55 protein-coding genes (2 of these 55 only partly in view) are annotated in these 55,254 nt (G+C 71.8%); 27 read left to right on the forward strand and 28 right to left on the reverse strand.

Features of this window, described 5'->3' with window-relative positions; genetic code table 11:
- A protein-coding gene (locus G537_RS0130835) for a 4-oxalomesaconate tautomerase (protein WP_026873322.1) crosses the window boundary here: on the reverse strand, positions 1-226 show its beginning. It extends 878 nt beyond the left edge of the window; only the first 226 of its 1,104 coding nucleotides appear in the window; its start codon is at positions 224-226; its stop codon lies beyond the left edge, outside the window.
- Positions 227-354: 128 nt separating this feature from the next.
- Between G537_RS0130835 and G537_RS0130840 the strand changes: the two genes are divergently transcribed.
- The 3 genes from G537_RS0130840 to G537_RS0130850 are packed head-to-tail and all read left to right on the forward strand — an operon-like array spanning position 355 to position 2,520.
- Positions 355-1,272 (forward strand): LysR family transcriptional regulator, encoded by a 918-nt coding sequence (locus G537_RS0130840; RefSeq protein ID WP_026873323.1) that lies wholly within the window; start codon positions 355-357, stop codon positions 1,270-1,272.
- A 55-nt stretch (positions 1,273-1,327) separates the two neighbouring features.
- On the forward strand, positions 1,328-2,044 hold the full coding sequence (locus tag G537_RS40935) for a DUF1194 domain-containing protein (RefSeq protein ID WP_211230563.1): 717 nt from the start codon (positions 1,328-1,330) through the stop codon (positions 2,042-2,044).
- A gap of 56 nt (positions 2,045-2,100) precedes the next feature.
- Positions 2,101-2,520: an OsmC family protein gene (locus G537_RS0130850; RefSeq protein ID WP_026873324.1), complete on the forward strand. Its 420-nt coding sequence runs from the start codon at positions 2,101-2,103 to the stop codon at positions 2,518-2,520.
- 6 nt (positions 2,521-2,526) lie between these two features.
- Here G537_RS0130850 and G537_RS0130855 read toward each other — a convergent pair whose 3' ends face one another.
- The 3 genes from G537_RS0130855 to G537_RS42555 all read right to left on the reverse strand — a co-directional run bounded on the left by G537_RS0130855 (position 2,527) and on the right by G537_RS42555 (position 5,900).
- Positions 2,527-2,841, reverse strand: a complete 315-nt coding sequence (locus tag G537_RS0130855; protein WP_026873325.1) for an Hpt domain-containing protein — start codon at positions 2,839-2,841, stop codon at positions 2,527-2,529.
- Between the two features lie 166 nt (positions 2,842-3,007).
- Entirely contained in the window at positions 3,008-3,400 is a 393-nt protein-coding gene (locus tag G537_RS0130860; protein ID WP_026873326.1) for a response regulator, read from the reverse strand.
- Positions 3,390-5,900: a response regulator gene (locus tag G537_RS42555; RefSeq protein ID WP_051249345.1), complete on the reverse strand. Its 2,511-nt coding sequence runs from the start codon at positions 5,898-5,900 to the stop codon at positions 3,390-3,392. Before G537_RS42555 ends, G537_RS0130860 begins: the two co-directional genes overlap by 11 nt.
- A 185-nt stretch (positions 5,901-6,085) precedes the next feature.
- Here G537_RS42555 and ade point away from each other — a divergent pair, with 185 nt between their 5' ends.
- Positions 6,086-7,792 (forward strand): adenine deaminase, encoded by a 1,707-nt coding sequence (gene ade, locus G537_RS0130870; RefSeq protein WP_026873327.1) that lies wholly within the window; start codon positions 6,086-6,088, stop codon positions 7,790-7,792.
- Here the strand turns inward: ade and G537_RS0130875 are convergent.
- Positions 7,740-8,120, reverse strand: a complete 381-nt coding sequence (locus G537_RS0130875) for a cupin domain-containing protein (RefSeq protein ID WP_034853549.1) — start codon at positions 8,118-8,120, stop codon at positions 7,740-7,742. The two genes, ade and G537_RS0130875, sit on opposite strands and share 53 nt — an antisense overlap.
- Positions 8,120-9,259 (reverse strand): DUF3095 domain-containing protein, encoded by a 1,140-nt coding sequence (locus tag G537_RS0130880; protein WP_034853657.1) that lies wholly within the window; start codon positions 9,257-9,259, stop codon positions 8,120-8,122. The genes G537_RS0130875 and G537_RS0130880 overlap by 1 nt, the downstream gene beginning before the upstream one ends.
- Before the next feature lie 84 nt (positions 9,260-9,343).
- On the opposite strand from G537_RS0130880, the gene G537_RS0130885 reads away from it, so the two are divergent.
- A complete protein-coding gene (locus G537_RS0130885) occupies positions 9,344-9,760 on the forward strand; it encodes a secondary thiamine-phosphate synthase enzyme YjbQ (RefSeq protein ID WP_026873330.1) in 417 nt (138 codons plus the stop codon).
- Positions 9,761-9,771: 11 nt separating this feature from the next.
- On the opposite strand, the gene G537_RS0130890 is transcribed toward G537_RS0130885, so the two are convergent.
- The 6 genes from G537_RS0130890 to G537_RS0130915 form a co-directional block, all read right to left on the reverse strand.
- Complete coding sequence (locus G537_RS0130890) at positions 9,772-10,956, reverse strand: aminotransferase class V-fold PLP-dependent enzyme (RefSeq protein WP_026873331.1); 1,185 nt, start codon at positions 10,954-10,956, stop codon at positions 9,772-9,774.
- Positions 10,953-11,900, reverse strand: a complete 948-nt coding sequence (glk, locus tag G537_RS0130895; RefSeq protein ID WP_026873332.1) for a glucokinase — start codon at positions 11,898-11,900, stop codon at positions 10,953-10,955. Before glk ends, G537_RS0130890 begins: the two co-directional genes overlap by 4 nt.
- Positions 11,901-12,373: 473 nt before the next feature.
- Entirely contained in the window at positions 12,374-12,928 is a 555-nt protein-coding gene (locus G537_RS42560; RefSeq protein ID WP_051249346.1) for a bactofilin family protein, read from the reverse strand.
- A gap of 279 nt (positions 12,929-13,207) precedes the next feature.
- Positions 13,208-13,906: an EI24 domain-containing protein gene (locus G537_RS0130905; RefSeq protein ID WP_026873333.1), complete on the reverse strand. Its 699-nt coding sequence runs from the start codon at positions 13,904-13,906 to the stop codon at positions 13,208-13,210.
- A 67-nt stretch (positions 13,907-13,973) separates the two neighbouring features.
- Positions 13,974-14,411 carry a GFA family protein gene (locus tag G537_RS0130910; protein WP_051249347.1) on the reverse strand — a complete coding sequence of 146 codons (438 nt, stop codon included), beginning with the start codon at positions 14,409-14,411 and terminating at the stop codon, positions 13,974-13,976.
- Positions 14,412-14,495: 84 nt separating this feature from the next.
- Complete coding sequence (locus G537_RS0130915; protein ID WP_026873335.1) at positions 14,496-15,206, reverse strand: ArsR/SmtB family transcription factor; 711 nt, start codon at positions 15,204-15,206, stop codon at positions 14,496-14,498.
- Between the two features lie 84 nt (positions 15,207-15,290).
- Between G537_RS0130915 and G537_RS44425 the strand changes: the two genes are divergently transcribed.
- Positions 15,291-16,043: a DUF6058 family natural product biosynthesis protein gene (locus G537_RS44425; protein ID WP_026873336.1), complete on the forward strand. Its 753-nt coding sequence runs from the start codon at positions 15,291-15,293 to the stop codon at positions 16,041-16,043.
- A gap of 52 nt (positions 16,044-16,095) precedes the next feature.
- Complete coding sequence (locus tag G537_RS0130925; RefSeq protein WP_026873337.1) at positions 16,096-17,085, forward strand: adenosine kinase; 990 nt, start codon at positions 16,096-16,098, stop codon at positions 17,083-17,085.
- Positions 17,086-17,234: 149 nt separating this feature from the next.
- Here G537_RS0130925 and G537_RS0130930 read toward each other — a convergent pair whose 3' ends face one another.
- On the reverse strand, positions 17,235-18,527 hold the full coding sequence (locus G537_RS0130930; protein WP_245579176.1) for a class I SAM-dependent RNA methyltransferase: 1,293 nt from the start codon (positions 18,525-18,527) through the stop codon (positions 17,235-17,237).
- Between the two features lie 138 nt (positions 18,528-18,665).
- On the opposite strand from G537_RS0130930, the gene G537_RS0130935 reads away from it, so the two are divergent.
- Both G537_RS0130935 and G537_RS0130940 read left to right on the forward strand, forming a co-directional pair.
- Positions 18,666-19,265 (forward strand): YIP1 family protein, encoded by a 600-nt coding sequence (locus tag G537_RS0130935; protein WP_155888852.1) that lies wholly within the window; start codon positions 18,666-18,668, stop codon positions 19,263-19,265.
- Positions 19,266-19,282: 17 nt separating this feature from the next.
- Complete coding sequence (locus G537_RS0130940; protein WP_026873340.1) at positions 19,283-19,951, forward strand: SOS response-associated peptidase; 669 nt, start codon at positions 19,283-19,285, stop codon at positions 19,949-19,951.
- A gap of 8 nt (positions 19,952-19,959) precedes the next feature.
- On the opposite strand, the gene G537_RS0130945 is transcribed toward G537_RS0130940, so the two are convergent.
- Together G537_RS0130945 and G537_RS44820 are read right to left on the reverse strand one after the other, a co-directional pair.
- The gene (locus G537_RS0130945) at positions 19,960-20,907 is read right to left on the reverse strand and encodes a homocysteine S-methyltransferase family protein (RefSeq protein WP_026873341.1); all 948 of its coding nucleotides are present in this window, start codon (positions 20,905-20,907) and stop codon (positions 19,960-19,962) included.
- Between the two features lie 2 nt (positions 20,908-20,909).
- Positions 20,910-21,188 carry a DUF1127 domain-containing protein gene (locus G537_RS44820; RefSeq protein ID WP_026873342.1) on the reverse strand — a complete coding sequence of 93 codons (279 nt, stop codon included), beginning with the start codon at positions 21,186-21,188 and terminating at the stop codon, positions 20,910-20,912.
- 89 nt (positions 21,189-21,277) lie between these two features.
- On the opposite strand from G537_RS44820, the gene G537_RS0130955 reads away from it, so the two are divergent.
- Complete coding sequence (locus G537_RS0130955) at positions 21,278-22,333, forward strand: AraC family transcriptional regulator (protein WP_081689164.1); 1,056 nt, start codon at positions 21,278-21,280, stop codon at positions 22,331-22,333.
- Here G537_RS0130955 and G537_RS0130960 read toward each other — a convergent pair.
- Genes G537_RS0130960 through G537_RS0130970 form a run of 3 tightly spaced genes read right to left on the reverse strand, consistent with a single transcriptional unit; the run spans position 22,314 to position 27,161 of the window.
- Positions 22,314-23,843 (reverse strand): GH3 family acyl-acid amido synthetase, encoded by a 1,530-nt coding sequence (locus tag G537_RS0130960; protein ID WP_026873344.1) that lies wholly within the window; start codon positions 23,841-23,843, stop codon positions 22,314-22,316. The genes G537_RS0130955 and G537_RS0130960 overlap by 20 nt on opposite strands.
- Positions 23,840-26,092, reverse strand: coding sequence for a penicillin acylase family protein (locus G537_RS40950; protein WP_051249348.1), 2,253 nt, complete (start codon positions 26,090-26,092; stop codon positions 23,840-23,842). The genes G537_RS0130960 and G537_RS40950 overlap by 4 nt, the downstream gene beginning before the upstream one ends.
- 4 nt (positions 26,093-26,096) lie before the next feature.
- Positions 26,097-27,161 carry a dienelactone hydrolase family protein gene (locus G537_RS0130970; RefSeq protein WP_026873345.1) on the reverse strand — a complete coding sequence of 355 codons (1,065 nt, stop codon included), beginning with the start codon at positions 27,159-27,161 and terminating at the stop codon, positions 26,097-26,099.
- 184 nt (positions 27,162-27,345) lie between these two features.
- Here G537_RS0130970 and G537_RS45510 point away from each other — a divergent pair, with 184 nt between their 5' ends.
- The 3 genes from G537_RS45510 to ku (G537_RS0130985) all read left to right on the forward strand — a co-directional run bounded on the left by G537_RS45510 (position 27,346) and on the right by ku (G537_RS0130985) (position 30,788).
- On the forward strand, positions 27,346-29,187 hold the full coding sequence (locus tag G537_RS45510) for a calcium-binding protein (RefSeq protein WP_026873346.1): 1,842 nt from the start codon (positions 27,346-27,348) through the stop codon (positions 29,185-29,187).
- 260 nt (positions 29,188-29,447) lie between these two features.
- Positions 29,448-29,888 carry a Ros/MucR family transcriptional regulator gene (locus G537_RS0130980; RefSeq protein WP_034853552.1) on the forward strand — a complete coding sequence of 147 codons (441 nt, stop codon included), beginning with the start codon at positions 29,448-29,450 and terminating at the stop codon, positions 29,886-29,888.
- 99 nt (positions 29,889-29,987) lie between these two features.
- Positions 29,988-30,788 carry a non-homologous end joining protein Ku gene (gene ku / locus G537_RS0130985; RefSeq protein WP_026873348.1) on the forward strand — a complete coding sequence of 267 codons (801 nt, stop codon included), beginning with the start codon at positions 29,988-29,990 and terminating at the stop codon, positions 30,786-30,788.
- Here the strand turns inward: ku (G537_RS0130985) and ku (G537_RS0130990) are convergent, their stop codons facing one another.
- Positions 30,789-31,679: a non-homologous end joining protein Ku gene (ku, locus tag G537_RS0130990; protein ID WP_026873349.1), complete on the reverse strand. Its 891-nt coding sequence runs from the start codon at positions 31,677-31,679 to the stop codon at positions 30,789-30,791.
- Positions 31,680-31,823: 144 nt separating this feature from the next.
- Here ku (G537_RS0130990) and G537_RS0130995 point away from each other — a divergent pair, with 144 nt between their 5' ends.
- Together G537_RS0130995 and ligD are read left to right on the forward strand one after the other, a co-directional pair.
- Positions 31,824-32,522, forward strand: coding sequence for an MgtC/SapB family protein (locus G537_RS0130995; RefSeq protein ID WP_026873350.1), 699 nt, complete (start codon positions 31,824-31,826; stop codon positions 32,520-32,522).
- 69 nt (positions 32,523-32,591) lie between these two features.
- Positions 32,592-35,240 (forward strand): DNA ligase D, encoded by a 2,649-nt coding sequence (ligD, locus tag G537_RS0131000; RefSeq protein ID WP_026873351.1) that lies wholly within the window; start codon positions 32,592-32,594, stop codon positions 35,238-35,240.
- Positions 35,241-35,256: 16 nt separating this feature from the next.
- On the opposite strand, the gene G537_RS44095 is transcribed toward ligD, so the two are convergent.
- Complete coding sequence (locus tag G537_RS44095) at positions 35,257-35,511, reverse strand: hypothetical protein (protein WP_211230565.1); 255 nt, start codon at positions 35,509-35,511, stop codon at positions 35,257-35,259.
- A 254-nt stretch (positions 35,512-35,765) separates the two neighbouring features.
- Between G537_RS44095 and G537_RS0131015 the strand changes: the two genes are divergently transcribed.
- The 11 genes from G537_RS0131015 to G537_RS0131065 all read left to right on the forward strand — a co-directional run bounded on the left by G537_RS0131015 (position 35,766) and on the right by G537_RS0131065 (position 45,516).
- On the forward strand, positions 35,766-36,269 hold the full coding sequence (locus G537_RS0131015; RefSeq protein ID WP_064742244.1) for a sigma-70 family RNA polymerase sigma factor: 504 nt from the start codon (positions 35,766-35,768) through the stop codon (positions 36,267-36,269).
- A 157-nt stretch (positions 36,270-36,426) separates the two neighbouring features.
- On the forward strand, positions 36,427-37,515 hold the full coding sequence (locus tag G537_RS0131020; protein ID WP_026873353.1) for an inositol-3-phosphate synthase: 1,089 nt from the start codon (positions 36,427-36,429) through the stop codon (positions 37,513-37,515).
- Positions 37,512-38,108, forward strand: coding sequence for a histidine phosphatase family protein (locus tag G537_RS0131025; protein WP_026873354.1), 597 nt, complete (start codon positions 37,512-37,514; stop codon positions 38,106-38,108). The genes G537_RS0131020 and G537_RS0131025 overlap by 4 nt, the downstream gene beginning before the upstream one ends.
- Before the next feature lie 9 nt (positions 38,109-38,117).
- A complete protein-coding gene (locus G537_RS0131030) occupies positions 38,118-39,215 on the forward strand; it encodes a CgeB family protein (RefSeq protein ID WP_026873355.1) in 1,098 nt (365 codons plus the stop codon).
- 3 nt (positions 39,216-39,218) lie between these two features.
- Complete coding sequence (locus tag G537_RS40955) at positions 39,219-40,049, forward strand: nucleotidyltransferase family protein (protein WP_051249349.1); 831 nt, start codon at positions 39,219-39,221, stop codon at positions 40,047-40,049.
- Positions 40,030-40,791 carry a TIGR04290 family methyltransferase gene (locus tag G537_RS0131040; RefSeq protein ID WP_026873356.1) on the forward strand — a complete coding sequence of 254 codons (762 nt, stop codon included), beginning with the start codon at positions 40,030-40,032 and terminating at the stop codon, positions 40,789-40,791. The genes G537_RS40955 and G537_RS0131040 overlap by 20 nt, the downstream gene beginning before the upstream one ends.
- On the forward strand, positions 40,788-41,717 hold the full coding sequence (locus G537_RS0131045) for a glycosyl hydrolase (protein WP_026873357.1): 930 nt from the start codon (positions 40,788-40,790) through the stop codon (positions 41,715-41,717). The genes G537_RS0131040 and G537_RS0131045 overlap by 4 nt, the downstream gene beginning before the upstream one ends.
- A 4-nt stretch (positions 41,718-41,721) precedes the next feature.
- Complete coding sequence (locus G537_RS0131050; protein WP_026873358.1) at positions 41,722-42,552, forward strand: PIG-L deacetylase family protein; 831 nt, start codon at positions 41,722-41,724, stop codon at positions 42,550-42,552.
- Positions 42,543-43,601, forward strand: coding sequence for a glycosyltransferase (locus G537_RS0131055; protein WP_026873359.1), 1,059 nt, complete (start codon positions 42,543-42,545; stop codon positions 43,599-43,601). Before G537_RS0131050 ends, G537_RS0131055 begins: the two co-directional genes overlap by 10 nt.
- Complete coding sequence (locus tag G537_RS0131060) at positions 43,598-44,590, forward strand: GNAT family N-acetyltransferase (protein WP_026873360.1); 993 nt, start codon at positions 43,598-43,600, stop codon at positions 44,588-44,590. Before G537_RS0131055 ends, G537_RS0131060 begins: the two co-directional genes overlap by 4 nt.
- A complete protein-coding gene (locus G537_RS0131065; RefSeq protein ID WP_155888856.1) occupies positions 44,587-45,516 on the forward strand; it encodes a class I SAM-dependent methyltransferase in 930 nt (309 codons plus the stop codon). The genes G537_RS0131060 and G537_RS0131065 overlap by 4 nt, the downstream gene beginning before the upstream one ends.
- Positions 45,517-45,554: 38 nt before the next feature.
- Here G537_RS0131065 and G537_RS0131070 read toward each other — a convergent pair whose 3' ends face one another.
- Genes G537_RS0131070 through G537_RS0131080 form a run of 3 tightly spaced genes read right to left on the reverse strand, consistent with a single transcriptional unit; the run spans position 45,555 to position 48,839 of the window.
- Positions 45,555-46,220: a hypothetical protein gene (locus G537_RS0131070; protein WP_211230566.1), complete on the reverse strand. Its 666-nt coding sequence runs from the start codon at positions 46,218-46,220 to the stop codon at positions 45,555-45,557.
- A complete protein-coding gene (locus G537_RS0131075) occupies positions 46,217-48,361 on the reverse strand; it encodes a xanthine dehydrogenase family protein molybdopterin-binding subunit (RefSeq protein ID WP_026873363.1) in 2,145 nt (714 codons plus the stop codon). The genes G537_RS0131070 and G537_RS0131075 overlap by 4 nt, the downstream gene beginning before the upstream one ends.
- A 1-nt stretch (position 48,362) precedes the next feature.
- Positions 48,363-48,839 carry a (2Fe-2S)-binding protein gene (locus G537_RS0131080; RefSeq protein ID WP_026873364.1) on the reverse strand — a complete coding sequence of 159 codons (477 nt, stop codon included), beginning with the start codon at positions 48,837-48,839 and terminating at the stop codon, positions 48,363-48,365.
- Between the two features lie 120 nt (positions 48,840-48,959).
- On the opposite strand from G537_RS0131080, the gene G537_RS0131085 reads away from it, so the two are divergent.
- Positions 48,960-50,003 (forward strand): helix-turn-helix domain-containing protein, encoded by a 1,044-nt coding sequence (locus G537_RS0131085; protein WP_081689166.1) that lies wholly within the window; start codon positions 48,960-48,962, stop codon positions 50,001-50,003.
- A 5-nt stretch (positions 50,004-50,008) separates the two neighbouring features.
- Here the strand turns inward: G537_RS0131085 and G537_RS40960 are convergent, their stop codons facing one another.
- The 5 genes in view from G537_RS40960 to G537_RS0131110 are tightly spaced (at most 28 nt apart) and all read right to left on the reverse strand, a layout consistent with a single transcriptional unit that may run on beyond the window.
- Positions 50,009-51,058, reverse strand: coding sequence for a UDP-glucuronic acid decarboxylase family protein (locus G537_RS40960; protein ID WP_051249386.1), 1,050 nt, complete (start codon positions 51,056-51,058; stop codon positions 50,009-50,011).
- Positions 51,059-51,086: 28 nt separating this feature from the next.
- Positions 51,087-52,253: a CgeB family protein gene (locus tag G537_RS40965; protein ID WP_051249350.1), complete on the reverse strand. Its 1,167-nt coding sequence runs from the start codon at positions 52,251-52,253 to the stop codon at positions 51,087-51,089.
- Complete coding sequence (locus G537_RS0131100; protein WP_026873366.1) at positions 52,250-53,347, reverse strand: CgeB family protein; 1,098 nt, start codon at positions 53,345-53,347, stop codon at positions 52,250-52,252. Before G537_RS0131100 ends, G537_RS40965 begins: the two co-directional genes overlap by 4 nt.
- On the reverse strand, positions 53,344-54,456 hold the full coding sequence (locus tag G537_RS0131105; protein ID WP_026873367.1) for a CgeB family protein: 1,113 nt from the start codon (positions 54,454-54,456) through the stop codon (positions 53,344-53,346). The genes G537_RS0131100 and G537_RS0131105 overlap by 4 nt, the downstream gene beginning before the upstream one ends.
- Positions 54,453-55,254: the 3' portion of a glycosyltransferase family 4 protein gene (locus tag G537_RS0131110; RefSeq protein WP_245579177.1), read on the reverse strand. Its footprint extends 326 nt past the window's final position; the window shows 802 of its 1,128 coding nt (coding positions 327-1,128); the start codon falls outside the window, past its right edge; it ends in the stop codon at positions 54,453-54,455. The genes G537_RS0131105 and G537_RS0131110 overlap by 4 nt, the downstream gene beginning before the upstream one ends.

Below are 55,254 nucleotides of genomic sequence, written 5' to 3' on the forward strand. Positions count from 1 at the left end.
CATCGGCGCCCGGCCGGGTCGGCCGGCCGATGATCGCGACCTTGCTGGTCAGCGGATGGCCGCCGCCGATGCCGTCGATCTCGAGCGGATGGCCGGCGCCCATGACATGGACCAGCAGCCGGTCGCGCGCCTGAGGATCGGCCGGCAGATCGCTGGCCAGGAAGAACGGCCCGCGGGAGGTGCCGCCGCGCATCAGCACGCAGGGGATGCGCCAGTAGTCGCTCATGATCCGCATCGCTCCGAAGAGGCAACCGGCGCGCAAAACTTGCATCAGTCGGCCGATCTGATGCGATACTGCGATCAATCGATCGATCGGTGAATTGCAAAGATTGACGCAATTGATGCGGAAATGAGATGAATCTCGATCTCCAGGATCTGCGCGCCTTCATGGCGATCGCCGATATGGGCAGCTTCAACAAGGCGGCCGACGCGCTGCATCTGTCGCAATCCGCGCTCAGCCGGCGGCTGCAGAAGCTGGAGGAGATGCTGGGCGTGCCGCTGCTCGAGCGGACCACCCGCCACGTGGCGCTGACCGCGGTCGGCCGCGAATTCCTGCCGAACGCCCGGCGGCTGCTGGACGAGTTCGAATCCTCGGTGCTGCGCATCCGCGACATCGGCGAACGCCAGTCCGGCCTGGTGACGATCGCCTGCATCCCGACCGCGGCCTTCTACTTTCTGCCGTCGGTGATCCGGCGCTTCAACAGCGAGTTCCCGAAGATCCGGTTTCGCATCATAGACCACGGTGCCAATGAGGGGCTGGAGAGCGTGGCTCGGGGCGAGGTCGAGTTCGGCATCAGCATGCTCGGATCGACCCATCCCGACATCGAGTTCCAACCGCTGGCCGACGATCCCTTCGTGCTCGCCTGCCGGCGTGACCACGACCTGGCCGGGCACGAGACGGTGACCTGGGCGGATCTCGCGCCCTACCGCCTGATCACGGTGGGGCGCAGCAGCGGCAACCGGATGATCATCGACGCCGCGCTGGGCAAGGCCGGGCAGCGCCTCGACTGGTTCTACGAGGTGATGCATCTTTCGACCTCGCTCGGCTTGGTCGAAGCGGGGCTCGGCATCTCCGTGCTGCCGCGCCTGGCGACGCCGGCGGAGGACCATCCACTCCTGGTCCGCCGTCCGATCGTGGGGCCGGAGATCCATCGCACCATCGGCATCATCCGCCGCCGCGGCTCGCAGCTGGCGCCGGCGGCGCAGAAATTCCACCAGATGCTGCTGGCGGCGTGGCGAGACGGAGACGCGCCGCCCGGCCGCGCTGTTTGACAGCCGGGCGGCGAGCCGGGATGCTGGCGCGATCCTGTCCATTCGGGAGGTGCCGGTGCTGCATCGCGGTCTCGCCCTGACCCTGGCGCTGTGCGCGGCCCCGGCCACGGCGCAGGACTTCGATGTCGATGTCGAGCTGGTCTTCGCCACCGACGGATCCGGCTCGATCGACGACGAGGAACTGCGGCTGCAGCGCGAAGGCTACGCCAGGGCGCTGGCCGACCCTCGGGTGCAGCAGGCGATCCGCGGCGGGGCCACCGGCCGGATCGCGGTCGCCTTCGTCGAATGGGGCGGGGCGGACTCGCAGCACGTCATCGTCGACTGGACCGTGATCGACGGGCCCGACAGCGCCGCCGCCTTCGGCCAGGCGCTGATGGCGGCGCCGCGGCGGGCGGTCGGCTGGAACTCGATCAGCAACGCCATCGACTTGTCGAAGCGGCTGATCGAGGGCAACAGCCATCAGGGTCTGCGCCGCGTGATCGACGTCTCGGCCGATGCCGGGCAGCGCGGCGGGCGGCCGCTGCCCGAGGTGCGGGCCGAGGCGCTGGCCGCCGGCATCACCATCAACGGCCTCGCCGTGCTGTCGCGCGGCGGCCGGCCGGGCTGGGGCGGCGCGCTGGAGGATTTCTTCCGCGACCAGGTGATCGGCGGCCCCGGCGCCTTCGTCATCACCGCCGACGCCGATGCCCGCTTCACCGAGGCGGTGGTGCGCAAGCTGATCCTGGAGATCGCCGAGCGGCCGCCGGAGTCGGCGGCGATGCCGCCCGGCTGACGGCGGGGCGCCGGATTGCTACGGTGCGCGTCGAATCGGTTCCTGGAGCACAGCAGATGAAAGCCCGCGTCACCTGGGTGGAAGGCCGCACCTTCCTCGGCGAATCCGGCAGCGGCCACGCCGTGGTCATGGACGGCGCGCCGGAGCATGGCGGCCGCAACCTCGGCGTGCGTCCGATGGAGATGCTGCTGCTCGGCCTCGGCGGCTGCACCGCCTTCGACGTGGTGATGATCCTGGAGAAGGGGCGCGAGCCGGTGGCCGACTGCCGGGTCGAGGTCGAGGCCGAGCGCGCCGAGACCGACCCCAAGGTCTTCACCAGGATCCACCTGCGCTACATCGTCTCCGGCCGCGGCCTCGACCGCGCCAAGGTCGAGCGCGCCGTGGCGCTGTCGAAGGAGAAGTACTGCTCGGCCTCGATCATGCTGGGCAAGGTGGCCGAGATCACTGCCGAGATCGAGGTGGTGGAAGCCGCCTGAGGCGGGTCAGGCGGCCGCCTTCAGCGCCGCCAGCCCCTGTGCGATCGCCGCGGTGTCCTCCGGCCCGGCACCGCCGGCCCGGAGGCAGGCATCGAGCCGCGCCTCCAGCGCGGCCGCCGCCCGGGAGAGGGCGGCGAAACCCATGGTCCCGCCGGTGCCGTGCAGCCGGTGCGCGATGAAGCGCAGGCCTTTCAGCGCCTCGCCGTCGCCGCCCTGCAGCGCCGCCAGCAAGGCCTCGGCTTCGGCCAGCTTCCGCGGCAGCTCGGCCGCGAACCTCGCCCGCAGCCGGTCGAGATGGGCCTGCAGCGCGTCCTGGGTCATCGACCTGCTCCCGATCCCATCCCACCAGGACATCCCCCTTTTCTGTCATGCCCGGGCTTGACCCGGGCATCCAGGGCGGCAAGAGCGGCTCTCGATGGCCCCTGGATCACCGGGTCAAGCCCGGTGATGACAAGAAGGGAGGGTTGGAGATCTTCACAAGCGTGACTCAGCCGTCACGCCTGGCCCAGATGGCGCGGATCTCGTCGGACAGCGTCATCGGGTCGAAGGGCTTGGAGATGACCTCGATGGCGCCGAGGGCGCGGTAGCGCGCCACCTCCTGCGGCTGCACCTTGGCGGTCATGAACACCGCCGGCGTCGCCGCGGTCCCGGGCAGGGCCCGCAGCGCCGCCAGCGTCTCCGGCCCGTCCATGCCCGGCATCATGACGTCGAGCAGAAGCAGCTGCGGCGCGAAGCCGGGGGCCTGGGCCAGCGCTTCCTCGCCCGAGGCGCAGGCGGCCAGGACGAAGCCGCCGACCGCCTCCAGCGCGAAGCCGGCGACCGAGCGGATATCGGCATCGTCCTCGACGTAGAGGATGCGGGTCAGCACCTCATCGGCCATAGCGGGGGCCTCCTTGCTTGTCCTGGATCAGGCCGTTGATCAGGGCGGTGATGGTCTGATGCAGCTGCTCGTTGTCGGTGCGGCTCTTGACCAGCGAGGCCGAAACCGCGCTGGCGTAGGCGGCGCTGGAATCCTGGGCCGAGAAGATCAGCACCGGCTCCCGCGGCGTGCGGGCGTTGATCGTCTCCAGCAGCTCGAGGCCGGAGCCGTCGGGCAGCCCGACATCGATGATCACCAGATCATAGCGCTGCTCCGCCAGCTTCTGCCGGCCTTCCCGCAGCGACCGCGCCGGCACGATCTCCGCCTCGTCGCGGACGATGGCGCCGACCACCTGGATCACGTCGTCGTCGTCCTCGACATGCAGGATGCGGGCGCGGCCGTTGCGGCTGCGCAGCCCGGCCTGGCGCAACGCCGCCCGCAGCCGCAGCTGCTCGATCGGCTTGTCCAGCCAGTCGACGATATTGAGCGCATCGCCGTTCAGCTCGCGCTTGCCGTCCTGGGCGGTGGCGGAGACGACGACGATCGGCAGATCCGCCGTTGCCGGGTCGGCGCGCAGCCGGCGGATCAGGGTGATCCCGTCCATGCCGGGCAGCAGCAGGTCGACGGTCATCGCGTCGTACTGCCCGGTGCGGGCCTTCTCCAGCGCCGTCTCGGCATCGCGGGCGATGTCGACCCGCCAGCCGTCCTGCTCGATCATCAGGCCCAGCAGGGTCGCGACGTCCGGATCGTCCTCGCAGATCAGCACCCGGCGCCGGGCGTCGCCGGCGACGGCCGCCGTCTCCGGCGCTTCGGCCAGGAGCGGCAGGGTGAACCAGAAGCAGGTGCCGCCGCCCTCGGCCGGTTCGAAGCCGATGCGGCCGCCGTGCCGCTCGACGATCGCCTTGGCGATCGACAGGCCGAGGCCGGTGCCGCCCTTGCGCCGGATATCGCTGGCGTCGGCCTGGGCGAAGCGCTGGAAGATGCGGTTGCGGAACTCCTCCGGAATGCCGGGGCCATGGTCCCGCACGCTGACCCGCACCTGGCGGCCGACGGCCTCGACCGCGACCTCCACCGCGGCGCCGGCCGGCGAGAACTTGGCCGCGTTCGACAGCAGATTGGTCAGCACCTGGATCAGCCGGTCGGCGTCGCCCTGCACCGGCAGCGGCGTGTCCGGCCGGGCGGCAATGCGGTACTCGGCCTCGTGCTGCGCCGCATAGGCCTGGTTGGCCTCGACCGCCTGCTCGACCAGCGCCGCGGCCTCCAGCCGGTCGTGCCGGAACTCCATGCGCCCCGATTCGATCTTCTCGATGTCCAGGATGTCGTTGACCAGCCCGACCAGCCGCTCGCTGTTCTTGTGCGCGATCTCCAGCAGCGACTTCGCCTTGTCCGGCAGCGGTCCCGCCGCCCCGGCCACGATCAGCCCCAACGAGCCGCGGATCGAGGTCAGCGGCGTGCGCAGCTCGTGGCTCACCGTCGACACGAACTCGTTCTTCAGCTGGTCCAGCCGGTGCCGCTCGGTCATGTCGCGCAGGATGCAGACCGACATCGCGCGGCCGTCGCGGTCGAACACGCCGGTCGAGATCTCGGCCGGGAAGCTGCCGCCGTCGCGCCGCGTCACCGTGACCTCGCCGGCCGGATGGGCGCCGCCGGCCAGGGCCGGCACCAGCTCCGAGATGTCGGTCCCGGCCAGGCTGCCGCCGGCGACGCCGAAGGCCTCGCCGCAGGCGCGGTTGGCCAGCTCGACCGTGCCGTCCTGACGGACCACCAGGATCGGGTCGCGGGCGCTGTCCAGCACCGCCTGCAGCTGCGCCCGGCTCTCGGCCAGCGCCCGGGCGGCGGCGTCGCTCTCCAGCTTGGCCCGCTCCAGCTCGCGGTAGCGCCGCTGGTCGGTGCGCACCTGGCGTGACATCGCCCAGGCGGCCAGCAGCCCGCACAGCGCCGCCAGCGCGGCGATGCCGGCCAGCAGCCAGATGATCCGCCGCAGCGTCGCCTCGGTCGCCGCCTGGCGCTGCGCCAGCAACGCCTTCTCGGCCGCCACCGCCTCCTCGATCCCGGCGCGGAAGGCCGGTGCCTGGTCGTTGGCTTCCCGGACGATGGAACCGGCGCCCTCCAGATCGCCGCGCCGGACGGCGGCGATGATCCGGTCGTTGGTGACCAGGATCTGCTCGGCGCTGAGCGCGGCTTCGTCGAAGCGCCGGACCTGCTCGGGATTGTCGGCGGTCAGATTGCGCAGCTCCAGGAGCCCGTCGGTGGCCAGCCGGGCGCTGTCCTCCGCGACCGCCGCATCCCGCGGGTTGCCGGTGATGACGAAGCCGCGGCTCAAGGCCTGGGCCCGCGCGATGTTCAGCCGGGCCTCATAGATCGTGTTGATCACCCGATTGGTGTGGTCGACCCAGGCCTGGGTGCGGGCGTTGTCGGCCAGGAACTGCTTGCCGAGCCAGCCGGCCGTGCCGAAGAACAGCAGGAAGCCGAGAATTGCGAGCAGAACGATCGAGCGGACCGAGCCCAGAAACTTCTCCATTCCCCACGCGTCTCCCGATCGTCCCCCGGGGCCATCGGCCGCCTGATCAGGTGATAGTTCAAAGCGGCGCCGCTGTCGCCGCCGGGCGGAGAGTAGGGATAATTCAACTAAAATTCGATATATTTCGAAGACAGGCACTCCGGCCTTCGTTCCTGCTACGCTGTCGCCCCGGCAGGAGAGACGGCATGAGCGGGACGGTGGAACTCGGGAAGCGAATCGACCAGGCGCTGGGCCATGCGCCGGCGGATCTGGTGATCAAGGGCGCGCGCACCCTCGACGTGATCACCGGCGCGCTGCTGGAGGGCGATGTCGCCATCTGTGGCGACCGCATCGTCGGCACCTGCGCCGACTACTCCGGCGCGGTCGAGATCGACGGCCGCGGCAAGGTGGTGGTGCCCGGCTTCATCGACACCCATGTGCATTGCGAATCGACCCTGGTGACGCCGGCGGAGTTCGACCGCTGCGTCCTGCCGCGCGGCACCACCACCGCGATCTGCGACCCGCACGAGATCTGCAACGTGCTGGGCGAGACGGGGCTGCGCTACTTCCTCGACGCCGGCCTCGGCACGGCGATGGACCTTCGGGTCCAGCTCTCCTCCTGCGTGCCGGCGACGGAGCTGGAGACCGCAGGCGCCCGGCTCGACGCCGCCGATCTGGTGCGGCACCGCGGCCATCCCAAGGTGATCGGCCTGGCCGAGTTCATGAACTTCCCCGGCCTCCTGGCCAAGGACGAGGCGGTGCTGGAGAAGCTGGCCGCCTTCCAGGACGCCCATATCGACGGCCATTCACCGCTGCTGACCGGCAGGCCGCTCAACGCCTATCTCGCCTGCGGCATCCGCAACTGCCACGAGACGACCGGGCGGGAGGAGGCGCTGGAGAAGCTGCGCAAGGGCATGCAGATCCTGATCCGCGACGGCTCGGTCAGCAAGGACGTGCACGCCCTGGCGCCGCTCATCTCGGCCGAGACCTCGCCGCTGCTCGGCTTCTGCACCGACGACCGCAACCCGCTCGACATCGCCGAGGAAGGTCATCTCGACCATCTGATCCGCTCGGCGATCCGCAGCGGCGCGCCGGTGGCCCATGTCTACCGCGCCGCCACCTGGTCGGCGGCCCAGGGCTTCGGCTTGCGCGACCGCGGCCTGGTCGCGCCCGGCCGCCGCGCCGATCTGGTGCTGCTCGACGACCTCGAAGACTGCGCCGTGTCGCAGGTGGTCAGCGCCGGCCGGATCGTCGGGCCGGGGATCTTCGAGGGCCGGACGGCGCCGGTCCCGGTCGGCCTCGGCTCGGTCCGGCTCGATCCGGTCTCGGCGGACGACTTCCCCGTCCGGGCCTCCGGCCCCACCGGCCCGGTGATCGGCCTGATCCCGGGCAAGATCATCACCGCGGCGCTGACCGCGACCCTGCCCTGGCGCGACGGCTGCCGCCACCCCGACCCGGACCAGGACATCCTCAAGATCTGCGTCTTCGCCCGGCACGGGGTGAACCGCAATGTCGGCCGCGCCTTCGTCAGGGGCTTCGGCTTCCGCGGCGGCGCGTTGGCCTCCTCGGTCGGGCATGACAGCCACAACATCTGCGTCGTCGGCGACAATGACGCCGACATGGCGGCGGCGGTGAATCGGCTGATCGAGCTGCAGGGCGGCTTCGTCGCCGTCCGCAACGGCCGGGTGGCCGGCGAGATCGCGCTGCCGGTGGCCGGGCTGATGAGCCTCGAGCCGTTCGAGCGGGTGGCGGAGGAACTGCGGGCGCTGCGGCGGGCGGTCAGGGACATGGGCTGCCCGCTGCCCGAGCCGTTCATTCAGCTCGCCTTCCTGCCGCTGCCGGTGATCCCGCATCTCAAGATCACCGACCGCGGGCTGGTGGATGTGGATCGGTTCGAGCTGATCGCCGCCTAGCCGCCCCGTCGTGATGCAGCGCAAGCCAGACCGTGGGCTGGTCCGGGTCGGTCCAGGCGACGCGGTGGCGGGCATGGGCCGGGATGTGAACCCAGTCGCCGGGGCGCAGGGTGCGGGGCGTGGGCTCGCCCTCGAACTGCAGCCCGGCCGAGCCGCGCAGCAGCACCACCCATTCCGCCCGCTCCTGGCCGTACCAGAAGCCGGGCGGGCTGGCCTGGCCGGTGGAGACGATGCGCTCCAGCACGAAGCCCGCCGCCTGCAGCAGGGGGGTGAACTGCTCCTCCGCCGCCTCCCGCGGCAGGCCGTCGAACAGGTTGCCGGCCTTCATCACGACTTCAGCCGGGACGCGGCCGCGGCATAACCGCCGGCGGCGCCGTCGACGAAATGGATGTGGTCGTGGCGCAGCGGCGACGGCGTGAAGCAGGTGACGATCGCCGAATCCTGCCGGTGCAGGCCGAAGCGGGCGATGCCGGCCTGCTCCGCGGCCAGCAGGCGGGCCTCCAGCCGGTCGGCCAGGGCCGGGGTGCAGTCCAGCGTCATGCGCAGCCCGTCGTCGTATTTGCGGTAATCGGCATTGGCGACCATCTCGCGCATGTAGCGCCGGGGCTGGAAGCGGCCGACCGGGATGCCGAAGCGGAACACCGCCCAGCCGGCCAGGCTGTGCAACGCCACGGCCAGCTTGCGCCACAGCAGCGGCTGGCCGGGCGTGCGCGACGCCCGCGCCTCGAGATCCAGCCCCGGCGGCGGCCAGGCCGGGCCGCGGCCGAGATCGATCATCGGGTGCTCGGCCTCGCTCTCGCGCCCGGTCATGCGCAGGATGTCGCCGACCAGCTCGCGGAACCCGGCCTCGCCTTCGGCCACCGCCGGGGTGGCGATCAGCGACACCACCACGCCGTACCGGGCCGAGAACTCCTGCCAGCGGCAGGACAGGCCGGTCAGGTCGGGCCGGATGCCGGGCGGCGCCGGCGGAACGGCGAAGGCGCCGGCCTTCAGCTCGCGCCCCGCCCAGGCCAGACCGCCGCCCATGAACATGGCGTAGGTGACGTTCGGCGACGGCGCGTAGCGCGCGACCCGCACGTCCCAGCCGGCGGTGCGGATCGTGGCCACCGTCACCAGCCCGACCCGCAGGGTCAGGCCCAGCTCGTCGCGCACCCAGGCGGCGGTGGCGGCCAGCGCGGTGCGCGCGGTCTCGGCGTCGCCGGACGGCAGGGCGAAGGCGGCGCCGTCGCCGCCGAAGGTGAAGGGGAAGTCGCGTTGCAGGAGGGCGTTCGAGACGGCGGCGATCAGCGCCGCGCCGGCGACGTTGACGCTCTTGTACCGCCCGGCCCGGATTGCCGCGGTGGAGGCGACGACGTCGGACAGCCCGATCACCCAATCCTCCGGCAGCGGCCGGTACAGCGCCGTGTCGGTCAGCCGGGCGAAGCCGTCGAACACCGGCACCTGCGGATAGAACTCATCGTCGGCCATGGGCGCATTCTCGCCGATCGGGCGGGGATCCGCCATCCTGTCGCTGCCGTTGATCCGTGGCATCGCTCGACGCATGGTGGGCCCATGCAGCAGTTCCTCCACACTCTCCAGGTGGCCACCCACGGCAAGGGGCTGGTCGAGATCACCCCACAGGTCCGGCCCTGGGTCGAGGCGCGGCGGATCGGCACCGGCCTCCTGACCGTGTTCTCCCGGCACACCTCGGCCTCGCTGCTGATCCAGGAGAACGCCGACCCGGACGTGCGCGCGGATCTGGAGGCGTTCTTCGAGCGGATCGCGCCCGAAGGCGATCGCTACATTCATGATTCCGAGGGGCCTGACGACATGCCGGCGCATATCCGCACGGCGCTGACCCAGGTGCAGCTCTCGATCCCGGTCGCCTCAGGCCGGCTCGTGCTCGGCACCTGGCAGGGGATCTACCTGTTCGAGCACCGCCGGCGGCCGCATCGGCGCGAGGTCGTGCTGCATCTGCTGGGCGAGTAGGCCGCCGGCCGTCAGCCCGCCGCCACCGCCGCCACGAACCGGTCGATCTCGTCCTCGCTGTTGTAGTAGTGCGGCGAGGCCCGCAGCATCGCGTCGAGGCCGCGGTCGGTCATGTCGAACATGGTCGAGCGGCGGCGGGTGACGCTGGTGTTGATGCCCGCCGCGCGCAGCCGCTTGTGCAGTATCTCCGCCGGCTCGTCCGCCTTGGTGAAGCTGACGATGGCCGAGCGTTCGGCGCCCTTGTCGCGCACCGTGACGCCGGGCAGGGCGGAGAGGCCGCCGCGCAGCCGGTCGGCCAGGACCCGGGCGCGGTCGCGGATGGCGTCGAGGCCGAGGGCGAGGGCGTAGTCGACCGCGGCGCCCATGCCGACGATGCCGACGAAGTTGCGCTCGAAATTCTCGAAGCGGCGGGCGTCGGGGCGGACCACATAGCGGTCGGGCGACACCATCTCCGCCGCGTAGAGATCCAGGAAGGGTGGATCGATCCGCTCCAGCATCGACCGCCGGACATAGAGGAAGCCGACCGCGCGCGGCCCGCGCAGGAACTTGCGGGCGGTGGCCGAGAGCATGTCGCAGCCGATCGCCTCGACATCGACCGGCATCTGGCCGACCGCCTGGCAGGCGTCGAGCAGATAGGGGATATTATGCGCGCGTGCGATCTTCCCGATCGCCGCGGCCGGGTTCACCAGCCCGCCATTGGTCGGGACGTGGCTGACCGCAATCAGCCGCACCGGTCCGCGATCGGCGGCCGTGACGGCCTGCTCCAGCGCCGCGACGTCGAGCTGGCCGGCCTCGTCGTCCGGAACCACTTCGACCACCGCGCCGGTCCGCTGCGCCACCTGCAGGTAGGAGATGGTGTTGGAGGCGTATTCGGCCTTGGCGGTCAGGATCCGGTCGCCCGGCCGGAACGGCAGGCCGTAGAACACCATGTCCCAGGCCCGGGTGGCGTTCTCCATCATCGCGATCTCGTCCGGCTCAGCGCCGATCAGCCGGGCGATCGAGACATAGGCGGCTTCGAGGCGCGGCTCGGCCTCGGCCGCGGCGGCATAGCCGCCGACCTCCGCTTCCAGCCGCAGATGGTCCAGCATCGCATCGAGCACCGGCTGCGGCGGCAGGGCCGCGCCGGCATTGTCGAGATGCAGCACCCGGGCGCAGCCGGGCGTATCGGCGCGCAGCCGATCGAGGTCGAGCGTCATGTGAGGCCGAGAACCGAACGCAGCCCGAGGAAGGCCGGCAGCGGATGGGTGACGAGATAGGTCGGAATGCCGATGACGAAGCTGCTCAGCCGGCCCTTGGCTTCGAAGCGCTGCCGGAACAGCGCCTGGTCGAACAGAGATCCCAGCTTGGGCACGATGCCGCCGGCGATGTAGACGCCGCCGCGCGATCCGAGGGTCAGAGCCAGGTTGCCGGCGATGGTGCCGAGCATCGAGGCGAACATCGACACCGCCTCGGCGCAGTGCGGGTCGCCGGTCCGGGCGCCCTCGGTGACCGCCGCCGCGTCGCGCACCACCGGGTCGACGCCGTCGAGCTGGGCCAGCGTCTCGTACAGGTTGACCAGCCCCATGCCGGACAGCACCCGCTCGGCCGAGACATGCTGGAAACGGTGGCGCAGCCGGTCCAGCACCGCGGCCTCGCGCTCGGTCGCCGCGGCCATGGTGACGTGCCCGCCCTCGCCGGCCAGCGCGGCCCAGCGCCCGGCGTTCGGCACCAGGCCGGAGACGCCGAGGCCCGTACCGGGACCGAGCACGCCGATCGGCGCCTCCGCCGGCGCGCCGCCGCCGATCTGGCTGCGGTCGCCTTCGTCGAGATAGGGCACCGCGAGCGCGACGGCGGTGAAGTCGTTGATCACCTCGAGCCGCTCCAGCCCCAGATCCGACTTCAGGGCTGCGATCGAGAAGGACCAGGCGGCGTTGGTCAACTGCACCCGGTCGCCGGTGACCGGGCTGGCCACGTCGATCGCCGCCTGGCGCGGAACGGCCGCGGGCCGAACCATGTTGAGGTAGGCGTGGGCGGCGTCGGCCAAGGTCGGGTAATCGGCCGCGTGCAGGATCTTGGTGTCCCGCGTGCCGCTGGCATCGGCCAGGGCGAAGCGGGCGTTGGTGCCGCCGAGATCGGCGATGAGGGCGAGAGGCTCAGGCATGGCGGGCCGGCTGTTCGGGACGAGCCATGCTTCCCCCATGCGGCGGCCGGGGGCAAGCCCGAAGCGTCGGATTCGCCGGTCGCGAGTCGGACCGTATCGCCCGGCGGATTCGGCGTCGGCTTGTGCATTGCAGCACAAACGGGGTGCTAAATGCACATATTTTAGGCACGAATGCGTTCTAAGTGCCTGTTCCACAAAGCGAATTCATTTTCCTCTTGAAATGTCCGGCGAACCCACTAAATTGTGCATTGCGACATGCAGCGCTGCTGCTGTCGTAACGCACTTCTTGGGCGTTTCCTCCCTAAACTCGGGCCGCAGTTCGCTGCGGCCCTTTTTCTTTGCCGCAGCCGAGCCCGCCGCTCGCCGTTGGGTCCGGATGCCGCCGGCGGCCGCCACCCTCTCGAATCGCCGGGCCGACAGCGAAACGGCCGGGTTGCCCCGGCCGCTCCGTGATTCCGATGGATGGGGCGGGCTCAGGCCTCGCCGCCGGCCTCGGCCTTGGTGTCGTCGAACAGCGGCGTCGGGGCGGGCTGCGGGGCGGCGGCAGCCGGGGCCGGGATCTCATGCCCCGCATCGCCACCCAGCGGCTGCAAGGTGCCGATCAGCTTGCCGCCGGTCTCGACCTGCAGCTCGCCGTATTTGATGGTGCCGGTGACGACGCCGCTGGCCCGCAGCCGCAGCAGGCCGGAGACCGAGAGGTCGCCCTCGAACCGGCCGGCTATGTCGCCGTCGCGGATCTCGGCCGAGCCCTTGAACACGCCCTGCTCGGCGATCTCGATGGTCTGGCAGTCCTTGATCTTGGCTTCGATCCGGCCTTCGACCACCAGGTGGTCGCAGGCGGTGATCTCGCCGGCCAGCGAGATCTCGCTGCCGACGATCAGCTTGCGCGGCGACTCGCGGCCGGTCGTTGCGGCCGGCTGGTCCGCCGGGCGGCGGACGCCGCCGATCGCACCGGCCCCGGTGCCGGGCAGGTCGACCCGGCGCGGCAGCTCGGTCTTGTAGCTGGTGGCGGGCTTGGCGGTGGACATGGGATCTCCTTGAGGCGCGCTCGGGGTGGTGGGCCGAACTACGGACGTGTCCGTGGCAGCGGAATAGCCTGGCCGCTCGGCGCCGCCATCCGATCCTCCGCCAGCGGGGTTGCGTCGACGAAACACGCGGGTGTCCCCCTGCTTGTTGTGGTTCCGGGCTCGAGGCCCCATCGGCGATGGGGTCGGGACTTTAGCATGGATGCTCGACCGCGGATCAACCCGCCACGGTCAGCCCCGTTCCGGCACAGGAGCCATTGTGGCGCATTCCGGTCAAATGAATTATCCGGCGGCGCGGCCGGCGGGCATTCCCGCCGCGGCGCCGACGGTGCGATGGAAGACATGGGTCATGAAAGCGGCGCCCAGCACCGGCACCACCAGATTGACCACCGGCACCAGCATGATCGCGGCCAGCACCAGCCCGGCGACGATGAAGCGGCCCTGGCGCTCGCGCCACGCCGCCCGAGCCGCCGCGGGCTCGAACCGCCGCGCCGCGACCAGCTCGAAATATTCGCGGCCGAGCAGGTATCCGTTCACCAGCCAGAACACCAGCAGGTTCACCCCGGGCACCACCAGCACGATGCCGACCGCGACCAGGTTGAACGCGACCAGGGCGGCGAAGAAGCGGATGGCGCCCCAGATGATCTCGCCGATCCGCTGCCGCCGCGGCGGCGGCAGGGCGGGGTAGTGGCGGGCCTCCACCGCCTGGGCGACGTCGTCGAGGAACAGGCCGGCGACGAGGCCGACGATGGCGGGAAACAGCAGGATGGCGAGCGCCAGCACGGCGACACCGCCCAGCACATCGATCGTGGTGTCGACCCAGGACCAGTTGGCGATGTGCACGAAGGACAGGCCCCAGCCGGCCAGGGCCGGCAGGGTCAGCACCAGGGCGATGGTGGCGGCGAAGCTGACCCACAGCACCCGGCGGATCGCCGGGTCGGACGTCATCTGCTGCAGGGCGAGGCGGAGGGCGTTCGGCATCGGGGCTCGTCGGTTGGTGTCGCGGCGGTTCACCTGGGGTGGCCGGGGCCGCAACGCAAGAGCAATGCTACTCGGGATCCGCCATCGGGCCGCCCTCGCCGGCGGTGGTGCGATAGCGCGGCAGGCCGTCGGAGAGGTGCACCCAGGGCAGCTTCTGGCCGACATAGACATGCCCCTGTGGCGGCAGGGCGGCGGGGTCGTCCAGCGTCGCCACCAGCAGATGCACCTCGTCCGGCCAGCGCACGCCCTCATAGGCCAGCGGCGTGCCGCAGCGGCCGCAGAAGAAGCGGGTGGCGCCGGGCGAGGACTCGAAGCGCCGCGGCGCCTCGCCGCTCCAGCTCACCCGCCCGCGGTCGAAGCCGGCATAGACGGAATAGGGCGCGCCGGTGATCCGCCGGCAGTCGCGGCAGTGGCAGGCCGCCACCCATCCGGGCGCGCCCGACACGGCATAGCGAACGGTGCCGCAGCCGCAGCCGCCGGTGAGGGGCATGGCGAAGTCCGGCATTGCCTCCATCCTCCCGATGCGATGGAAACGACCTCGTTCTACAGCGGCTTCGGTGCCGCGTCTTTGCGGATCTTGCTGCCGGGCTCAGTCGGGCGACTGGGCCGCTTCCGCCAGGATTCCCGGCCCGAAGATGCGGGCCAGGGCGCCGCGGCCGGAATCGGTCAGGGCCACGGCGCGGCTGTCGCGGTCGCGCCGGATCCAGCCCTGCTCCAGGAAGCGGTCGGCGATGGCGGCGCCCAGCGCGCCGGACAGATGCGGCCGGCGCTCGCTCCAATCCTGGCATCGGCGGGTGACGGCGCGGCGACCCTGGCGCAGCCGGTCGACATCGATGTCGAGGGCGGCGAGCCAGCCCGGCGCGGCCTCGGACAGCGCGAAACCATGGTCATCCGCCCGCAGCACGCCCTGTGCCATCAGCGCATTGGTGATCGCGACCCCGAGCCGCCCGGCGAGGTGGTCGTAGCACATGCGCCCCTCGCGCAGCGGCGCCGGCACCTTCGAGCGCGAGGCCGCGGCGGGCGGCGGTGACGCCAGGGTCAGCATGGTCTCCAGCAGCGCCCCGATCTCCGCCCCGGCGAGGGCGTAGTAGCGGTGCCGCCCGAGCCGCCGGACCGTCACCAGCCCGGCCTCGGTCAGCTTGGTCAGATGGCTTGAGGCGGTCTGGGGCGTGACCCGGGCGCGCCAAGCCAGCTCGCCGGCCGGCAGCGCCTCGCCGCCGAACAGCGCCGACAGGATCAGCGCCCGGCTGGGATCGCCGATCAGCGAGGATAAGCTCGCCAGATCAAGGCCTTCCTTCATATTTCGATGGTGATCGATTTATCATCGCTGGTCAAGCGCCATGGCCGGATGTCGACTGGGGTCCTTCCGCAGGGAGAGCCGACCATGACCGACACCTATGCGATCCTCGACTATGTTCGCCGCCACTGCCTGCAGCCATCCGCGCTGGCGCGGGCCGCCGGGCTGGCCGAGACCCGGCTGCGTGAGCTGATCGCCGCCCGCTGCCTGCCGGGACCGACCTATGTTCTTTCCCCGGCGCTGACTGTGCGCAGCGCGATCCGCTCCGAGGCGCTGGCGCCGCAGGCGGAGGAATGGTTCGGCGCCGCGGTGCTGCCCTGGGCCCGCCGCGCCGCGGAGTCGATGCTGCCGCTGTCCGAATTGGCGGACCGGCTGCGGCGGGATTTCGCGGCCGATTTCCGCCGGGCGCTGCTCGCCTCCGAGGGCCGGGCCTACGGCTGGACCGAGCTGTTCGACGCCGCGGGGGCGATCGACGAGACGGCCCTCGCCAAGGCCCTCGACGAGATCTGGGAGGAGAACTGGCTCGGCGGCGCCTATGCCGTCTGCCTGCGCCGCTTCGACGGACCTCACCTGGTGACGAAGCTGGTCGAGCGCAGCCGCATCCGCGGCCTGACCGCGGAGGGGACGAAGCCGGTCCTGACCCCGGCCGAGGCGGCGGCGGTGACGGCGGCGATGGCCCGGCTCGACGCCGTGATCACGCCCTTCGCCCCGCATGAGCGGCCGCACGGCACGCCGGGGCTGTGGATCGACCGGATCGCGGCACGCTACGGCCTGCCCCATCCGAAGGAAGCAGGTCGCGAGCCGGCGGCGTCGGTTGACTCGAAGCCGGCCGCAGCCTAGAGGGTCAGGGACCCCTTGCGGGTCGCATCCTCGGCCGCAACCAGCGAGACCCATGAGCGCCCGCTACGACGCCACCTGCATCGGCAACGCCATCGTCGATGTCATCACCAAGAATGACGACGCCTTCCTCGCCCGGCACGGCCTGGTGAAGGGGGCGATGACGCTGATCGACGCGGAGCGGGCGGAGACGCTCTACGCCGCCATGGGGCCGGGGCTGGAGGCCTCGGGCGGCTCCGCCGGCAACACCGCGGCGGGGCTGGCCTCGCTGGGCGGCAAGGCCGCCTTCATCGGCAAGGTGACGGCCGACCAGCTCGGCGCCGTCTACCGCCACGACATCCGCGCCGTCGGCGTCGATTTCGACTCGGCGCCGCTCGATCCGGCCGTGCCGGGCACGCCGCCGACCGCGCGCAGCCTGATCATTGTCACGCCGGACGCGCAGCGGACGATGAACACCTATCTCGGCGCCTGCGTCGAGCTGACGCCGGACGACGTCGACGAGGCGGTGATCTCCGGCTCGCAGGTGACCTATCTCGAAGGCTATCTGTGGGACCGGCCGAAGGCGAAGGAAGCCTTCATCAAGGCCGCCCAGGTGGCCCATGCCGCCGGCCGCAAGGTGTCGCTGACCCTGTCCGACAGCTTCTGCGTCGAGCGGCACCGCGACAGCTTCCTGTCGCTGATCGACAGCCATGTCGACGTGCTGTTCGCCAATGAGGCGGAGATCAAGGCGCTGTACCAGGTCGACGATTTCGAGACCGCCGTCGCCGCGGTGCGCGGGCGCTGCGAGGTCGCGGCGATCACCCGCAGTGAGAAGGGCTCGGTGATCGTCACCGACGGCGAGAGCCATGTGGTCGAGGCCGCGCCGCTGGCCCATCTGGTCGACACCACCGGCGCCGGCGACCTCTACGCCTCCGGCTTCCTCTACGGCCTTACCCGCGGGCTCGGCCTGGTCGAATGCGGCCGCATCGGCAGCATCGCCGCCGCCGAGGTGATCAGCCATGTCGGCCCGCGGCCCCTGGTGCCGCTGCGCGATCTGATCGGCTGAGGCGTCCCCCCGATACTGTCTCCTTTTTCTGTCATGCCCGGGCTTGACCCGGGCATCCAGGAATGTCGATGCCGCTCCGGGTGGCCCCTGGATCGCCAGGTCAAGCCCGGCGATGACAGCAAGGGGGCGGGTTCGCCGCCTTACGTGGTTTATCTCCGGAACACCGCCACCGCCTCCAGATGCGGCGACCACAGGAACTGGTCGACCGGCGTCGCCCGCTCCAGCCGGTAGCCGCCATCGACCAGGATCCGGGCGTCGCGCGCCAGGCTGGACGGGTTGCAGGAGACGGCGACCACCACCGGCACGGCGGATGAGGCCAAGGCCTGCGCCTGGTCGCGGGCGCCCGCCCGCGGCGGGTCCAACACCACGGCGTCGAAGCCGCGCAGCTCTGCCGCGCTCAGCGGCTGGCGGAACAGGTCGCGGCGCTGCGCGGCGATCCGCTCGCCCCGTCCGCCGCGCCGGGCCGCCGCCGCCAGCGCCTCGACCGAAGCCGCCTCGCCGTCGATCGCCGTCACCTGGGCGCCACGGGCCAGCGGCAGGGCGAAGGTGCCGGCACCGCAGAACAGGTCGGCGATCCGCTTCGCCTGGCCGACGCCCTCGCGCACCAGCCGGGTCAGCGCGGCCTCGCCTTCGGCGCTGGCCTGCAGGAAGCCGCCGGGCGGCACCGCCACCGGCACGCCGTCGAAATGCACCACGCCGGGGCGGCGATGCGCCACCGGGTCGGTGAAGCCGTCGGGGCCGCGCCAGGACAGCCGCGCGAGGTCCTGCGCCGCGGCGAAGGCGGCCAGTTTCTCCCGCCGGTCCAGGTCCAGCCCGGTCTCGGCCACGACCACCAGGTCGATGCCGTCGTCCAGCAGGGTGACGGCGACGTCGGCGCCGGCATTCTCCGGCAGGATGTCGGCCAGCACCGCGCGCAGCGGCGGCAGCAGGACGGTGATCTCCGGCCGCAGCACGACGCAGTCGGTCAGGTCGACGATCCGGCTCGACCCCGCCTCGTTGAAGCCCAGGAACACGCCCGACCGGCCGTGCCGCGCCGCCAGGCTGGCCCGCCGGCGGCTGCGCGGCGGGGTCTCGACCAAGGCATCCACCTCGGTCTCCAGCCCGTGGCGGGCCAGGGCGGCGACCAGCAGGCCGCGCTTCCAGTCGGTGTAGACCGGCGGCGCCAGATGCTGCACCTGGCAGCCGCCGCAGGGGCCGAAATGCGGGCAGGGCGGCTCCCGGTGATTCGGGCCGGGCTGCACCAGCTCGATGAACTCGCCGCGATAGGCCTGGCCCTCCGGCCGGCCCAGCCGGGCGCGCACCCGGTCGCCCGGCGCGGCGAAGGGCACGTAGACGCGATGATCTTCGGCCATGCCGATGCCGTCGCCGCCGCCGCCCAGGCGTTCGACCACGAATTCGATCTCGCGCCGCGACCCGGGGGCCGCGGGCTTGCTCCGTCGCATCTGCCGCTTCATGGTGGCAGGCATGGCATGCGCCGCCCGGCCTTGCAAGGCGCGGGGTTGCATGCGCTTCGCCGGCAGGGCCATATCCCTGGCATAGGGGGCCGGTCCTGCGGCCGCGATGAGTTGCTGGAGACGGTCTTGGATCTCGCCGCTGTGCTGGGCCGCGTGCGCGGCATGCTGTTCGAGCCCGATGCGACGCTGGCCGCCCATGGCGTGCCGGCGCCGAGCTGGCGCGTGGTGGTGCGCGAGCATGCGCTGCCGGTGCTGATCCTGACCTCGATCGGCGCCTTCCTGCTGCTGTCCCTGCTGCTCTCGACGTCCGAGACCGGGACCTCGATCGGTCTCCTGGTGCTGTTCCTGGCCGGGCGGGTGCTGGTCAACCTGGCCGGGCTGTTCGTCATGGCCGCCGTGGTCCGCTTCTATGCCGGGATGTTCGGCTCTTCCGCCGGCTTCGACGCCGCCTTCGTCCTGGTAGCGCTGGCGATGACGCCGGTCTATGTCGCCGAGATGCTGGGGCCGGGCGTGCAGCTTCTGTTCTCCGGCCCGGCGGCGGTGCTGCTGGTGCTGCTCTCGATCGGCTATGCGCTCACGATCCTGTACCGCGGCACCGGTCTCGTCCTGGGCGTGCCGCAGGAGCAGCGCGGCGCCCATTTCGGCCTGACCCTGGTGACGCTGGTGGTGCTGACGATGCTGTTCGGCCTGCTGCTCGGGCCCTACATCCTGCCGGTGCCGGCCTGAGGTGGTAGCGTCCTGACATGTGCGGACGATTCGTGCAGAAGCTGCCGCCGGAGGAGCTGGCGGGGATCGCCGGCGCCGAAGGCCCGGTCCCGAATGTGCCGGCGCGCTACAACGCGGCGCCGACCCAGGACCTCGCCGTGGTCCGGTTCAACCCCAAGACCGGGCGGCGCGCCGTCGACCTGCTGCGCTGGGGCCTGGTGCCGAGCTGGGAGAAGGACCTGAAGGGCGGCGCCAAGCTGATCAACGCCCGGTCCGAATCGCTGGCCGAGCGGCGCAGCTTCGCCCGGGCGTTCCAGGCCCGGCGCTGCCTGGTCCCGGCCGACGGCTTCTACGAATGGGCGCCGGACCGCACGCCCCATTTCGTCCGCCGCCTGGACGGCCGGCCGATGCTCTTCGCCGGGCTGTGGGAGGGGTGGAAGGATCCCGAGTCGGGCGAGTGGATCCGCACCTTCACCATCGTCACCGCCGAGGCGGTCGAGCGGCTGCGGCCGATCCACCACCGCATGCCGGTGATGCTGGAGCCGGAGCACTGGCCGGCCTGGCTCGGCGAGGTCGAGACGCCGCCCGAACGGCTGCAGGCGCTGCTGGCGCCGCCGGCCGACCTGCCGGTCGAGGCCTATCCGGTCTCGGTCCGGGTCAACGCCGTGCGCAACGACGACCCGACGCTGATGGACCGGGCGGCCTGAGCGGGGGCTCAGGCGATCACCCTGCACGCCGCGCTGATCTGCTCGACATGGCGATGGTCGGTGCCGCAGCAGCCGCCGAGCACATTGATCTGCGGATGGCGCTTCAGCAGGTCGCCGTACTGCCGCCCGAGCTCCACCGGATCCCCATCGTCGAGGTCGGGCGCCTCGTTGAGCTCCTGATGGCTGCGCCGGGATGCGTTCGCGCGAATGCCCCGCACGCGCCCGACCCGGGCGTCGGGGACCGCGAGCGTCCCGTCGAAATGGGCCGGATGGGCGCAGTTGATCATGTAGTAGGCGGGCCCGCGGGAGGTCGCTCCATCCACCTCCTCGATCGCGTCCATCAGGCCCTGGCCCGTCGGCAGCCGGCCGTCGGTCTCGACCGTGAACGAGATCGCCACCGGCAGGCCGGCGTCCCGTGCGGCGCGCGTCACACCGATCGCCTCGTTCGCATTGGTCATGGTGATGGCCGTCACCATGTCGACCCCGGCCTCGCCGAAGGTGCGGATCTGCCGGCCGTGATAGGCGGCGGCCTCCTCCGGCCCCATCACCTGGCCGGGATCGTAGCCGTCGCCGCGCGGGCCGACGCAGCCGCTGACGACGATCGGCGTCCGTCCGGTCTCGAACTCGTCGCGCAGCGCCTGCATCAGCGCGATCGAGTCCCGGTTGGCCCGGTCCAGCTCCTCGTCGGAATAGCCGAGCTTCCGGCCCCAGTCGGGGCTTGCGCGCCAGGTCGGGCTCTCCAGGATGAAGCCGAGACCTTCCCTTCGCGCGATCTCGATGTAGCGCGTGTAGTATCGGCGCAGAGCCGTCCGGCCGGCTTCCTTCCGCAGGATGTGGAACGCCGCGAAGCAGGGCAGATCGAGCCCGTCGTGGAAGATCAGCGAGGTCTCTATGCCGCCGTCGGTGAGAAACAAACCGTCCTGCGCCTGAGGCAGGCGGGATCGGTACTTCGCCATGATCACGGCTCCTTCCGTGCTTGGGAGGGCTGATGTCGGCCAGCTTCGGTGCCGCACCCGAAAAGAACGGTGTGGACGGCCTCGGCTCGGGTGAAGCCGATGTCCTGCAGCATGTGATTGTTGAGCCGCGTGAAGGCTTCCGCCGTGCGCCGGGCATGTGCCTGCCGGGTCATCACAATGGCGATCTTGCCCGCAATCGCGGTGATCCAGCCTGTTTCGCGGTGTACAGTCATACCGTCGGCAGGCGCACCGATGCGCCCTGCCAGCGTGGGGGCGTCCATGATCTTCCCCTGTGCGTGTTCGGCAGCGAGAGGGCCGCAGATCGGCTTCGCCGCGGGCGGTGCGGCGTCACTGCGGCTGCGACGCTAAGATGAAGCGCGGGTCGCCTGGGGTGAATGATCGACCCGCCGGATCAATTGACCGTCCGGCCGGCACCGACCCGCTGTCGGAGGTGCTTCGGGCCGTGCGGCTGACCGGGGGCATGTTCCTCGAGGCACGCTTCACCGCGCCCTGGTGCGTCCTGTCCAAGGTCGATCCCGAGGATTGCCAGCCGTTCCTTGCCGATCCCCTCCAGGTGATCGCCTATCACTACGTCGTGGAAGGCCGGATGCTGGTGGGGCTCGAGGGGCAGAGCCCGCTGGAGGTCCGCGCCGGCGAGACGGTGCTGCTTCCTCGCAACGACCCGCATGTCCTGTGCAGCTCGACGGGCCTCAGGCCGATCTACGCCCATGAGCTCATCCAGGCCGGGGATCCGGGCGGGCTCCTGCAGATCGTCCATGGCGGCGGGGGCGAGGTCACCCGCATCATCTGCGGGTTCCTGGGCAGCGACCAGGACCGGAACCCGCTGATCGCGACGCTCCCCCGCATCCTGACGGTGGATATGGGCCGGGCGAGATCGAGCGACTGGATCGAATCCTCGCTGCGCTTCGCCATCCAGGGTCTGCAGCAGGGAGAGATCGGCACGTCGACGGTGGTATCCAGGATTTCCGAGCTGATGTTCGTGGAGGCGGTGCGCTGCTACGCGGCGACGCTTCCGGCCGAGCAGAGAGGATGGCTCGCCGGCATCCGCGACCCGGTCGTCGGGCGGGCGCTGGCCCTGGTGCACCGCAGCCTCGACCGCCCGTGCACGGCGGAGAGCCTGGCCAGGGATGTCGCGCTGTCCCGCTCGGCCTTCGCCGATCGCTTCACGGCGCTCGTGGGCATGCCGCCGAAGCGGTATCTCACCTTCTGGCGCATGCAGGCGGCCAAGGACAAGCTGCGCGAGGGACGCAAGCCGATCGCGCAGATCGCCTATGAGGTCGGGTACGAGGCGGAGGCGGCGTTCATCCGCGCCTTCAAGCGGGAATTCGGGGTGCCTCCGGCGACCTGGCGCAGACAGGCGCAGTCGGCCGGCCCGGGCGTTGATCCTATCGCTCCTCCGCCATGAACGCAGTCAGCTCGGCCGCCAGCTCCGGATCGGCGATCGTCCGCGGCACCTTGTTCTGGCCGCCCAGGCGCCCGCGCGCCTTCATCCAGGCGGCGAAACGGCCGGGCGGCACCGCCACCACCTCCGGCGCGCCCATGCCGGTGCCGCCGGCGCGGTGGGCGGCGTAGTCGTCGTTCAGGGCCGACAGCCGGGCATCGATCGTCGCGGCGAAGCGCGCCACCGCGGCGCCGTCCGGCATCGTCGCGAATTCCACGAACCAGCGGTGGCGGCCGACCGGCGCGGCCTCGTCCGGGAACACAGCCGTCACCGCGAAATCGGCGATGTCGGCGCCGATGGCGGCGGCCGCGTCGGCGGCGGCGCGCTCCACCTCCTCGGCGATCAGATGCTCGCCGAAGGCCGACAGGCCGTAGCTGATGCGGCCGGTGACCAGCAGCCGCGGCGGATCGCGGCCGACCAGGCGCACCGTGTCGCCCAGCACATAGGCCCAGGCGCCGGCGCAGGTGGTCACGACGACGGCATAGTTCACCCCCGGCTCGGCGTTCGCGATCCAGTGCCGTACCGGCCGAGGCGAGTCCAGCTCCTCGACCGGCACGAACTCCAGGAACAGCCCGTGGTCGAGGCACAGCCGGAGGCCGTCCTCCGGCCCGGCATCCTGCACCGCGATGAAGCCTTCGCTGGCGGCATAGCCCTCGCGGATCTCGGCCCCGGTGCCGTCGATCAGCCGCTCCAGCCGCGGCCGGTAGGGCGCCAGCGCGACGCCGCCGGGCACCAAGAGGTCGAGCGAGGGATAAGGCGGGTCGGGCGCGTCCCCCCGGGCGCGGCGCAGCTCGCGCACCCGCTCCAGCAGGATCAAGAGCCAGCTGGTGGTGCCGGTGACGCAGCGGATCGGCAGCTCGAGCGAACCGCGGGCGATGCGGTCCAGCTTCTCCTCCCAATCGCTCAGCAGCGCCAGCTCCGGCCCCGGGAAGACGAAGGGCCGCGCCCAGGCCGGCAGGGTGCGGGCGGCGATGCCGCTGAGGTCGCCGCTGAACACCCCCGGCGCCTCCTCGGTCAGCGCCGTGCTGCCGCCCAGCATCAGGCTGCGGCCGCCGAACATCCGGCTGTGCGGCCGGGCGGCGAGATGCCAGGCGGTCAGGTCGAACGCGGCGCGGACATTGGACCGGCGCATCGCGTCGGTCACCGGGATGTATTTGCTGCGGCCGCTGCTGGTGCCCGAGGTGGCGGCGAAGAACGGGACCCGGCCGGGCCAGGACACGTCCTGCAGCACCGGGAAGGCCGGCTGCCAGTAGTCCCGCCACATCGCCTCATAGCGGCGCAGCGGCACCGCCGCCTGGAACGCCGCGACATCGGCGATGCGGTCGAAGCCGTGGTCGCGGCCGAAGCGGGTGCCGGCGGCGCGGCGCAGCAGCCGCAGCAGGGTCCGGTGCTGGCTCTCGACCGGATCCAGGCGGTGCAGCCGCCGGCGCCGCAACGCCGCCGCCAGCCGGAAGACCGGGGTGGCGTCGATCATGCCGGGGACAGGCGCATGAGGATCGGGAACTCCCGCGCCACCGTCTCGGGCCGCAGCGGCAGCCGGATCGGCCGGCGCTCGCGCCACAGCGCGATCTGGTCGGTCAGGCCCTCGCTGCCCAGCCAGCCGTCCTGGCCGCCGAACAGCGTGACCCAGCTGGCGTCCGGGTCGGACATGTCGGCGACATGCCGGGCCATCGAGCCGTAGGTCGCGGCGTGCCGGCCGCGCACCAGCCCGTGCGCCGCCTTCATCGGCGTCTCGCGCGACCCGCCGGTCGGGTATTCGCCGAAGACGAAGAAGCGGCCCAGCACCGGCAGGTTGGCCAGGATATGCGCCACCCGCATCCGATGCATCTCGCCCCAGCTCGGGATCGGGGCGGCGTCGATCACGGCCAGGCCGACCGCCTCGGCCAGCACCTCGCGGCGCCGGTCCGGCGCCAGCGCCGCCAGGTCGTCGGCCAGGAAGGCGGTGATTGCGTTCCACTGCGCCATCAGCCGCGGCATGGCGTCGATCGATTCGGCGCCATAGACCCGCGGCACCAAGTGGTACAGCAGCGCCTCGAAGGCCGGCGCGCCGGCCGACTCGGCGGCATAGTCGCCGTCCCATCCGGCCAGGCGGTCGAGGAAGGCCGCCTGCTCGCCGGCGACGCCTGTCTCTCGGATCGCCTCCACCAGGTGCCGCGCCAGGGCGCCGGCATCCGGCGACACCGTGTCGGCCTGCAGCGCGACCAGATCCTCGGGTGTCAGCCGCTCGTTGCTGCGCAGGACCGTATAGAGCCGGCGCACCCGCTCATCGGCGGAGAAGAAGAAGCCGACCGGCAGCGCCGTGTCGGTCGGCCGGTTGTTGGCGGTGGCCAGCACCCCGTCCGGCGGGTCGGCGGCCCAGGGCAGGGCCGGGGCGTCGACCAGGCCCTGCCAGTGGGTGTCGGGATCGCTGGCGTCCAGCACGGGATCCGACGGCGGGAAGCGGGTGCGCACCGGCAGGGTCGCGGCCATGATCTGGCCGATCCGCCCGTCCGCCCCCGCCACCAGCATGTTCTGGGCCGAGACGCCGAAACCGGCGAAGGCGGCGCGGAACTCCTCCAGCGTGGTGGCGCGGCTGGCGCGCAAGAGGGCGGTGATCTCATCGGTCGGCTCGTGCCCGATCCAGCGCAGCGCGATCGTGTCGTCCGGCAGGCTGCGCGTCACCTTGGCGTCGCTGACGATCGGGCCGAAGCGGCTGCGCCGCACCCGGCGCCGGACCGGCCGCCAGAAGCGGGTGCGGATCACCGTCTCGCGCGTCTCGATCTCCTCCGGCGGCAAGGACCCGACGTCGTACAGGTCGCTCGACGCCGCCCGCATGTTGGTGCCGCCCCAGGCGAGGTGCGGACTGCGGCCGACGGCGACGAAGGGCAGGCCCGGCACCATCAGCCCGGCCATGTGGAAGCCGGGCGATCGCATGCCGGCGGCGACCCAGAGATTGGGCAGCGACAGTGACAGATGCGGGTCGCTGGCGATCATCGCCCCGCCGGTGGCGCTGCGCGATGCCGCCACGGCGACGCTGTTGCTGCCGCTGCGGCCGGTCGCGGTCAGCAGCGTCGCCAGCGCCGCCTGCCGCCCGTCCGTGGTGAAGCTGGTGGCGGCGTTGGCGCCGGCCTTCAGCGTGCGGGCCCAGGCCTCGGCGAAGCCCGGCTTGCCGCGCTCGCGCAGCAGGCCGAAATAGGCCACCCAGTTGATGTCGCTGCCGGCCAGCCGGCCGATCATCCACATGTCGCGCAGCGTGTAGGGCTCGTGCCGCAGTCCCAGCAGCGGAAATTCCGGCGGCGGCGCCCGCTCCAGCGCGTGATAGGCGTTCACGCCGGTGACGAAGGCCTCGGCGAAGGCCCGGCTGTCGGCCGGCATCCGGTCGATCACGGTGTCGGCGGCGTGGCCGTAGTCGAGGATGCGCAGCGCGTGGTCGAGGTCGCGCGCCACCGACCCGGCGATTTCCGACAGCCGGCCCTGCGCCACCCGCTTCATCAGCGCGATCTGGCCGCCGCGCAGATGGGCGTGGACCAGGCCCAGCGCCACCGCCAGGTCGCCATCGGTCTCGGCCTCGACGAAGGGGATCTGATGGGCGTTCCAGCGGATGTCGACCGGCCGCGCCAGCGGCAGCCCGCTGGTCGGGAAGGCGGCCAGCCGCTCCGCCGCCGTCACCGGCCGCGGCGCCAGGGCGCGCAGCGCCGGCACCAGCGGGGCCAGGGCGGCGATCAGCCGGCGTAGAGCGGTCATGGGTTCAGCTGGGTTCTGTCAGCCCGAAGGCGGCCGACAGGAAGGCGGCCACGTCGCGGTCCGACCGTGCCCGCACCGCATCGTCGCGGCCGATCAGATAGCCCTCGCTGCCGACGCAGTTGGCCAGGATCAGCTTGCGGGTGAAGGACCCGGACATGGCGATGCCGAGATTGCCGTCGCGCACCGTCAGGTCACGCTCGACCTGGAAGTCGCAGTCGTTCAGCAGCCGGCCGATCGGCCGCGGACCGGGCCGGCTGCCGTCCCATTGGTGGACCGCGCCGGGATAGACGATGGTCTGGACCCGCGATCCGCCCTGGCGCAGCGCCGCCGCGGTGGCCTGGCACCGCTCCGCATCCATGATGGCGTCGCGGTCGCCCCAGGCCATCAGCACCGGCGCGCCGGTGGTGCGCGGCTCCTCGAAATCGATGATGCAGGGGCCGTAGAAGGCGACATGGGCGGCGAAGCGGGTGTCGCCCAGCCGGTACAGCGCCGCGAACCGGTCGGCGATCGCGGCATTGGCGGCGACGACGCTGGCCATGGCGCCGTAGGAGAAGCCCCAGACCGCGACGCGGTCGCCGTCGATCTCCGGCCGCGCCTTCAGCCAGGCCAGGGTGGCGTAGGCGTCGGCCAGCGCCATGGTCTCGGTGATCTGGATCACCCGGTCGGTAAAGCTGGTGGCCAGGTCGCGCCGCGCCCCGAACACGTCGACCACCGCCGCGCCGATGCCCATCGCCGCCAGCTGCCGGGCATAGGTCGGCTCGCGATGCTCGTCGATGCCGGCGGCGCCGTGCAGCAGCACCACGGCCGGCGCCTTGTGCGCCGCGTCGGCGCCGGCGGGCGGGTAGTAGGTGACGCGCGCCTGGGTCGCCGGGGCGTCGGGGCCGATGTCGGTCGGGGCGAAGGGGCTGCGGCTCTGCACCGCCACGATCCGCCCGGCGGCGTCGCCGACCGCGGGCCATGGGTCGGTGAAGGCGGGTTCCGCCCCGGCCGCGGGCAGCAGGCCGAGCCAGAAGACGGCGGCGAGGCCGGCGGTGCGCCGGAGCGCTGGAAATCGACCGTGTTGCGCCATCGATCGGGTCCTGTCGTCGCGAGCGAGCCGAGGCGATTTTAACCGGGTTTGGGGCGGCGGCCAGCCCGGCCGCGCGGGCCATGGCGTCGCAGCCGCTCCCGGACGGGCCTGCCGCCGATCCTTGAAAAGGCCGCCTTTCGCTGGAGAATCGATCCTCGGAGGCCACTCAGCTGGGAGATCGACCATGACAACCCTTTCCGGCACTCCCGACGACGACGTCAGCCTCGGTACCGACCGCGACGACGTCATTCGCGGCCTCGGCGGCAACGACCGGCTCTACGGCCTGGGCGGCGGCGACGTGCTCTACGGCGACGACGGCAGCGACCTGCTCTGGGGCGGGATGGGGGCCGACCTGCTGGTCGGCGGCAGCGGCTTCGACACGGTCAGCTACTGGGGCAGCGCGGCCGGCGTGACCGTGACGATCGGCGGCGCGGGATCCGGCGGCGACGCCGAAGGCGACCTGATCGCCGGCGATGTCGAGAACCTGGTGGGCTCGGCCCTCGGCGACAGGCTGACCGGCTCGACCGGCCTGAACTATCTCGCCGGCTGGGGCGGCGACGACATCCTCGACGGGCTCGACGGCAACGACCAGCTCGACGGCGCCGACGGCGACGATCGGCTCGAGGGTGGCGCGGGCGGCGATTGGCTCACCGGCGGTGACGGAGCCGACCAGCTCCGGGGCGGCACCGGCAACGACACGCAATACGGCGGGGCCGGCGCCGACCGGCTGGAAGGCGGGGCTGGCGACGATCAGCTCTTCGGCGGCGCCCAGGGCGTCACGGAGCCCTTCTTCCTGTCCACCGAGGATGGTGTCGGGGATGCGCTGTTTGGCGGTGACGGCAACGATGTCGTCCAGGCCGGCTCTCTCGACAGCGTCGATGGCGGGACGGGGATCGACACGCTCCACATCGACAACCGCGGCCGGACCGAGGCTGTGACCGCGGCGCTTGCCGGCACCAGCCTGGAGATCGGCAGCCTCGGCATCTCGGCGATCAATGTCGAACGGCTGGCCTATTACGGCGGCGCCGGCGCCGACACCATCACCGGCGGGGCCGGGGATGACGACCTGATGGGCGGCGCCGGCAGCGACATTCTGACGGGGGGCGCCGGCAACGACGTCCTCTCTCCCGGAGACAGGACGTTCGTCGGTGGGAACAATATCGTCCTCGCCACTTCCGCCCCGGCGGTGGACAGGGTCGATGGCGGGGCGGGCAACGACAGGCTCCTGGTCGACGACAGGCAAGAGACCGTCGGGATCACCCTGGCCTTCACCGGCACGTCCGCCAGCAGCAGCGACGGCCTCACGGCGATCAATGTCGAGCAGCTGGAGTATCATGGCGGTTCGGGCGACGACACCGTCACGGCCGGGGCCGGCTTCGACGTCCTCGATGGCGGCTTCGGCCGTGACGTGCTCCGCGGCGGCGCCGGGGCCGATATGCTCGACGGCGGCGGCTACGACACCGGCCCCGACATCGACACCGCCAGCTACTACAGCAGCTCGGTCGGGGTCTCGGTCAGCCTCGCCGCCGGCATCGTCGGCAGCGGCGGCGACGCCGAAGGCGACACCCTGACCCGCATCGAGAGCCTCTCCGGCAGCCAGGGCCATGACAGCCTCGTCGGCGACGACCGGGCCAACGGGCTGCAGGGCTGGAACGGCAACGACGTGCTCACCGGGGCCGGCGGCAAGGACACGCTCACCGGCGGCGCCGGGGCCGATCGCTTCGTCTATGGCAGCGCGGCCCAGAGCCCGGTCGGGACCAATGCCGATCGGATCACCGATTTCAGCCATGCCCAGGGCGACCGCATCGACCTGTCGGCGATCGACGCCAACACCGGCGCGGCCGGCGACCAGGCCTTCAGCTTTATCGGCAGCGGCTCCTACACCGGCGTCGCCGGCCAGCTCCGCTACGCCGTGAACGGCGGCGTCACCACCATTGCCGGCGATATCGACGGCGACGGCGCTTCCGACTTCCACATCCAGCTCACCGGCGCCATCACCCCCGTGGTCGGAGATTTCGTGCTGTGAAGCCAGCGGAACGCCGGATGCGGCCTGTCGCCGCCCGGCGTCGCGTCTTCAGGTAGGACGGCGTTCCGCATTCGATCCTGCGTCCCTGTCGGCCGGACCCTGCCCGCTCGACCGAAGTCTTCGGTCGAAAAGGTCTCGACTTGTTCAAATAAGTCTGGACCTGTGGCTGGAATGCGATATCTATTTCCGATCCATTCACAGGGAGAGTTTTGATGGGTGCAGACGTCGCCGATGATTTGAAGCCGATTTCGACAGATGAGATGCGCAAGCACACCGTTCATATCGTGGCCGCGCACGTCTCGCACAACAGCGTCGCCCCCAGCGACCTGCCGGCGCTGATCGAGCAGGTCTACGGCGCGCTGACCGGCCTGGGCAAGCCGTCGACCCCGGCGCCGACCCGGCCGGAGCCGGCGGTGCCGATCCGCAAGTCGGTGACGCCCGACTACATCGTGTGTCTCGAGGACGGCAAGAAGCTGAAGATGCTGAAGCGGCATCTGCAGGCGGCCTACAACATGACCCCCGACGAATACCGGGAGCGCTGGGGTCTGCCGGCCGATTATCCGATGGTCGCCCCGAACTACGCCAAGCAGCGCAGCACGCTGGCGAAGAGCATCGGCCTCGGCACCCGCCGTACGGCGGAGGCGCCCGCGCCGGCGCCGCAGCCGGCGAAGTCGTCGCGCGGCCGGAAGGCGGCGAAGTAGGCGCCGCATGCCGCCAGCGGGGTTGGGCCGGGCCGGCAGGGAACTGCCGCTCGGCCGCGCCGCTTTCTTCGGCAGGAGAAACCGTCGCGGAGACGGCCGATGGCGGCGCGCAGCTTCTGGTCCGGCTATCTCAAGCTCAGCCTGGTGACCTGCCCGGTGGAGATGACGCCGGCCGTCACCCAGGCGGAGCGGGTGCGCTTCCACACCTTGAACGAGGCGACCGGCAACCGTGTGGTCAGCCAGTATGTCGACTCGGTCTCCGGCAAGCCGGTGGCCGACGACGACCAGGTGCGCGGCTATCCGGTCGGCGAGGACGACTACGTCATCCTGACCGACGAGGAGTTCTCCGCCGTCGCGTTGGAGACGACCCGGACGATCGATATCGAGAGCTTCGTGCCGCGCGCCTCGGTCGGCCTGGTCTGGCGCGAGCGGCCGCACTACCTGGCGCCGAGCGAGCCGGTCGGCGAGGAGGCGTTCAGCGTCATCCGCGAGGCGATGGCCGCGACCAAGACGGTCGGGCTGTCCAAGCTGGTGCTCTACCGTCGCGAGCGCCCGATCATGATCGAGCCGCGCGGCAAGGGCATGATCGTCTGGACCCTGCGCCAGGCCGACGAGGTGCGGGACGAAAAGGACGTCTTCGGCGGCATCAAGCCGGTGGAGCCGCCGAAGGACGCGATGAAGCTGGCCCTGTCGGTGATCAAGGATCGCAAGAAGGAGTGGAGCGAGGATCTGCTCGGCGACCGGGTCCAGGCTTCACTGCAGAAGATCATCGCCCGCAAGAAGAAGGGGCAGAAGGTCGCTGCCCCGAAGCCGAAGGCCGAGGAGGAGACCGGCAAGGTCATCGACCTGATGGCCGCCCTGCGCAAGAGCCTGGAAGCGGACAAGAAGAAGAAGCGATGATCAGCCGGCCTTGCGCCGTGGGGCGCGCGCTGCCGGCGCGGCCTTGCGCTTCGTCTTGCTCCTGGCCGAGGACTTGCTGGCGGACGTCGCCGCAGACTTGCGGCCGGACTTCGCCGGGATGACGCCAGCGCTTTCCCGCAGCGCCGCCAGCAGATCGACGACCTTGCCGCGCTTCGGCGCGGCGGCCGGCTTGATCGTCTCACCGCGCTGCTTGGCCCGGATCAGCTCCATCAGCGCGGTCTCGTAGCGGTCCTCGAAGCGGGCCGGGTCGAAGGCGCCCATCTTCTGGCCGATGATGTGCTTGGCCAGATCCAGCATCTCGCCGGTGATCTTGAACTCTGGGATGTCATCGAAGGCCTGGGCCTCGTCGCGCATCTCGTATTCGAAGTGCAGCAGGTTGGCCAGGAAGCCCGGCCCCTCCGGGCACAGCATCAGCACCCGGTCGCGCCGGAACAGCACGGTCCGGCCGATGCCCACCACCCCGGCCTTCTCGCAAGCCGTGCGGATCACCGAAAAGGCCTCCGCCCCCACCGCATCGGTGGGGGCCAGGTAGTAGGGCCGGTCGATGGCGACGCGGTCCACCTGGTCGCGCGGGACGAAGGCCTCGATCTCGATCGTCTTGGTGCTGTCCGGGATCGCGGCCTCGATCTCCTCCTCGGTCAGCACGATGTAGCGCTCGGCGTCGACCTCGTAGCCCTTCACCTGCTGGTCGCGCTCGACCGGCTCGCCCGTCTCGGAATCGACGAACAGACGCCGCAGCCGGTGGCCGGTGCGGCGGTTCACCATGTTGAAATGGATCTCGTCGCCGCCGCCGACGGCGGTGTACAGCGCCACCGGGCAGGTCAGGAAGCCCAGCTTCAGCGTGCCTTTCCAGTTCGCGCGCGGCGCCATCTCGTCCTCGCCGGTCGGTCGCCCCCCGTGCAACGAAACGGCCTGGGCCGGCGACCGGTTCCGGCGACGGAACGCCGGCCGGGCCCCGATGTTGAATCCCATGCGGCGCCGCGCACCGCTTCGCCGTCCGCGAGGGCTTCGACAATGCCGCTGTTCCCGACCTGGACCGACCTCCTGCTGCGGCTGGCGCTCGCCACCGTCGCCGGCGCGATCATCGGCTGGAACCGCAGCAGCCATGGCCGCCCGGCGGGGCTGCGCACCCACCTGCTGGTCTGCCTCGCCGCCGCCTTCTCGATGGTGCTGGCGAACCTGCTCCTCCCCACCACCGGCAAGACCGACGATTCCTTCATCCGGATGGACGTGATGCGGCTGCCGCTCGGCATCCTGTCCGGCATCGGCTTCATCGGCGGCGGCGCGATCCTGCATCGCGGCGATCTGGTGATGGGGGTGACCACGGCGGCGACGCTGTGGTTCGTCACGGTGATGGGGCTGTGCTTCGGCGCCGGCGAGCTGATCCTGGGCGGCATCGCCTTCGCCATCGGCCTCTTCGTGCTGTGGGGGCTGAAGTGGCTCGAGAACCGGGTCAAGCAGGAGCGCAAGGCCAGCCTGACGCTGACCGTGGATCTCGACCGCTTCGATCCCGGCGGGGCCGAAGCGGCGCTGCGGGAGGCGGGCTTCCGCATCGCCGCCAGCTCGATCACGCATCAGCCGGACACGCGGCGCAGGACCATGGGCTTCGAGCTGCGATGGATGGGCTATCCGCAGGACAGCAGGATACCGCCTGCGGTCGAGGGGCTGTTCGCCGCCCCCGGCGTGCGGGAGGGCCACTGGTCCGCCCAGTAGCCGGGGCTTCCGGAACCGCCGCTTCGCGCGCATCGTTCCCACAGGCAGCGAGGCTTTCAGGCGAAGGTGATGGCGAAGGACAGCCTGACGACCTATCGGCGCAAGCGCGACTTCACCCGGACCGCCGAGCCCAGCGGCGCCGGCGGCGTGGCACCGTCGGACCGGCTGCGCTTCGTCATCCAGAAGCATGCCGCCACCCGGCTGCATTACGACCTGCGGCTCGAGCTCGACGGCGTGTTCAAGTCCTGGGCGGTGACCAAGGGGCCGTCGCTCGACCCGCACGACAAGCGCCTGGCGGTGGAGGTCGAGGACCATCCGCTGGCCTATGGCGATTTCGAGGGCACGATTCCGAAGGGGCAGTACGGCGGCGGCACGGTCCAGCTCTGGGATCGGGGCTTCTGGAAGCCGGAGGGCCGGATGCCGCCGGACAGGGCCCTGGCCAAAGGCGAGCTGAAGTTCACCCTGGATGGCGACCGCCTGCACGGCGGCTGGGTGCTGGTGCGGCTGAAGCGGGACCGCACCGGCGGCAAGCGCACCAACTGGCTGCTGATCAAGCATCGCGACGAGCATGCGGTGGACGAGGACGGCGACGCGGTGCTGGCCGAAGACCGCTCCGTCGCTTCCGGCCGCGCCATGGCCGAGATCGCCGCCGGGCGGGGCCGGGGGCCGAAGCCCTTCATGCTGGGCGGCCGGACGCCGGCGCGGTCGGATGCGGTCTGGGATTCGACGGCCGAGCCGGGGAAGGCGGCGGCCAAGGCGCTCGCGCCGCGCCGCCGGAAGGCCCGGGCGGCGGCCTCGGCGATGCCGGATTTCATCCCGCCGGAGCTCTGCCTGTCCGTCGACCGCCCGCCCGCCGGCCCGGGCTGGGGCCATGAGATCAAGTTCGACGGCTACCGCCTGCAGCTGCGGATCGAAGGCGGCGTCGCCACGCTGAAGACGCGCAAGGGGCTGGACTGGACCGCCCGCTTCCAGGCCACTGCCGACGCGGCGAGGGACTGGCCGGATTGCATCATCGACGGCGAGGCGGTGGCGCTGGACGAGAACGGCCATCCGAATTTCCCCGCCCTGCAGGTGGCGCTGTCGGAAGGGCGCAGCCGGGACCTGATCTTCTTCGCCTTCGACCTGCTGTACGAGGGCGACCGCGACTGGCGGCCGGAGCCGCTGTCGCAGCGCAAGGCAAGGCTGCGCGAGCTGCTGGAGGAGCAGGGCTGCGACGCCACATCGGCCATCCGCTATGTCGATCATTTCGAGGAGCCGGGTGACGCCGTGCTGCGGTCCGCCTGCCGGCTGCATCTCGAAGGCATCATCTCCAAGCGCCTCGACGCCGCCTATCAGTCGGGCCGTACCGATCGCTGGACCAAGGCCAAGTGCCGCGGTGGCGAAGAGGTCGTGATCGGCGGCTGGTCGACGACCGGAAACCGCTTCCGGTCCTTGCTGGTCGGCGTCCACCGCGGCGACCACCTCGTCTATATCGGCCGGGTCGGCACCGGCTACGGCGCCGCCAAGGTGGAGCGGCTGGTGCCGCGGCTGAAGGCGGTCGAGACCGACAGGTCGCCCTTCACCGGCCCCGGCGCGCCGCGCAAGGAGCGCAACGTCCATTGGGCCCGGCCGGAGCTGGTGGCCGAGATCGAGTTCGCCGGCTGGACCGGCTCCGGCATGGTGCGGCAGGCCTCATTCAAGGGGCTGCGCGAAGACAAGCCGGCCGAGGAGGTCGAGGCCGAGACCCCGGCGCCGGCCGCCGAGACCGAGCTGACGCAGCCGGCGGCGAAGGCCGCGAAGCCGGCACGGCGCCGCGGCGCGGCCAAGGCGACGGTGATGGGCGTGGCCCTGTCCAAGGCCGACAAGGCGTTGTGGCCCGACGCCGGCGACGGCGAGCCGGTCACCAAGCACGACCTGGCGCTGTATCTCGAGACGGTCGGGCCCTGGATCATGCCGCATATCCGGGGCCGCCCCTGCTCGATCCTGCGCGCGCCGGACGGGATCGGCGGCGAGGTCTTCTTCCAGCGCCACGCCATGCCGGGCACGTCGAGCCTGATCTCCCTCGCGCGGGTGTCGGGGGATCGGAAGCCCTACATCCAGATCGACCGGATCGAGGCGCTGGCGGCGGTGGCGCAACTGGGCGCGCCGGAGCTGCATCCCTGGAACTGCCAGCCGGGCGTCCCCGACCGCCCGGGGCGGCTGGTGTTCGATCTCGATCCCGGGCCGGGCGTCGACTTCGCCGCGGTGATCGAGGCGGCGCGTGAGATGCAGGAGCGGCTGCAGGCGGTCGGCCTCGTCCCCTTCTGCAAGACCACCGGCGGCAAGGGGCTGCATGTGGTGACGCCGCTGGCCGCGCCCCGCGCCGGCGGACCGGACTGGCCGGAAGCGAAGGCCTTCGCCAAGGAGATCTGCCAGCGCATGGCCGGCGACGCGCCGGACCGCTATGTCGTCAACATGGCCAAGGCTAAGCGCGAGGGCCGCATCTTCCTCGACTATCTGCGCAACGACCGGATGTCGACCGCGGTGGCGCCGCTGTCGCCGCGGGCGCGGCCGGGCGCGACGGTGTCGATGCCGCTGACCTGGGACCAGGTGCGGAAAGGGCTCGATCCGAAGCGCTACACCCTGCGCACCGCGCCGGACCTCTTGGCGAAAGGCGCCGCCTGGGACGGCTATGACGCCGCCGCCCGGCCGCTCGCCGACGCGATCCGGCGCCTGGAGCGGCGGAAGGCCGCGGCCTGAACGGGCCGCCGGCCGGTCACCACGATCCGGTTTCGAGCACCTGGCCGGCCAGCCGGCCGCTATTGCGGATGGCCGCGAGGCGGGCTTCCGCGTCCTCTTCGTCATAGGCCCAGATCACGGCCGTCCAGATCCGCCCGCGGCCCGAAGGCGTCGTCAGATGCGGATATTCGACCGTGAAGCGGAACATCGGGCGTCCCCATTGGTCGCAAGAGACATGTTCCGCGTCCGGCGGCTCGCGATGGGCGGAATGATGCAGGTGGACGACTGTCATGATGCGCGATCCATGAAGCACGAAACCATCCTCTGAATGGCGGAGCGCCGCCGGCGGTTCCGTCTGTTCGTAGATGCGATGGATCTGTTTATTGGACAAACATTTGTTAATCCAGAGTAATTCTATCATTTGATAATGGAACCATGCTTCGAAAGCAAAGTTAGTTCTGGTGTTCCTCGTAGAATATTGTCGTCTCGGCCCGTTTCGTCAGTCGCGAGGGCCGGGCGGCCATCAAGCCTTAAAGGGGAAGCCAGATGCCGGACCAACGTCGTGCTACGGATCGTGCCGAGTTCACCGCCGTCGTCGCCCCGGTGCTGTGCGAGCTCAGGCGCTATGCGCGTTCCCTCACGCGCAACCGCGCGGATGCCGAAGACCTGCTGCAGGACACCCTGCTGCGCGCCTACAACAAGTTCCACCTGTGGCAGCCGGGCACCAACATCGCCGGCTGGCTCTGCGTCGTGATGAAGCGGGTGTTCCTGTCGCAGTTCGAGCGCCGCGGGCGCATGATCGCGGTGCCGGCCGAGGAGTTCGACGGCCCCCAGCCGCCGAGCCAGGACGACGTCCTCGACCTCGCCCGGCTGGGCAGCGCCATCGGCCGGCTGCAACGCCATCATCGCGAGCTGGTCGAGGCGGTCGCGATCAACGGCGATTCCTATGAGGAGGCGGCGCACGCCCTCCGGATCCCGATCGGGACCGTCCGCTCCCGCCTCGGCCGCGCCCGGGAGTATCTCCGCCACGAGACCGGCATCGTCTGGTGACGGCTCCGCCGGGCGGAATTCGCGATCGGCGCATCGGCCGCCGGAACCGGCGTTCCCATAGGCCCGTTGGCCCAGCAGGAACATACGTTCGGCGGGCCGCTGCCCCGGCCTGACCTCCCGATCCGACCCGCGCCGCAACGCAGGGGAGTCGAACAGCGTGAGCTCGAAACCCATTCGCCTGGGAATCGTGGGCGTCGGCAACTGCGCCTCGTCCCTCGTCCAGGGACTGACCTATTACCGCGACACCCCGAGCGACAACGAGCCCCCGCCCGGCCTGATGAACATCGAGCTCGGCGGCTACCATGTCGGCGACATCGAGGTCGCCTCCGCCTTCGACGTCGCGGCCGGCAAGGTCGGGCGCGACGTGGCCGAGGCGATCACCGCGCCGCCGAACAACACCCACCGCTTCGCCGATGTGGCGCCGACCGGGGTGCGGGTGGAGCGCGGCAACACCCTGGACGGGCTCGGCAAATATCTGCGGGAGCGGATCGAGGAATCCGCCGAACCGGTGGCCGACGTCACGGGCGTCCTGAGGCGCAGCGGGACCGATGTCCTGGTCTCCTATCTGCCCGTCGGGTCGCAGCGTGCCGCCGAATGGTATGCCGAGCGGGCGCTGGAGGCCGGCTGCGCCTTCGTCAACTGCATGCCGGTCTTCATCGCCTCCCGTCCCGAATGGCGGCAGCGCTTCGAGGACCGGGGGCTGCCGATCATCGGCGACGACATCAAGAGCCAGGTCGGCGCCACCATCGTCCACCGCATGCTGACCAACCTGTTCCGCGAGCGCGGCGTGCGGCTGGACCGCACCTATCAGCTGAACTTCGGCGGCAACACCGATTTCGAGAACATGCTCGAGCGCGAGCGGCTGGAATCGAAGAAGATCTCCAAGACCCAGTCGGTGATGAGCCAGCTCGACATCCCGCTGGCCGCCGAGAACGTCCATGTCGGCCCCAGCGACTACGTGCCCTGGCTCAGCGACCGGAAATGGGCCTACATCCGGCTCGAAGGCACCACCTTCGGCGGCGTGCCGCTCAACGCCGAGGTGAAGCTGGAGGTCTGGGATTCGCCGAACTCGGCCGGCATCGTGATCGATGCGGTGCGCTGCGCCCGGCTCGGCCTCGACCGCGGCATCGGCGGCGCGCTGATCGGCCCCTCCAGCTACTTCATGAAGTCGCCGCCGCAGCAGTTCACTGATGCGGTGGCGCGGGAGAGGACGCTGCGCTTCATCGCCGGGGAGGCGCCGTCGTGACCGCCATCTTCCTGCTGGTGCGCCACGCCGCGCACGACGATGTCGGCGGTTTCCTCGCGGGCCGCACGGCCGGCGTCGCGCTGGGCGAGGCCGGCCGGGCGCAGGCCGAGCGCCTGGCGCAGCGGCTGCGGCTGGAGCATTTCGACGCCGTCTTCACCAGCCCGCGCGAGCGGACGCAGCAGACCGCCAACGCGATCGCCGCGGCCGCCGGCCTGACGGTGGAGACGGCGCCGGAGCTGGACGAGATCGATTTCGGCCGCTGGTCCGGGCAGGATTTCACGGCCCTGCAGCAGGACCCGCTGTGGCAGCGCTGGAACAGCGCCCGCAGCCTGACCCGCACCCCGGGCGGTGAGACGATGCTGGACGTCCAGCGGCGCGTGCTGGGCCTGCTGGAACGCCTCGTCCCGTCCTTCGACGGCCGCGCCGCCGTCCTCGTCAGCCATGCCGATGTGATCAAGGCCGCGGTGCTGCACCATCTCGGCCTCGGCGTCGACGCCTGGCCGCGCCTGGATATCGCGCCCGCCTCGGTCTCGCGCCTCGCGGTGGATGGCGGCTGGGCCCAGATCCTCGGCCTGAACGAGACCGTCGGCTAGGAGGGCGCGATGAAGCTGGTCGTGTTCGGCCTCACCGTCAGCTCCTCCTGGGGCAACGGCCACGCCACGCTCTGGCGCGGCCTGATCCGGGCGTTGTCGGGCCGCGGCTGGCAGGTGGTGTTCTTCGAGCGCGACGTGCCCTATTACGCCGGCGCCCGCGACCTCTGGTCCCTCGAGGGGGGCGAGCTGGTTCTGTATCCGGACTGGGAGCAGGCGCGGGACGTCGCGGCCCGCCACGTGGCCGAGGCCGATGCCGCCATGGTCACCTCCTTCTGCCCGGATGGGGTGGCGGCGACCGAGCTGGTGCTGGAGGCGCCGCGGCCGCTGCACGTCTTCTACGACATGGACACGCCGGTGACGCTGGAACGGCTGGGGCAGGGGCAGGCCCTGTCCTACATCGGGCCGCGCGGCCTCGCCGATTTCGACCTCGTCCTCAGCTACACCGGCGGCGGCGCGCTGGACGCGCTGCGCCGCCATCTCGGCGCCCGCATCGCGGTGCCGCTCTACGGCCATGTCGACCCGGACGTCCACCGCCCGGCGGCGCCGCGATCCGATTTCGCCGGCGACCTCTCCTATATCGGCACCTACGCCCCGGACCGGCAGGCGGCGCTGGAGGCGCTGCTGGTCGAGCCGGCGCGGCTGCGGCCCGATCTGCGCTTCGTCATCGCCGGCGCGCAATATCCCGACGGCTTCCCCTGGACCGGCAACATCTTCTTCCTGCGCCATCTGGCGCCGGGCGACCACCCGGCCTTCTACGCCTCGTCGCGGCTGACCCTCAACGTCACCCGCGCCGCCATGGCCCGGATGGGCTGGTGCCCGTCCGGGCGGCTGTTCGAGGCTGCGGCCTGCGGCGCCCCGGTGCTGAGCGACGCGTGGCCCGGGCTGGAGGAGTTCTTCGCCCCCGGCCGCGAGATCCTGCTGGCCCGCGGCACGGACGACGCCCTCGCCGCGCTGGCCCTGCCGGACGCCGAGCTGCGCCGGATCGGCGCCGCCGCCCGCGAGCGGGTGCTGGACGAGCACACATCGGCCCGCCGTGCCGCCGAGCTCGAGGCGCTGCTCGCCGCCGCCCGGCCGGCCGCAGCTGCACCTATCGTCATGGAGGCCTGACCGATGTGGGGCATCGTGCCCGCCGCGGGACGCGGCAGCCGGATCCAGCCCTTGGCCTTTTCCAAGGAGCTGCTGCCCGTCGGCAGCCGCATCGACGGCGGCGAGGAACGGCCCTGCGCCGTCAGCGAATATCTGCTCGAGCGCATGATCGAGGCCGGGGTGGACAAGATCTGCTTCGTCATCGCCCCGGGGAAATCCGACATCCTGGAATATTACGGCAGCGACTACGGCGGCGCGGCCGCCGCCTATGTGGTGCAGCCGCAGCCCGCCGGGCTGTGCGACGCGATCTTCCGGGCGCTGCCGCTGATCCGCCCGGAGGAGGCGGTGCTGGTCGGCCTGCCGGACACGGTCTGGTTCCCGAAGGACGGCTTCGCCGACCTGCCGGAGGACGGCCTGTCCTTCCTGCTGTTCCCGGTCGACCACCCCGAATTCTTCGACGCCGTGGTGCTCGACGGGGACGGCGCCGTGCGCGAGATCCAGGTGAAGCAGCCCGATGCCGGGAGCCGCTGGATCTGGGGCGCCTTCAAGATGCCGGGGGCGGTGCTGCAGCAGCTGCATGCGCTGTGGCTGCGGCGCGGCCGGCAGGACGAATACATCGGCACGCTGGTCAACGCCTGGCTGGCCGAAGGCGGGCGGGCGGTCGGCGTCAGGTCCGGCCTGTCCTATGTCGATGTCGGGACGCTGAACGGCTACCGGTCGGCGATCGGGCTGCTCAGCGAAGCGGCGGAGACCGGTGCCCGCGTCGCCGTCGGCTGGCCGGCAGGCCGCTCCCTCGGCGCTCCCCTTGCAACCACCAGTGACGGAGGCGGAAGGCATGGGACGCCTGTCCGGTGAGGAGATCCGGCGACGGGTCGAGGCGCTCGGCCCCTGGTTCCACAACATCGAGCTCGACGGCGTCGCCACCGCGCCCGACCATTTCCTGGGCGACTATCCGGCGGTGAAGTGGAAGGCCTTCGCCGACGCCATCCCGCGGGATCTCGCTGGCCGCACCGTCCTCGACATCGGCTGCAACGGCGGCTTCTACTCGCTGGAGATGAAGCGCCGCGGCGCCGACCGCGTGCTCGGCATCGACTTCGACGACAGCTACCTGGCCCAGGCGCGCTTCGCCGCCGAGATCGCCGGGCTCGACATCGAGTTCCGGCATCTCTCGGTCTACGACGTCGCGGCGCTGGGCGAGCGCTTCGACATCGTGCTGTTCATGGGCGTGCTCTACCACCTGCGCCACCCGCTCTTGGCGCTCGATCTGGTGCGCGAGCACGTGGTCCGCGACCTGATGGTGTTCCAGTCGATGCAGCGCGGCAGCGACGAGGTGGCGGCGCTGGAGCCGAACTACCCGTTCTGGAACGCGGCGCTGTTCGACCGGCCGGACTTCCCGAAGCTGCATTTCATCGAGCACCGCTACGCCGACGACCCGACCAACTGGTGGGTGCCGAACCGCGCCTGCGTCGAGGCGATGCTGCGCAGCGCCGGCTTCGCCATCGTCGGGCACCCGGAGCCGGAGGTCTATCTCTGCCGCCCCGCCGGCCGGCCGGGGGGCGAGGGCGCCGTCTATCCGAACCGCGGGAGGACCACATGATCGAAGCGGCGATGATCTGGAACGAGCCGAACAACAAGTCGCATTGGGACCGCGAGCTCGATCCGGACTGGGCGCTGTACGCCGACATGGCGATCGCCGCGGCCGATGCCATCGCCGCCGAGAACCCGGCCGTGACCAGGGTGCTGGGCGGCATCTCGCCGATCGACCCGGTGTTCATGGAGAACATGAAGGCCCGCGGCGTGCTCGACCATGTCGACGCGGTCGCGGTGCACGGCTTCCCGCTCGACTGGAACCTGTGGCAGATCCAGGAATGGCCGGCGAAGCTGGACGAGATCCGCGCCGTCACCGACCTGCCGGTCTGGGTCAGCGAGGTCGGCGTCTCCAGCTTCGGGGCGGAGGAGGTGCAGGCCTGGGGCCTCGACCGCACCGCCGGGCTCCTCATCGGCCGGTCGCCGCGTCTCCACTGGTACAGCCTCTACGACCTGCCCAGCACCTGGGAGGCGACGACCCGGCACAAGGAGGCGGAGGGCTCGTCCTACTACCGCCATTTCTACATGGGCCTGCTGCGCGAGGACGGCACGCCCAAGCCGGCGCTGGAGCGCTTCGCCCGGCACACCCCGGCGCTGGGCCTGTGCCAGTGGTTCCACTACCAGGACCACCGGCTGGACGACGCCGTGGCCTGGATGAAGCGGCTCGGCGTCACCACTCTCCGCACCGGCCTGTCCTGGGCCGACAGCTTCCGGCCCGACGCGCTGGCCTGGTTCGACCGGCAGATGGAGGCGCTGGCCGATTTCGACGTCACCGTCACCTTCTGCTTCACGCCGGAGCATCGGGGCCTGATGCCCCACCACACCAGCCCGCCGGTGGAGAAGGAGGAGTTCGCCGCCTTCTGCGCCGACATGATCCGCCGCTACGGCACGGAGCGCCGGGAGGAGATCCGCGCCTCGCGGATGGCGCTGGGCTGAGGCGATGGGCGCCGCGGCCTCGACGCTGCTGTCGTCCCTGGCGGGGACCCCGATGGACCCGGCCGAGGCGGCGGTCGTCGTCGCCCATCCCGATGACGAGACGATCGGTATCGGCGGGCAGCTGCGCCATCTGCCGGGCATCACCGTCCTGCACGTCACCGACGGCGCGCCGCGCGGGCTCGAGGACGCGCGGACCTACGGCTTCCTGACATGGCGGGACTACGCGGCCGCCCGGCAGCGGGAGCTGACGGCGGCCATGGAGGTGGCCGGAATCCCGGCCGCCAAGCTGCTCTGCCTCGATGTCCCGGACCAGCAGGCCTGCCGGTGCCTCGCCCATATCGCGCGCGCCCTGGCCGGCCAGTTCGCGGCGCATCGGACACGGCTGGTGCTGACTCACCCCTATGAGGGCGGCCACCCGGACCACGACGCCACCAGCTTCGCCGTCCATGCCGCACGGCGCCTGTTGCAGCGGCAGGGAGAGCCGGCGCCGGTGATCGCCGAGATGGCCTTCTATCATCTCGGCCCGGACGGGCCGGTGCTGCAGCGCTTTCCGCCGGGCGGGCCGCCGGAGATCGTCCTCGAGCTCGAGGAGCCGGATTGGGAAACGAAGCGCCGGATGATCGCCTGCCACGAGACCCAGCGCCGGACCCTGGCGCCCTTCACCGACTGGATCGAACGGTTCCGGCGGGCGCCGGCCTACGACTTCTCACGCCCGCCCAATGGCGGCCGGCTGCACTACGACGCCTATCCCTGGGGGATGACCGGGGCGGAGTGGCCCGCCCTCGTCGCCGCCGCCATTGCTGAGCTGGCGCTGGACCCGCCGCCATGGCCCTGACCGTGCTCAACGTCGCCTATCCGCTGGCGCCGGTCGGTCCCGACGCGGTCGGCGGGGCGGAGCAGGTGCTGTCCGCGCTCGACCGCGCCCTGGTCGAAGCCGGGCACCGGTCGCTGGTGGTGGCGTGCGAGGACTCCGAGGTCGCCGGCACGCTGTGCCCGATCCCGGCGGAACCCGGGCCGCTCGACGACGCGGCGCGGCAGCGCGCCTGGGCGGCGCATCGCCGGGCCATCGCCGAATGCCGGTCCCGCTGGCCGGTCGATCTCGTGCATCTGCACGGCATCGATTTCGACGCCTATCTGCCGGCGGACGGGCCGACTTTGGTCACCCTCCACCTGCCGCTCGGCTGGTATCGGCCGGAGGCGCTGCAGCCCTCGCGCCCCGATCTGTGGCTGCACGGGGTGTCGGAGGCGCAATGCCGCGATGCTCCCGCCGGTGCCCGCCTGCTGCCGCCGATCCCGAACGGCGTCGCGGTCGGCGACGGCGCCCTGCCGCACGCCAAGCGCGGCTTCGCCCTGATGCTCGGCCGGATCTGTCCGGAGAAGGGCATCCATCTCGCCCTCGACGCCACCCGGCTGGCGGATGTGCCGCTGATCGTCGCCGGGCGGCTGTTCCGCTACGAGGCGCATGAGCGCTATTTCGAGCAGGAGGTGGTGCCGCGGCTGGACGGGCGGCACCGCTTCGTCGGGCCGCTCGGCCTCCGGCGCAAGCGGCGCTTCCTGGCCGCGGCCCGCTGCCTCCTGGTGCCCAGCCTGTGCCCGGAGACCAGCTCGCTCGTGGCGATGGAGGCGCTGTCCTGCGGCACGCCGGTCGTCGCCTTCCCGAACGGCGCCCTGCCCGAGATCGTCGATCACGGCCGCACCGGCTTCCTGGTCCGCGACGCGGAAGAGATGGCGCAGGCGATCCGCGCCGCCGCGGGGCTCGACCCGGCGGAATGCCGCGCCGAGGCCGCCCGCCGCTTCTCCCTGGCGCTGATGGTGCGGCGCTACCTCGCGGTCTACCGCCGGCTGGCGGCGCATGCGGACCCGGCGCTGCGGGTGTCGGGATGAGCATCGCCGCCGAGCTGCTGGCGGAGGAGCCGGCCCTGGCCGCGCTGGAGCCGGAGTGGTGGGAGCTGTGGTCCCGCTGCCCGGCGGCGACGCCGTTCCAGTCCCCGGCCTGGCTGCTGCCCTGGTGGCGCTGCTTCGCGCCCGGCCGGCTGCGGGCGATCGCGGTCCGGCGCGACGGGCGGCTCGTTGGCCTGGCGCCGCTCTATCTGGAAGACGGTGCGCTCGGCCGGCGCCTGCTGCTGCTCGGGCTCGGGACCACCGACTATCTCGACGTGCTGATCGACCCGGACCATACCGCGCCGGCGGCCGCGGCGATCGCGGCGGCGGCCCGGGACATCGACTGGGAGGCGTGGGGGCTGGAGGAGCTGCCGCCCGGCGCCGCGGCGCTGCGGCTGCCCTGCCCATGCGACTGTTCCGAGACCGAGACAGGCCACAGCGCCTGCCCGACGCTCGACCTGGCCGGGCCGGACGACCTGTCGGGCTGCGTCCCGACCCGCCGCCGCAAGCAGCTGCGGCGGGCGCTGACGCTGGCGGCAAAGCGCGGCGCCACCGAGATCGAGCCGGTCGCGGGGGCGGCGGACGGCTTCCTCGACGACCTGTTCCGCCTGCACGGCGCCCGGTGGGCCGATCAGGACCAGCCCGGCCTGCTGCGGGACGCGGCGGTGCGGCGCTTCCATCACGAGGCGCTGCCGGGCCTGATCCGGTCGGGCCTGGCGCGGCTGTATCGGCTGCGGATCGGCGGCCGGGTGGTCGGCGCCTTCCACGGCCTCTCCGCCCGCGGCCGGACCTACGCCTATCTCGGCGGCTTCGATCCGGACTGCGCCTATGAGAGCCCGGGGGCGATCCTGATCGGCCATGCCGTCGCCGCCGCGATCCGCGAGGGCGGGCGCGAGTTCCACTTCCTGCGCGGCCGCGAGGCGTACAAATACGCCTGGGGCGCGGCCGACCGTTGGAACCGCCGCCGCAGCTTCCGGAGAGCCCCGGCGTGACGGTCGACGGCGCGATCCGGGCGGCGGGCTGCCCGGACGCCCTGCGGCCGGCCCTGCGCGGCTGCCTGGCGGGGGAGCTGCCGGTCGCCTCGGCGCTGACCCGGCTGCTGATCCAGGCCGAGAGCGGCCCGGCGCTGGCGCGGCTTCTGGAAGCGGTGGAGGCGGCGCTCGCCATGGGCGGGATCGCGGCCCGACGACGCCTGCAGGCGTTGCGGCGGATGCATGCCGAGCATCCCCGGGCCTGGGAGACGATCCAGGCGGTGCTGCGCGAGGTCCGGCACGATGCGGTACCGGGAGGCGAGGCGCAGGCCCTCGAGGCCTGGGCCCGCGCCTTCGACCGCGCCGCCGGGATCTCGCCCGAGGCCAGCGTCGCCCTGCATTCCTTCGGCGATGCCGGCCGGCTGGATCTGGCGACGTCCGAGGTGGTGCGGCGGATGGCCGAATGGGGCCTGCTGCAGCCCGGCCACACGGTGCTGGACCTCGGCTGCGGCATCGGCCGCTTCGCCGCGGCGATCGCCGGGCGCGTCCGACGGGTCGTCGGCCTCGACATCTCGGCCCGCATGGTCGAGGAGGCGCAGCGACGCTGCGCCGGGCTGGCGAATGTGGAGATCCGCCGCAGCTCGGGGCGGGACCTGGCCGGCATCGCCGACGGAGCCGTCGACACGATCCTGGCGGCGGACAGCTTCCCCTATCTGGTGCTCGCCGGGTCGGCCCTGGTGCGGCGCCATGTCGAGGAGGCGGCGCGGGTGCTGCGGCCCGGCGGCCATCTCCTGATCCTCAACCACTCCTATCGCGGCGACGAGGCGGCGGACCGCCGCGAGCTGGCTGGGCTGGCGGCGGCCACAGGGTTCCATCTGCGCCGGGCGGGAATCCGCCCCTTCACCCTGTGGGACGGGCTGGTCTTCCACCTGGTCAGGAACCGGTGACGCTCATACGCGCCGCCTCCGGCATGCGGCTCGCCGTCTCACTCCGGCGGGCACTCGGCGCCCGTCTCGATCCAGGCGGCGATGAGCGCGCCGAACCCGGCCTGGGTGCCGGGGGCAGGCCGCCGCCCTTCGCCCGGATGCCACGCCCAGGCCACGAGATGGTCCTCGGCCAGGTGCTGGCGGATCTGGGCCAGGCTGCGGCCGCCGTTGCGCTCGGGATCCTTGATCTGCCGGCAGATATAGCCGAGCGAATGCCCCTGCCAGCCCATGCTCAGCGGCGCCAGCGACCAGTGCGCGTTGCCGGGGATGGAGCGGAGGCGGCTGCCCGAAACGCTCGTGTTCTCCGCCCGATGGCAGGTGCGGCAGGCCAGGCCGTCCACGCCGATGCCGCTGACGCCCGCGTGCATGAACGGGATGTGCGGATGCATGTCGTCGCCCTGCGTGGGCTGGCGCGTGACCGGGTGGCAGTTCATGCAGCGCGGATCGGTAATGACCTTCGCCGCCTCGGTGAAGAGGGCGCGGGACCGGTCGCCGGCATCCGTGATCGCCTGGAACGCGGCGGCATCCTTCAGCTGCCGGCTTGCGTCCTGGCCCTGCTGCGCCGTATCTGCGACGCCGGGCCCGATCCCGAGCGTAATGGCCGCGGAGGCGAGCGAGGCCAGGACCACCAGCCCGATCCGGCGTGAACGCGGCGGCATCCTCACGCCCTCCTCAGCTGGCTTGTGTCGATCGGCAGCTCCCGCAGCCGCTTGCCGGTCGCGGCGAAGATCGCGTTCATCAAGGCCGGCGCGACCCCCGGCGTGCCGAGCTCGCCCACCCCGCCCGGCGGCTCGGCGCTCGGGACGATGTGGACCTCGATCGGCGGACACTCATGGATGCGCAGGACCGGCGAGTCGTCGAAATTGCCTTCGACGACGGCGCCGTCGGCGATGGTGAGGCGGCCGTAGAGCGCGGCGCTCAGCCCGTAGACGATGCCGCTTTCGACCTGCTGCCGCAGGATGTCGGGGTTGACGGCCTGCCCGCAATCGACGGCGCAGACCATGCGTTCGAGTGTCAGGGCGCCGTCCTTGCCGACATGCACCTGCGCGACGAGGGCGGCGAAGCTGCCGAAATCCGCCAGCACGGCGATGCCGCGGCCGCGATCGGCCCCGAGCGGCGTGCCCCAGCCGGAGCGCTCCGCCGCCAAGTCCAGCACGCCCCGCAGCCGCGGCGCCGCACCCAGGAGCTGGCGGCGATACTCCACGGGGTCGCGGCCGGCGAGATGCGCCGCCTCGTCGATGCCGCCTTCGATGGCCGGGGCGTTGCGGGTGGGGCCGACGCCGCGCCAGTTGCCCGTCAGCATGCCCTCGGGCCCCTCGTGCCGGACGAACTCCACCCGCTTGTTCGGGATGTCGTAAGGGCTCTCGGCACCACCGGTGATGTCGAGGTCGATGCCGTCCTTGAACAGGATCGGCAGGAACCGCGCCATGATCGCGGGGCCGACCACGCGGTGCCGCCAGGAGACCGGCATCCCGTCGCGGCCGAGCCTGACCTCGAGCCGGCTCAGATTGAGATAGCGGTAGGAATCGTGGCGGATGTCCTCCTCCCGGCTCCAGACCACCTGCACCGGTCCGTCCACCTGCTGCGCCACCCGCGTCGCCATGACGATGCCGTCATGGTCGAGGCGCCGGCCGAACCCGCCGCCGAGCAGATGGTTGTGGACGACCACCTTCTCGACCGGCAGGCCGGTGACCTGCGCCGCGGCCTGCCGGGCGCGGCCCGCCACCTGGGTGCCGAGCCAGACCTCGCAGGCATCCGGGCGCACATGGACCGTGCAGTTCATCGGCTCCATGGCCGTGTGGGCGAGGATCGGCATGCGGTAGACGGCATCGATGCCGCGGGAACCGCCGGCCTCGGCGACATTGCCGCTCTCATGCGCCACCAGCGCTGCGCCGCTCGCCATGGCGGCGTCGATGCGGCGCTCGAGCTCGGCCGTCGTCAGGCCGCCATTCGCCCCCGGATCCCAGGTGATGCGCAGCGCGGCGAGCCCCTTGCGGGCGGCCCCGGTGTGGTCGGCCACGACAGCGACCGCGTCGCTCAGCCGGACGACCTGGCGCACGCCTTTGACACGCAGCGCGTCGCTGTCGTCCACCGCCTTCAGCGTTCCCCCGAAGGTCGGGCAGATGGCGAGGGCCGCGAATCTGGCGCCGGGCGGATGGGCGTCGAGGCCGAACATGGCCTTGCCGATCACCTTGTCCGGGGTGTCGAGGCGCCGCGCCGGCTTGCCGATCAGCTTGAACTCCGCCGCCGGCTTGAGGGCGATCTGCTCCGGCACCGGCTCCCGCGCAGCCTTGCCGGCGAGCGCGCCATAGGCGATGCGGCGGCCGCTCTCGGTATGGACCACCTCGCCGGCTTCGGCCCGGCAGGCCGAGGCGGGAACGCCCCACTCCCGCGCGGCGGCGGCGATCAGCATCATCCGGGCCGCAGCCCCGGCGCGGCGCATCGGCTCCCAGAAGCCGCGGATGGTGACGGAGCCACCCGTCACCTGATCGCCGAGCAGAGGATGCGCATAGCGCGAGGGATCGGCGGGAGCCGCGGTAACCCGGACATGGTCGAGCGGCACCTCCAGCTCCTCGGCGATGAGCGTGGCGATGCCGGTGTAGACGCCTTGTCCCATCTCGGCGGAGGGGATCACCAGCTCGATCGGGCCTGCCTGCGGAATCCGGATGAACGGGTCCGGGATGAACGTCTCGGCGGCTTCGGCGAAGCGCGGCCCGATGACCAGGCTGCCGCCCGCCAGCGTCGCGGAGATCAGGAAGGACCGGCGCGAGATCCGGCCGGACATGGCGGCGGCGAGGATGCCCATCTCAGCGGCCCTCCTCGGTCACCGTCAGGCCGGCGGCCCGCTTGATCGCCGCGCGGATGCGCGGATAGGTGCCGCAGCGGCAGATGTTGCCGGCCATCACGGCGTCGATGTCCTCGTCGGTCGGCGACGGGTTGATCGCGAGCAGCGCCGTCGCCGACATGATCTGGCCGGACTGGCAGTAGCCGCACTGGACGACCTCCTCGGCGAGCCACGCCCGCTGGATGCGGGTGCCCGCCTCGGTCTCGCCGACCGCCTCGATGGTGGTGATCTCGGATGAGGCGGCGTCCGCGACGGTGGTGACGCAGGAGCGGACCGCCTGCCCGTCGAGATGGACCGTGCAGGCGCCGCACATGGCGATGCCGCAGCCGAATTTGGTGCCGGTCAGGCCGATGACGTCCCGCAGCACCCACAGCAAGGGGATGTCGTCATCCACATCGACCGGATGGGTCTTGCCATTCACGTTGAGCGTATAGGGCATCGGCGGGCTCCCCCGGTCGAACGCGGCTGTCCGGCCAGGTCGGGGCGATCGGTGTGGCGCCGAGGCGGACGGAGATCCTCAATAGGATGAAGGCGTCGCTGCCGCCGTTCCGGGATTGCGATGACTATCGCGAAATTTCGGCGGTGCTGGCGCCGGCCCCGTTTTTCGGCGACATTCGAAGACCTTTCCCGCAAGCGAAAGCCGCTTCGATTGGACCGGCCCCGCCAGACCGCTGGAGATCCGATGGATGCCTCCGAAGCCGGTGGCGATCCTCAGCCGGGGCCTTCATTGCAGCGTACGGCCTTCGAGCTCTGCGCCGGCGTGATCGCCGGGCCTCTACCGATAACGACGGAAATCCCCGAGCGCGACACGCTGATCACCACCCGTTGGCTGCACCTCGAGATGCACGAGCCCATGCCGGGGCTGCCGGTGCATACCATCGGCACATACTACGGCCCGCCGTCGCCCCGGGTCTGGCGGCGCGGGCGGATGCGCCTGGCCGGCGTCGGGCGACCCGGCACCATCGCGATCGTTCCGGCCGACTGGGATGGCGACTGGGACATCGACGTCGCGTCGCCCCTGTCCTATGCGATGCTGAGCGACGCCCGGCTGCAGGCCTTTGCCGCGCCGCTGACCCGCGGCCGCCGGGTCGAGCTGGCGCCCCGGCTCGGCGAACCGGATCCGGTCGGTGCGCACATCCTGCGTGCGCTCAGCCGCGAGGCGACTCATCCCGACCCGTCCCGGCGCCTGTTCGTCGAGCAGGCGCTCGATCTGCTGTGCATGCATCTGCTGCGGACCCATTCCACGCTCGGCCAGGCGCCGGCGCCGCTGCCGAGGCGAGGGCTGCCGCAATGGCAGGTCCGCCGCGTCACCGCCTATATGGCCGAACGCCTGGACCAGACCATCGGCCTCGACGAGCTCGCCGCGCTGACATCCCTCAGCCGGTCGCATTTCTGCACGGCCTTCCGCCATGCCACGGGGCGCACGCCGCATGAGTGGCTGACCGGGCTGCGCGTGGAGCAGGCCCGGCAGCTCCTCCGGGATTCGCGGATCCGCATCACCGACATCGCGCTGACGGTCGGCTATCAAACGCCGTCGGCCTTCACCGCAGCCTTCCGGCGCGAAACCGGTTCGACGCCCTCGGAGTACCGCCGCGGCCTCTAGCAGGCTCAGGCTGTTGAGGCGGCTTGCGCCTTCGCCGGCAGCTTGGCGCCGTCCCGGACGGCCCGGAAGCCGATCGCCATCGCGGGGCGCGGCGTCGCCGTCTCGGCGAAATAGGCGATGGTCCTGCGCAGGCCCTGCTCCAGCGCGACCCCGGGCGACCAGCCCAGCAGGCTCCGCGCCCGCCCGATGTCCGGCCGGCGCCGCTGCGGATCGTCCACCGGCAGCGGCCGCCGCACGATGCGGGAGCGCGACCCGGTCAGGGCCAGCACCCGCGTCACCAGCTCGCGCACCGTCAGCTCGGTCGGATTGCCCAGATTGACCGGCCCGCCCGGCGAGGCCCGGCAGGCCATCAGCCGGATGAGCCCGTCGACCAGGTCGTCGACATAGCAGAAGGAGCGGGTCTGCTCGCCGCTGCCGTAGACGGTGATGTCGTCGCCGGCCAGCGCCTGGGTGATGACGTTCGACACCACCCGCCCGTCATCGGCCCGCATCCGCGGCCCGTAAGTGTTGAAGATCCGTGCCACCCGCACCTCGGCCCGGCCGGCGCGCTCGAAATCGAAGGTCAGGGTCTCCGCCGCCCGCTTGCCCTCGTCGTAGCAGGCGCGCGGCCCGGTCGGGTTGACGTGGCCCCAGTAGCTCTCGGCCTGGGGATGCACCTCCGGGTCGCCATAGACCTCGCTGGTCGAGGCCAGCAGGAAGCGCGCCCCCTTGCGCTCGGCCAGCGCCAGCAGGTTGCGGGTGCCCAGCACGCTGGTCAGCATCGTGTGCTCGGGGTCGGACTGGTACTGCGGCGGCGACGCGGCGCAGGCGAGGTTGAAGACAAGATCCACCGATCCCCGGGCCAGCGAGGCCGGCGGCGGCGCGATCACGTCGGCATCGACCAGGTCGAAGCGCGGGTCGCCTGCCAAGTGCCGCAGATTCTCCCGCCGCCCGGTCCGGAAATTGTCGAGGCAGATCACCCGATGGCCGTCCGCGAGCAGGGCGTCGCAGAGATGGGATCCGATGAAGCCGGCGCCCCCGGCGACGATGGCGGTGCGCTGTTTGCCGTTCCTCATGATCATCCTCTCTCGTTGACGCCGGCGGTTATTTCACCAGCCGGAGATGCGACCGCGCCTCGCGGCTCCGGTCCCGGCCGCCGACGGTTGCGGCGGCGCGGCTGCGGTGCCGGTTCGACAGCTCGTCGATCCGTCGTCGCAGCACCTCCTCCAGCTCCGCCGCGCGGCGGTCGGAGGAATGCTCGGCCAGCACGCGCCGGCGCGCCGCCTCGCCGATGCTGCGGCGCAGGGGTTCCGGGCATCGAGCCAGCAGCTCGACGACGTCGCCGCCGTCGCGGGCGAGGCAGATCTCGACCTCCGGCGCGAAGATCGACTCGATCCCGCACCAGTGGTCGGAGATGATCGGCGTGCCGCAGGCCGCCGCCTCGAACAGCCGCACGCTCGGGCTGTAGCCGGCGCGGACCATGTCGGCGCGGGTGACGTTCAGGGCGAAGCGGCAGGAGTTGTAGAAGCCGCAGTGCTCGCTGGCCGGCACATGCTCGATGCGCGTGACGTTGGACGGCCAGCGGATATCGCGGGGGAACTGCGATCCGGCGACGACGAAGCGCAGATCCGGCAGGGCGCGCGCGGGCTTCAGCAGAAGCTGTTCCAGCGTGGGCTGGCGGTCGGGGCTGTAGGTGCCGAGATAGCCGAGGTCGTAGCGCAGCGGTGTCGCCGGCTCGGGCCGGTAGGCCTCGGCGTCGACGGAGCAGTACAGGGGGGTCGCCGCCGCCGCGCCGTAGCGTTGCACCAGATGCGCCAGCGTCGGCCCGCCGGTGAAGGACAGGTACAGGTCGAAGCCGGGGATCAGGTCGGGCGAGAGATACTCGAAGTCGCCGCGCTCCAGCTTCGCCAGCGTCACCGGCGTGTCGATGTCGTAGAAGGCGGTCACCCCGCCGGCGACGGTCTGCACCCAGGCGGCCACGGCGACGCCGTCGGCGACATAGGACCCGACGATCACGGCGTCGGCCTCGGCGACCTCCGCGCGGTGGGCCGTCAGCCCGGCCGGGCCGGAATAGAGCTCCAGCCGGCAGAAATCGGGATCCGGCAGGTCGCGGTTCTCGGCGTACCAGGGCTGGTCGTGCTCGAGGAACAGGATGTCGTGGCCGCGCCGGGCCAGGGCGCGCAGCAGGGCCCGGTAGGTGGTGGCGTGGCCGTTGCCCCAGGAGGAGGAGAGGCTGAGGCCGATGACGACGAGGCGGAGCGGGCGGTTCATGCGGCGGTCCTCTCCTGCTTCGCCGTGGCGGCCTCGCGCAGCAGCGCATCGACCTGGGCGCCGCGATGGGCATAGGTGTGCTCGGCCAGGATCCGCGCCCGGGCGGCGGCGGCGATCGCCTGCGACCGCTCGCGGTCCAGCGCCTGCAGATGGGCCGCCACCTCGGCGCCGTCGCGGGCGACCAGCACCTCCTCGCCGGGCGTCAGGAACAGCTCGATGCCCTCCCAGGCGTCGGTGATCAGGCAGCCGCCGGCGCCCGCGGCCTCGAACACCCGGGTGGCGGGCGAGAAGCCGGTCGCGGCCATGCTGTCGCGGGCGATGTTCAGCACCGCCAGCGGCGTGGCGTTGAAGGCGTTGTGGTCGGCGGTGCCGACATGGCCGATCCAGCGCACGTTGCGGGGCATGGCGCGCCCCTCCCAGCCGGCGCCGCCGATCAGGAAACGGCGCTCGGGCAGCCGCGCCGCCGCGGCCAGGAAGAAGGCGGCCACCCGGGCCTCGCGGTCCGGCAGCCGGTTGCCCAGGAAGGCCAGGTCGCAGTCGAAGCGCGCGTCCGGGGCGACCGGGAAATGCGTCTCGGGGTCCAGCGCGTTGTAGATCGGCACGCAGCGCCGGGCGCCGAGCCCTTCATAGGCCGCGACCACCGGCGGGCCGCCGCCATAGGTCAGGACCATGTCGAGCGCCGGCAAGGCCCGGCGCAGCGGGTGGTCGGGGCCGCCGCGGCGCAGCTCCTCCAGCGTCGCCGGCGCATCGACGTCCCAGAAGATCCGGATGGCGTCGGGCCGCGCCGCCGCCATGGCGCCGTCCAGCAGCGGCTCGTCGAACACGCCGACCCCGCTCGCCTTTACCACCACATCGGCCAGCGCCGCCTCGGCGATCACGTCGCGCAGCGCCTCCTCGGTCGCGGGATAGACGCAGACCTCGGCCCAGTCCGGCGGGTCGATGTCGCGATGGGCCTGCCGGTCGAAGGCGTCGGGCTCGTAGAAGGTGATGCGATGACCGCGGCCGGCCAGGTCGCGCAGCAGGCCGCGATAGTAGGTTGCGGCGCCGTTCCAGTAGGAGGACAGCAGGCTGGATCCGTAGAAGGCGATCCTCATGCGACGCTCTCCATCGGGATGTCGGTGCGCAGCCGGGCCAGGATCGCCAGCAGCTCGCGCATGCGGTGGGCACAGCTGTGACGGGCGTGGATCGTCTCCAGCCCGCTGGCGGCGAGGCTGCGGCGCAGCTCCGGATCGTCGCGCAGGGCGGACAGGTGCCGGGCCATCTCGGCGCCGTCGCGCGCGACCAGATAATCCTCGCCCGGCCGGAACAGGCCTTCGCTGTCGGGCCAAGGCGAGCAGACCAGCGGGATGCCGCAGGCCAGCGCCTCGAAGACGCGGATCGTCGGGATGCCCGGCAGCCGCTCGACATAGAAGCGCCGCGGCACATGCACCGTGGCCAGGTGCCGGGCGAAGACCGCCGGCACCTCGGCATTGGCCAGCCAGCCGTGATACCGCGCGCCCTCGGCGGCCAGGCGGGCCAGCGCCTCCGGCGGATAGCGCACGCCGTGGATGTCGAGCGGCAGCCCGGCGGCGCGGGCGGGCTGGAACAGGAAGGTCTCCAGCTCGGCGCTGCGCTCGTCGTCGCCCCAGTTGCCGATCCAGACCAGCCCGGCGCGCGGTCCTTCCCCGGCCGGCGGCCGGAACAGCCGGGTGTCGGCGGCCTCATGCCAGACGAAGGCGCGCCGGCCCCAGCCCCAGCGCCGGTAGACTTCGGCCAGGGCTTGGCCGAAGGCGAGCACGCCGTCATAGCCGTCGAGATCGAAGCGATGGATCGCCTCCGGGTCGCTGACGGCGCGGTGGTGGGTGTCGTGGAACAGCGCGGTGAACCGCGCCCCCCGGCGGCGCTGGCGGCCGATGGCCGCGACCAGCCAGGGATCGTTCCACTCATGGGCGATCACGGCATCGGCACCGTCCAGCGCCCGGTCCAGATCGATGTCCGGGCCATAGGCCGTCGAGGACAGCTCGGGATAGGCGGCCTGATAGGCGACGAGGGCCTGGTCACCGTGGTCGTGCAGCAGGTTGGCCAGGCTCCAGCCGCCGTCCGGCTCGTAGACCGCGACCTCATGCCCGGCATGGATCAGCTCGCGCAGCACGCCGCGCAGGAAATGGGCGTTGCCGTGGTTCCAGCAGGAGCGCAGGGAGTGCGTGAAATAGACCAGCTTCATTCCGCCGCCTCCCGCGCGGGCCGCCGCGCCGCCGTCGCCGCCAGGCCGCGATACAGGCCGGCCATCCGATCGGCCATGGCGGCGATGGTGTAGCGCGCCGCGCGCCGGCGCGCGGCCTCGCCCAGTTGGTCCCGCAGGCCGCGGTCGCGCAGCACCCGGTCGAGCGCGGCGGCGATCGCCGCCTCGTCGCGCGGGGAAACGAATACCGCGGCGTCGGCCCACAGCTCCCGGAAAGTCGGGATGTCCGACAGCACCAGGGCGCAGCCGGCCTGGGCCGCTTCCAGCACCGCCAGGCCGAAGGGCTCGAACAGGGCGGTCGAGGCGAAGACCGGCCGGCGGGCCAGGCAGTCGCGCATCGCCTCGGCGCCCAGCGTGCCCAGGCACAGGCCATGGCGCGGCGCGACGCTGGCCCCGTTCGGTCCCGTTAACGGGCCGGCCAGCAGCAGCCTGACGCCCAGCCGGGCCGCGGCGCCGTCCAGCGCCTGGACGTTCTTGCCCTCGTCCCACAGCCGGCCGGCGCCGAACACGAACTCCGCCGCCCCGGCGGGCGCCGCCTCCGGCTCGGGCGGTGCGGTGCGGCCGTTCCAGACCGCATGGGGCAGGGCGGGCAGGCGGTACGCCGACTGCGTGGCGCGTGCGAAGGCACGGCTGGGCGCCACCGCCGCGTCGGCCGCAAACAGGCCGCGGCCGACCAGCTCGCTCCGCCAGACGAAATCCTCGGGCAGCGGCCCCGTCCGCACCGCGCCCCACCAGGTGGTGACGCAGGAATGGTGGACGGCGATGGTCGGCACCGGGAAC

It is taken from the genome of Inquilinus limosus DSM 16000 (assembly GCF_000423185.1).
GTDB lineage: Bacteria > Pseudomonadota > Alphaproteobacteria > DSM-16000 > Inquilinaceae > Inquilinus > Inquilinus limosus.

Coding starts and splice junctions, on each gene's coding strand:
- G537_RS0131050 (WP_026873358.1), top strand. CDS start 41,722: ATGGGCGCCGCGGCCTCGACGCTGCTGTCGTCCCTGGCGGGGACCCCG.
- G537_RS0130885 (WP_026873330.1), top strand. CDS start 9,344: ATGCAGCAGTTCCTCCACACTCTCCAGGTGGCCACCCACGGCAAGGGG.
- G537_RS0130910 (WP_051249347.1), bottom strand. CDS start 14,411: ATGCCGGACTTCGCCATGCCCCTCACCGGCGGCTGCGGCTGCGGCACC.
- G537_RS0130860 (WP_026873326.1), bottom strand. CDS start 3,400: ATGGCCGATGAGGTGCTGACCCGCATCCTCTACGTCGAGGACGATGCC.
- G537_RS0131015 (WP_064742244.1), top strand. CDS start 35,766: ATGCCGGACCAACGTCGTGCTACGGATCGTGCCGAGTTCACCGCCGTC.
- G537_RS42560 (WP_051249346.1), bottom strand. CDS start 12,928: ATGTCCACCGCCAAGCCCGCCACCAGCTACAAGACCGAGCTGCCGCGC.
- G537_RS0130915 (WP_026873335.1), bottom strand. CDS start 15,206: ATGAAGGAAGGCCTTGATCTGGCGAGCTTATCCTCGCTGATCGGCGAT.
- G537_RS0131085 (WP_081689166.1), top strand. CDS start 48,960: ATGACTATCGCGAAATTTCGGCGGTGCTGGCGCCGGCCCCGTTTTTCG.
- G537_RS40955 (WP_051249349.1), top strand. CDS start 39,219: ATGTGGGGCATCGTGCCCGCCGCGGGACGCGGCAGCCGGATCCAGCCC.
- G537_RS0130980 (WP_034853552.1), top strand. CDS start 29,448: ATGCGCAAGCACACCGTTCATATCGTGGCCGCGCACGTCTCGCACAAC.
- G537_RS44820 (WP_026873342.1), bottom strand. CDS start 21,188: ATGGACGCCCCCACGCTGGCAGGGCGCATCGGTGCGCCTGCCGACGGT.
- G537_RS0131080 (WP_026873364.1), bottom strand. CDS start 48,839: ATGCCCTATACGCTCAACGTGAATGGCAAGACCCATCCGGTCGATGTG.
- ku (WP_026873348.1), top strand. CDS start 29,988: ATGGCGGCGCGCAGCTTCTGGTCCGGCTATCTCAAGCTCAGCCTGGTG.
- G537_RS0130925 (WP_026873337.1), top strand. CDS start 16,096: ATGAGCGCCCGCTACGACGCCACCTGCATCGGCAACGCCATCGTCGAT.
- G537_RS0131060 (WP_026873360.1), top strand. CDS start 43,598: ATGAGCATCGCCGCCGAGCTGCTGGCGGAGGAGCCGGCCCTGGCCGCG.
- G537_RS40950 (WP_051249348.1), bottom strand. CDS start 26,092: ATGACCGCTCTACGCCGGCTGATCGCCGCCCTGGCCCCGCTGGTGCCG.
- G537_RS45510 (WP_026873346.1), top strand. CDS start 27,346: ATGACAACCCTTTCCGGCACTCCCGACGACGACGTCAGCCTCGGTACC.
- G537_RS40965 (WP_051249350.1), bottom strand. CDS start 52,253: ATGAACCGCCCGCTCCGCCTCGTCGTCATCGGCCTCAGCCTCTCCTCC.
- G537_RS0131055 (WP_026873359.1), top strand. CDS start 42,543: ATGGCCCTGACCGTGCTCAACGTCGCCTATCCGCTGGCGCCGGTCGGT.
- G537_RS0130890 (WP_026873331.1), bottom strand. CDS start 10,956: ATGACGCTCGACCTCGATCGGCTGCGCGCCGATACGCCCGGCTGCGCC.
- G537_RS0131100 (WP_026873366.1), bottom strand. CDS start 53,347: ATGAGGATCGCCTTCTACGGATCCAGCCTGCTGTCCTCCTACTGGAAC.
- G537_RS0130855 (WP_026873325.1), bottom strand. CDS start 2,841: ATGACCCAGGACGCGCTGCAGGCCCATCTCGACCGGCTGCGGGCGAGG.
- G537_RS0130955 (WP_081689164.1), top strand. CDS start 21,278: ATGAAGCGCGGGTCGCCTGGGGTGAATGATCGACCCGCCGGATCAATT.
- G537_RS0130960 (WP_026873344.1), bottom strand. CDS start 23,843: ATGATCGACGCCACCCCGGTCTTCCGGCTGGCGGCGGCGTTGCGGCGC.
- G537_RS0131075 (WP_026873363.1), bottom strand. CDS start 48,361: ATGGGCATCCTCGCCGCCGCCATGTCCGGCCGGATCTCGCGCCGGTCC.
- G537_RS44095 (WP_211230565.1), bottom strand. CDS start 35,511: ATGACAGTCGTCCACCTGCATCATTCCGCCCATCGCGAGCCGCCGGAC.
- G537_RS0130945 (WP_026873341.1), bottom strand. CDS start 20,907: ATGGCGAAGTACCGATCCCGCCTGCCTCAGGCGCAGGACGGTTTGTTT.
- G537_RS0130970 (WP_026873345.1), bottom strand. CDS start 27,161: ATGGCGCAACACGGTCGATTTCCAGCGCTCCGGCGCACCGCCGGCCTC.
- G537_RS0130840 (WP_026873323.1), top strand. CDS start 355: ATGAATCTCGATCTCCAGGATCTGCGCGCCTTCATGGCGATCGCCGAT.
- G537_RS0130995 (WP_026873350.1), top strand. CDS start 31,824: ATGCCGCTGTTCCCGACCTGGACCGACCTCCTGCTGCGGCTGGCGCTC.
- glk (WP_026873332.1), bottom strand. CDS start 11,900: ATGCCTGAGCCTCTCGCCCTCATCGCCGATCTCGGCGGCACCAACGCC.
- G537_RS0130905 (WP_026873333.1), bottom strand. CDS start 13,906: ATGCCGAACGCCCTCCGCCTCGCCCTGCAGCAGATGACGTCCGACCCG.
- G537_RS0131030 (WP_026873355.1), top strand. CDS start 38,118: ATGAAGCTGGTCGTGTTCGGCCTCACCGTCAGCTCCTCCTGGGGCAAC.
- G537_RS0131045 (WP_026873357.1), top strand. CDS start 40,788: ATGATCGAAGCGGCGATGATCTGGAACGAGCCGAACAACAAGTCGCAT.
- G537_RS0131105 (WP_026873367.1), bottom strand. CDS start 54,456: ATGAAGCTGGTCTATTTCACGCACTCCCTGCGCTCCTGCTGGAACCAC.
- G537_RS0130850 (WP_026873324.1), top strand. CDS start 2,101: ATGAAAGCCCGCGTCACCTGGGTGGAAGGCCGCACCTTCCTCGGCGAA.
- G537_RS44425 (WP_026873336.1), top strand. CDS start 15,291: ATGACCGACACCTATGCGATCCTCGACTATGTTCGCCGCCACTGCCTG.
- ku (WP_026873349.1), bottom strand. CDS start 31,679: ATGGCGCCGCGCGCGAACTGGAAAGGCACGCTGAAGCTGGGCTTCCTG.
- G537_RS40960 (WP_051249386.1), bottom strand. CDS start 51,058: ATGAGGAACGGCAAACAGCGCACCGCCATCGTCGCCGGGGGCGCCGGC.
- G537_RS42555 (WP_051249345.1), bottom strand. CDS start 5,900: ATGGAGAAGTTTCTGGGCTCGGTCCGCTCGATCGTTCTGCTCGCAATT.
- ade (WP_026873327.1), top strand. CDS start 6,086: ATGAGCGGGACGGTGGAACTCGGGAAGCGAATCGACCAGGCGCTGGGC.
- G537_RS0130880 (WP_034853657.1), bottom strand. CDS start 9,259: ATGGCCGACGATGAGTTCTATCCGCAGGTGCCGGTGTTCGACGGCTTC.
- ligD (WP_026873351.1), top strand. CDS start 32,592: ATGGCGAAGGACAGCCTGACGACCTATCGGCGCAAGCGCGACTTCACC.
- G537_RS0130940 (WP_026873340.1), top strand. CDS start 19,283: ATGTGCGGACGATTCGTGCAGAAGCTGCCGCCGGAGGAGCTGGCGGGG.
- G537_RS0130930 (WP_245579176.1), bottom strand. CDS start 18,527: ATGCGACGGAGCAAGCCCGCGGCCCCCGGGTCGCGGCGCGAGATCGAA.
- G537_RS0131040 (WP_026873356.1), top strand. CDS start 40,030: ATGGGACGCCTGTCCGGTGAGGAGATCCGGCGACGGGTCGAGGCGCTC.
- G537_RS0130875 (WP_034853549.1), bottom strand. CDS start 8,120: ATGAAGGCCGGCAACCTGTTCGACGGCCTGCCGCGGGAGGCGGCGGAG.